Annotated in this window: 45 protein-coding genes, 3 tRNA genes and 1 pseudogene (2 of these 49 cut by a window edge); 27 read left to right on the plus strand and 22 right to left on the minus strand. The window is 45.9% G+C overall.

Going from position 1 to position 57671, the window contains the following annotated elements; genetic code table 11:
* The 7 genes from hisG to M1L52_RS14330 all read left to right on the plus strand — a co-directional run.
* Nucleotides 1–836 carry the 3' portion of an ATP phosphoribosyltransferase gene (hisG, locus tag M1L52_RS14300; RefSeq protein ID WP_248615704.1) on the plus strand. The gene continues 16 nt to the left of window position 1, outside the view, so the window shows 836 of its 852 coding nt (coding positions 17–852); the start codon falls outside the window, past its left edge; the stop codon is at nucleotides 834–836.
* A gap of 45 nt (nucleotides 837–881) precedes the next feature.
* Nucleotides 882–2165, plus strand: a complete 1284-nt coding sequence (gene hisD / locus M1L52_RS14305) for a histidinol dehydrogenase (RefSeq protein ID WP_248615705.1) — start codon at nucleotides 882–884, stop codon at nucleotides 2163–2165.
* A 4-nt stretch (nucleotides 2166–2169) separates the two neighbouring features.
* Complete coding sequence (gene hisC / locus M1L52_RS14310) at nucleotides 2170–3207, plus strand: histidinol-phosphate transaminase (RefSeq protein ID WP_248615706.1); 1038 nt, start codon at nucleotides 2170–2172, stop codon at nucleotides 3205–3207.
* Nucleotides 3208–3299: 92 nt separating this feature from the next.
* Nucleotides 3300–4055: a polyphosphate polymerase domain-containing protein gene (locus tag M1L52_RS14315; RefSeq protein WP_248615707.1), complete on the plus strand. Its 756-nt coding sequence runs from the start codon at nucleotides 3300–3302 to the stop codon at nucleotides 4053–4055.
* Nucleotides 4056–4099: 44 nt separating this feature from the next.
* Entirely contained in the window at nucleotides 4100–4744 is a 645-nt protein-coding gene (locus M1L52_RS14320) for a DUF4956 domain-containing protein (protein ID WP_248615708.1), read from the plus strand.
* Nucleotides 4729–5472 (plus strand): DUF2490 domain-containing protein, encoded by a 744-nt coding sequence (locus M1L52_RS14325; RefSeq protein ID WP_248615709.1) that lies wholly within the window; start codon nucleotides 4729–4731, stop codon nucleotides 5470–5472. The genes M1L52_RS14320 and M1L52_RS14325 overlap by 16 nt, the downstream gene beginning before the upstream one ends.
* Nucleotides 5473–5482: 10 nt before the next feature.
* The gene (locus M1L52_RS14330; RefSeq protein WP_248615710.1) at nucleotides 5483–6622 is read left to right on the plus strand and encodes a carbohydrate-binding domain-containing protein; all 1140 of its coding nucleotides are present in this window, start codon (nucleotides 5483–5485) and stop codon (nucleotides 6620–6622) included.
* A 21-nt stretch (nucleotides 6623–6643) separates the two neighbouring features.
* Here M1L52_RS14330 and M1L52_RS14335 read toward each other — a convergent pair whose 3' ends face one another.
* Both M1L52_RS14335 and M1L52_RS14340 read right to left on the minus strand, forming a co-directional pair.
* Nucleotides 6644–7534: a glycoside hydrolase family 25 protein gene (locus M1L52_RS14335; RefSeq protein WP_262918003.1), complete on the minus strand. Its 891-nt coding sequence runs from the start codon at nucleotides 7532–7534 to the stop codon at nucleotides 6644–6646.
* A 91-nt stretch (nucleotides 7535–7625) separates the two neighbouring features.
* Complete coding sequence (locus M1L52_RS14340) at nucleotides 7626–9263, minus strand: diphosphate--fructose-6-phosphate 1-phosphotransferase (protein ID WP_248615711.1); 1638 nt, start codon at nucleotides 9261–9263, stop codon at nucleotides 7626–7628.
* Nucleotides 9264–9425: 162 nt separating this feature from the next.
* On the opposite strand from M1L52_RS14340, the gene M1L52_RS14345 reads away from it, so the two are divergent.
* The 7 genes from M1L52_RS14345 to M1L52_RS14375 all read left to right on the plus strand — a co-directional run bounded on the left by M1L52_RS14345 (nucleotide 9426) and on the right by M1L52_RS14375 (nucleotide 16127).
* Nucleotides 9426–9695 carry a hypothetical protein gene (locus M1L52_RS14345; RefSeq protein WP_248615712.1) on the plus strand — a complete coding sequence of 90 codons (270 nt, stop codon included), beginning with the start codon at nucleotides 9426–9428 and terminating at the stop codon, nucleotides 9693–9695.
* A gap of 17 nt (nucleotides 9696–9712) precedes the next feature.
* A complete protein-coding gene (locus M1L52_RS14350; protein WP_248615713.1) occupies nucleotides 9713–10270 on the plus strand; it encodes a 1-acyl-sn-glycerol-3-phosphate acyltransferase in 558 nt (185 codons plus the stop codon).
* A gap of 8 nt (nucleotides 10271–10278) precedes the next feature.
* Nucleotides 10279–12876, plus strand: a complete 2598-nt coding sequence (locus M1L52_RS14355) for a xanthan lyase (protein ID WP_248615714.1) — start codon at nucleotides 10279–10281, stop codon at nucleotides 12874–12876.
* A gap of 36 nt (nucleotides 12877–12912) precedes the next feature.
* Nucleotides 12913–13266 carry a hypothetical protein gene (locus M1L52_RS14360; protein WP_248615715.1) on the plus strand — a complete coding sequence of 118 codons (354 nt, stop codon included), beginning with the start codon at nucleotides 12913–12915 and terminating at the stop codon, nucleotides 13264–13266.
* Nucleotides 13267–13272: 6 nt separating this feature from the next.
* The gene (locus M1L52_RS14365) at nucleotides 13273–15273 is read left to right on the plus strand and encodes a YgiQ family radical SAM protein (RefSeq protein ID WP_248615716.1); all 2001 of its coding nucleotides are present in this window, start codon (nucleotides 13273–13275) and stop codon (nucleotides 15271–15273) included.
* The gene (locus M1L52_RS14370) at nucleotides 15200–15997 is read left to right on the plus strand and encodes a hypothetical protein (protein WP_248615717.1); all 798 of its coding nucleotides are present in this window, start codon (nucleotides 15200–15202) and stop codon (nucleotides 15995–15997) included. Before M1L52_RS14365 ends, M1L52_RS14370 begins: the two co-directional genes overlap by 74 nt.
* A gap of 56 nt (nucleotides 15998–16053) precedes the next feature.
* A tRNA-Arg gene (locus M1L52_RS14375) sits at nucleotides 16054–16127 on the plus strand.
* Nucleotides 16128–16163: 36 nt separating this feature from the next.
* Here the strand turns inward: M1L52_RS14375 and M1L52_RS14380 are convergent.
* From M1L52_RS14380 to M1L52_RS14395, 4 genes are all read right to left on the minus strand, one after another.
* On the minus strand, nucleotides 16164–18416 hold the full coding sequence (locus M1L52_RS14380; protein ID WP_248615718.1) for a cation:proton antiporter: 2253 nt from the start codon (nucleotides 18414–18416) through the stop codon (nucleotides 16164–16166).
* 72 nt (nucleotides 18417–18488) lie between these two features.
* Nucleotides 18489–19742, minus strand: a complete 1254-nt coding sequence (pepT, locus tag M1L52_RS14385) for a peptidase T (RefSeq protein ID WP_248615719.1) — start codon at nucleotides 19740–19742, stop codon at nucleotides 18489–18491.
* A gap of 217 nt (nucleotides 19743–19959) precedes the next feature.
* Nucleotides 19960–20034, minus strand: a tRNA-Val gene (locus M1L52_RS14390).
* A 192-nt stretch (nucleotides 20035–20226) separates the two neighbouring features.
* The gene (locus tag M1L52_RS14395; RefSeq protein ID WP_248615720.1) at nucleotides 20227–21150 is read right to left on the minus strand and encodes a transglutaminase-like domain-containing protein; all 924 of its coding nucleotides are present in this window, start codon (nucleotides 21148–21150) and stop codon (nucleotides 20227–20229) included.
* Between the two features lie 473 nt (nucleotides 21151–21623).
* Between M1L52_RS14395 and M1L52_RS14400 the strand changes: the two genes are divergently transcribed.
* Complete coding sequence (locus tag M1L52_RS14400; protein ID WP_248615721.1) at nucleotides 21624–22979, plus strand: ATP-binding protein; 1356 nt, start codon at nucleotides 21624–21626, stop codon at nucleotides 22977–22979.
* 440 nt (nucleotides 22980–23419) lie between these two features.
* Here the strand turns inward: M1L52_RS14400 and M1L52_RS14405 are convergent.
* The 5 genes and pseudogenes from M1L52_RS14405 to M1L52_RS14425 all read right to left on the minus strand — a co-directional run.
* Nucleotides 23420–26479, minus strand: a pseudogene (locus M1L52_RS14405) (type I restriction endonuclease subunit R); the annotation flags it as partial.
* Between the two features lie 4 nt (nucleotides 26480–26483).
* On the minus strand, nucleotides 26484–27611 hold the full coding sequence (locus tag M1L52_RS14410; protein WP_248615723.1) for a restriction endonuclease subunit S: 1128 nt from the start codon (nucleotides 27609–27611) through the stop codon (nucleotides 26484–26486).
* Nucleotides 27612–27621: 10 nt separating this feature from the next.
* Nucleotides 27622–28944, minus strand: a complete 1323-nt coding sequence (locus M1L52_RS14415) for an ATP-binding protein (RefSeq protein ID WP_248615724.1) — start codon at nucleotides 28942–28944, stop codon at nucleotides 27622–27624.
* 159 nt (nucleotides 28945–29103) lie between these two features.
* Nucleotides 29104–30615, minus strand: coding sequence for a type I restriction-modification system subunit M (locus tag M1L52_RS14420; RefSeq protein ID WP_248615725.1), 1512 nt, complete (start codon nucleotides 30613–30615; stop codon nucleotides 29104–29106).
* Between the two features lie 952 nt (nucleotides 30616–31567).
* Nucleotides 31568–33082 (minus strand): rhomboid family intramembrane serine protease, encoded by a 1515-nt coding sequence (locus M1L52_RS14425; protein ID WP_248615726.1) that lies wholly within the window; start codon nucleotides 33080–33082, stop codon nucleotides 31568–31570.
* A 154-nt stretch (nucleotides 33083–33236) separates the two neighbouring features.
* Between M1L52_RS14425 and M1L52_RS14430 the strand changes: the two genes are divergently transcribed.
* The gene (locus M1L52_RS14430; protein ID WP_248615727.1) at nucleotides 33237–33407 is read left to right on the plus strand and encodes a hypothetical protein; all 171 of its coding nucleotides are present in this window, start codon (nucleotides 33237–33239) and stop codon (nucleotides 33405–33407) included.
* On the opposite strand, the gene M1L52_RS14435 is transcribed toward M1L52_RS14430, so the two are convergent.
* Nucleotides 33405–33478: transfer RNA gene (locus M1L52_RS14435), tRNA-Arg, on the minus strand. The genes M1L52_RS14430 and M1L52_RS14435 overlap by 3 nt on opposite strands.
* A 157-nt stretch (nucleotides 33479–33635) precedes the next feature.
* Between M1L52_RS14435 and M1L52_RS14440 the strand changes: the two genes are divergently transcribed.
* Together M1L52_RS14440 and M1L52_RS14445 are read left to right on the plus strand one after the other, a co-directional pair.
* On the plus strand, nucleotides 33636–34430 hold the full coding sequence (locus tag M1L52_RS14440) for a Nif3-like dinuclear metal center hexameric protein (protein WP_248615728.1): 795 nt from the start codon (nucleotides 33636–33638) through the stop codon (nucleotides 34428–34430).
* A 117-nt stretch (nucleotides 34431–34547) separates the two neighbouring features.
* Entirely contained in the window at nucleotides 34548–35405 is an 858-nt protein-coding gene (locus M1L52_RS14445) for a zinc ribbon domain-containing protein (protein ID WP_248615729.1), read from the plus strand.
* A 143-nt stretch (nucleotides 35406–35548) separates the two neighbouring features.
* Here M1L52_RS14445 and M1L52_RS14450 read toward each other — a convergent pair whose 3' ends face one another.
* From M1L52_RS14450 to M1L52_RS14480, 7 genes are all read right to left on the minus strand, one after another.
* Nucleotides 35549–38479, minus strand: a complete 2931-nt coding sequence (locus M1L52_RS14450) for a sugar-binding domain-containing protein (protein WP_248615730.1) — start codon at nucleotides 38477–38479, stop codon at nucleotides 35549–35551.
* Between the two features lie 379 nt (nucleotides 38480–38858).
* Entirely contained in the window at nucleotides 38859–39611 is a 753-nt protein-coding gene (locus tag M1L52_RS14455; protein ID WP_248615731.1) for an exodeoxyribonuclease III, read from the minus strand.
* A gap of 106 nt (nucleotides 39612–39717) precedes the next feature.
* Nucleotides 39718–40212 (minus strand): helix-turn-helix domain-containing protein, encoded by a 495-nt coding sequence (locus tag M1L52_RS14460; protein WP_248615732.1) that lies wholly within the window; start codon nucleotides 40210–40212, stop codon nucleotides 39718–39720.
* Nucleotides 40213–40988: 776 nt separating this feature from the next.
* Nucleotides 40989–42014: a DNA polymerase III subunit delta gene (gene holA / locus M1L52_RS14465; RefSeq protein WP_248615733.1), complete on the minus strand. Its 1026-nt coding sequence runs from the start codon at nucleotides 42012–42014 to the stop codon at nucleotides 40989–40991.
* Between the two features lie 2 nt (nucleotides 42015–42016).
* Nucleotides 42017–43645, minus strand: a complete 1629-nt coding sequence (locus M1L52_RS14470) for a S41 family peptidase (RefSeq protein ID WP_248615734.1) — start codon at nucleotides 43643–43645, stop codon at nucleotides 42017–42019.
* A gap of 14 nt (nucleotides 43646–43659) precedes the next feature.
* On the minus strand, nucleotides 43660–44079 hold the full coding sequence (locus M1L52_RS14475; protein WP_248615735.1) for a dCMP deaminase family protein: 420 nt from the start codon (nucleotides 44077–44079) through the stop codon (nucleotides 43660–43662).
* 124 nt (nucleotides 44080–44203) lie between these two features.
* Nucleotides 44204–46300 carry a M3 family metallopeptidase gene (locus M1L52_RS14480; protein WP_248615736.1) on the minus strand — a complete coding sequence of 699 codons (2097 nt, stop codon included), beginning with the start codon at nucleotides 46298–46300 and terminating at the stop codon, nucleotides 44204–44206.
* Nucleotides 46301–46425: 125 nt separating this feature from the next.
* Between M1L52_RS14480 and rlmD the strand changes: the two genes are divergently transcribed.
* Both rlmD and M1L52_RS14490 read left to right on the plus strand, forming a co-directional pair.
* Nucleotides 46426–47922, plus strand: coding sequence for a 23S rRNA (uracil(1939)-C(5))-methyltransferase RlmD (rlmD, locus tag M1L52_RS14485; RefSeq protein WP_248615737.1), 1497 nt, complete (start codon nucleotides 46426–46428; stop codon nucleotides 47920–47922).
* A gap of 65 nt (nucleotides 47923–47987) precedes the next feature.
* On the plus strand, nucleotides 47988–49487 hold the full coding sequence (locus tag M1L52_RS14490; RefSeq protein WP_248615738.1) for a DUF4301 family protein: 1500 nt from the start codon (nucleotides 47988–47990) through the stop codon (nucleotides 49485–49487).
* Between the two features lie 66 nt (nucleotides 49488–49553).
* Here the strand turns inward: M1L52_RS14490 and M1L52_RS14495 are convergent, their stop codons facing one another.
* Together M1L52_RS14495 and M1L52_RS14500 are read right to left on the minus strand one after the other, a co-directional pair.
* Entirely contained in the window at nucleotides 49554–50720 is a 1167-nt protein-coding gene (locus M1L52_RS14495) for an adenylyltransferase/cytidyltransferase family protein (protein WP_248615739.1), read from the minus strand.
* A gap of 20 nt (nucleotides 50721–50740) precedes the next feature.
* On the minus strand, nucleotides 50741–51907 hold the full coding sequence (locus M1L52_RS14500; RefSeq protein WP_248615740.1) for an FprA family A-type flavoprotein: 1167 nt from the start codon (nucleotides 51905–51907) through the stop codon (nucleotides 50741–50743).
* A 155-nt stretch (nucleotides 51908–52062) separates the two neighbouring features.
* Here M1L52_RS14500 and M1L52_RS14505 point away from each other — a divergent pair, with 155 nt between their 5' ends.
* From M1L52_RS14505 to M1L52_RS14520, 4 genes are all read left to right on the plus strand, one after another.
* Nucleotides 52063–52338, plus strand: a complete 276-nt coding sequence (locus tag M1L52_RS14505; RefSeq protein WP_248615741.1) for a TIGR03905 family TSCPD domain-containing protein — start codon at nucleotides 52063–52065, stop codon at nucleotides 52336–52338.
* Between the two features lie 10 nt (nucleotides 52339–52348).
* Nucleotides 52349–52669: a TfoX/Sxy family protein gene (locus tag M1L52_RS14510; RefSeq protein ID WP_248615742.1), complete on the plus strand. Its 321-nt coding sequence runs from the start codon at nucleotides 52349–52351 to the stop codon at nucleotides 52667–52669.
* A gap of 537 nt (nucleotides 52670–53206) precedes the next feature.
* Nucleotides 53207–54448 (plus strand): VapE domain-containing protein, encoded by a 1242-nt coding sequence (locus tag M1L52_RS14515; protein ID WP_248615743.1) that lies wholly within the window; start codon nucleotides 53207–53209, stop codon nucleotides 54446–54448.
* 180 nt (nucleotides 54449–54628) lie between these two features.
* A complete protein-coding gene (locus tag M1L52_RS14520; protein ID WP_248615744.1) occupies nucleotides 54629–55072 on the plus strand; it encodes a DUF6078 family protein in 444 nt (147 codons plus the stop codon).
* 61 nt (nucleotides 55073–55133) lie between these two features.
* On the opposite strand, the gene M1L52_RS14525 is transcribed toward M1L52_RS14520, so the two are convergent.
* On the minus strand, nucleotides 55134–55382 hold the full coding sequence (locus tag M1L52_RS14525; RefSeq protein ID WP_248615745.1) for a helix-turn-helix domain-containing protein: 249 nt from the start codon (nucleotides 55380–55382) through the stop codon (nucleotides 55134–55136).
* A gap of 348 nt (nucleotides 55383–55730) precedes the next feature.
* Here M1L52_RS14525 and M1L52_RS14530 point away from each other — a divergent pair, with 348 nt between their 5' ends.
* From M1L52_RS14530 to M1L52_RS14540, 3 genes are all read left to right on the plus strand, one after another.
* The gene (locus M1L52_RS14530; protein WP_248615746.1) at nucleotides 55731–56042 is read left to right on the plus strand and encodes a nucleotidyltransferase domain-containing protein; all 312 of its coding nucleotides are present in this window, start codon (nucleotides 55731–55733) and stop codon (nucleotides 56040–56042) included.
* Nucleotides 56039–56437 (plus strand): HEPN domain-containing protein, encoded by a 399-nt coding sequence (locus tag M1L52_RS14535; RefSeq protein WP_248615747.1) that lies wholly within the window; start codon nucleotides 56039–56041, stop codon nucleotides 56435–56437. Before M1L52_RS14530 ends, M1L52_RS14535 begins: the two co-directional genes overlap by 4 nt.
* 482 nt (nucleotides 56438–56919) lie before the next feature.
* Nucleotides 56920–57671 carry the 5' portion of a leucine-rich repeat domain-containing protein gene (locus tag M1L52_RS14540; RefSeq protein WP_248615748.1) on the plus strand. 385 nt of this gene lie beyond the right edge of the window, so 752 of the gene's 1137 nt are visible here — the first part of the coding sequence; it begins with the start codon at nucleotides 56920–56922; the stop codon falls past the right edge of the window.

Here is a 57671-nt window from a genome sequence, read left to right on the forward strand (position 1 = left end):
TACAATCGAAAGGACGTCTGTTTGATGACACGATGAACCTTTTGTCAGAGTCAGACATAAAAGTAGGAGCTTCAAAACGCACACTTCTTGTCAGCGCCCAGAATTTCCCATTGGAAGTGCTATATCTAAGAGACGATGACATTCCACAAAGCGTAGCAACAGGCGTGGCAGATATAGGCATCGTTGGCGAGAACGAGTTTGTGGAGCGTGGTGCTGAAGCAGAGATCATCAGACGACTGGGATTCTCGAAGTGCCGCCTGTCGCTCGCCATTCCCAAGGCAGAGAACTACACAGGCCTTTCATGGTTCAATGGAAAGAAGATTGCCACAAGCTATCCTGTCATTCTGAAGAAGTTCCTTGCTGACAACAATCTTAATGCAGAGATTCACGTAATAACAGGTTCAGTAGAGATTAGCCCAGGCATTGGTCTTGCTGATGCCATCTTCGATATCGTTAGTTCTGGCTCTACCCTCGTAAGCAACAACCTCAGCGAGGTGGAGGTAGTGATGAAGAGCGAGGCTCTGCTCATAGGTTATCCTGGCATGTCAGAAGAGAAGCGACAGATTCTTGACGAGATGCTGTTCCGTTTCGAGGCTGTTAGACAGGCTGAGGACAAAAAATATGTACGCATGAATGCACCTAAGGATCGTCTGGAGGAAATCATCGACGTGCTTCCTGGACTGAAGAGCCCCACAGTAATTCCCTTGGCTGACAACAACTGGTGCTCAGTTCACACCGTTCTCGACGAAAAGCGCTTCTGGGAGATTATTGGCAAGCTGAAAGAGCTTGGAGCACAGGGCATTCTCGTAACCCCGATAGAAAAGATGATTCTTTAACGGACACGTCAGTCCCACTTCATAACATAGCATCTATATTTAGAAATGAATGTCATAAAATATCCAGGAAGAGAAGACTGGGCATCTCTCACATCAAGACCACATCTCGACGTATCGCAGTTGAACTCTGTTGTGTCAGGCGTTCTTGATGACGTAAGAGCCAATGGCGACAAAGCAGTAAAAGCCTACGAACTGAAGTTTGACCACGCACAGCTGGACTCGCTCCAGGTAAGCGAGAAAGAGATGAAGGAAGCTCGCAAACTAGTAAGCAAGGATCTGGAAGAAGCCATCAGGCTGGCCCACTATAATATTCGTCTCTTCCACCGTTCACAGCGTTTTAACTCCAAAAAGGTTGAGACAGGCCCTGGAGTGAAATGCTGGCAGAAAAGCGTTGCGATAGAGCGCGTAGGACTATATATACCTGGAGGCACAGCCCCCCTGTTCTCTACTGTACTGATGCTTGCCACTCCTGCCAAGATAGCCGGCTGTAAAGAGATTGTGCTCTGCACTCCTCCAAACAGCGAAGGAAAGGTTAATCCTGCCATTCTGCTCGCAGCAAAGACTGCTGGCGTGAGCAAGATATTCAAGGTGGGTGGCGTTCAGGCTATTGGCGCTATGGCATTCGGAACAGAGTCAATACCAAAGGTGTTCAAGATTTTTGGCCCTGGCAATCAGTATGTTATGGCAGCAAAGCAGCAGGTAAGCCTGCACGACGTGGCTATTGACATGCCTGCTGGTCCGAGTGAGGTATGCGTCATTGCCGACGAGAGTGCAAACGTAGAGTTTGTTGCTGCCGACTTACTGTCACAGGCAGAGCACGGAGCCGACTCGCAGGTACTTCTCATCACAACCTCAGAGAAGCTCGTTGACGATGTTCAGCGCGAGATAGAAAAGCAGCTGGAGAATTTGCCAAGAAAAGAGATTGCAAAGAAGGCTCTCGAAAACAGCCGCCTTGTTCTTGTAAGAGACAAGCAGGAAGCAATAGACTTGTCAAACATGTATGCGCCTGAACATCTCATTCTGCAGACCTCTGACTATGCAGAGTTGGCAAACAAGGTGATAAATGCAGGCAGCGTGTTCCTTGGCAAATATGCTTGCGAGAGTGCAGGCGACTATGCCAGCGGAACCAACCACACGCTTCCTACTCACGGATGGGCAACGACATATAGCGGAGTAAATCTTGACAGCTTCTGCAGAAAGATAACTTTCCAGCATCTCACAGAGACTGGAGTGCGCCACATAGGTCACGCTGTAGAGCTGATGGCTGAAGCTGAAATGCTCGATGCACACAAAAACGCTATGACAGTAAGACTCAATTCGCTAAAATAAGAGTATGAAACCACTTGAACAACTAGTACGTCCCAACATATTGTCGCTTGCTCCATATAGTAGTGCCCGTAATGAATATTCAGGCAAGAAGGCGCACGTCTTTCTGGATGCAAACGAGAACCCTTACAACTCTCCTCTGAATCGCTATCCAGATCCTCTTCAGTTAGAGCTGAAAGAGCTGATTAGCGAAGTGAAGGGAGTAAAGGCAGAAAACATATTCCTTGGCAACGGAAGTGACGAGGCCATCGACCTGCCCTACAGATGCTTCTGTCGTCCAGGCAAAGACAACGTTGTAGCAATAGAGCCCACATACGGCATGTATAAGGTTTGTGCTGACATCAACGATGTGGAGTATCGTCCTGTTCTGCTCGACGAGAACTTCCAGTTCCATGCTGACGAACTTCTCGCTGCATGCGATGACAACACTAAACTCATCTGGCTCTGCTCGCCTAACAACCCAACAGGCAATAATCTCAACATTGAGGAGATACTGAAAGTCATCAACAAGTTCGAGGGAATAGTCATTGTTGATGAGGCTTACAGCGACTTCTCACGACAGAAGTCACTCAGAAGCGAGCTGGCGAAATATCCTAACCTTATAGTGCTCAACACCATGAGTAAGGCGTGGGGCTCTGCAGCAATACGTCTGGGAATGGCATTCGCTTCAAAGGAAATAATTGAGCTGTTCAACAAGGTGAAATATCCCTACAACGTGAACCTGCTTACGCAGGAGGCTGCGATGAAGATTCTCGACAACAGGGAAGACGTCAGCAAATGGGTATCCATGCTACTTCAAGAGCGCGCCCAGCTGATGGAAGCCTTCAAGCAACTGCCAATATGCGAGAAGGTGTATCCAAGCGATGCAAACTTCTTCCTCGCAAAGATGACTGATGCTCAAGCCATCTACGACTATCTCGTTGACCAAGGCATCATCGTTCGTAATAGGACTCGCATCAAACTTTGCAATAACTGCCTAAGAGTAACAATAGGCACACGCTCAGAAAATAGCGAGCTGATTGGTGCCCTGCGCCAATATAAATAGGACTCTGCTGAGCAGAAGCGGCTGTTCGTTGAAATAATTTGGATTAGTCGTTTTTGCTCACTACCTTTGCCAAAAACTAAAACAATATTATCATGCCATTAGAAGAAATCCTGTCAACATTTGACCCAATAACGCTGGCAGAGATGAGTAGCGTAAAACTCATGAACAGGACAGACACGAAGTTTGTCACCACCCTACCCATGCTTATGCGTCTGCTGGATATGGCTCAAGATGACTACTATGCACAGGAGATAGGCGGACAGCGTAACATGCTCTATGACACGACTTATTTTGACACTCGTTCATTCAGCATGTACCAAGAGCATCAGGCTGGTCATACCAATCGACAGAAGATACGCTTCAGAACTTATGTCAGTTCGAACCTACAGTTCATGGAGATAAAGACAAAGAACAATCATGGACGCACGAAGAAGAAGCGCATAGAAGTGGAAGACATGGACCTGAGCGACACTACGAAGCGTGAGTTCATAGACCAACATCTTCATTTCAACGTTGACGACCTCATCCCCCACATGCACAATTACTTTCATAGAATAACGCTTGTGAATAAGGCCAAGACAGAACGTCTCACTATTGATACGGCACTTGAATTCAATAATCTTCAGACTGACACCCATAAGGAAATGGGCAATCTTGTCATCATTGAGTTGAAGCGCGACGGACTCGTCTTCTCCCCTGTTTTGGAAATGCTGCGCAAACTGCGCATCCATCCTCACGGTTTCAGCAAGTACTGCATGGGAGCAGCCATGACTAACGACCAGTTACTCGTGAACCGTTTCAAGCCGAAACTGCACGATGTGGATAAAATATTAAGAACAAAAGAATAACAACTGAAATAAAAAAGTAAACTAAAAAATAAAACTATTATAACATGGACATCATTAGTATCTTTTCAAATGAATTCTGCGGAACGCTGATTCGTTTCTTCATCTGTATGGTAGTAAACTGGGGAATCATTCATTTCCTCTACTATCGCAAGAGCCATCGCAACGACTTCTACTTCACCTTCATGTTGATGACTGTTGCTATCTTCTTCCTCGTTTATTTCATGATGGGAATGGATCGCGGAAAAGCAACAATGGGTGTAGGTCTGGGATTGTTCGGCATCTTCTCAATCATGCGTTATCGCACAGACACCATGCCTGTAAGAGAGATGACCTATCTCTTCCTTATCGTCTGTCTGTCAGTAGTACACTCTATGGCTGAGAGTTTTGGAGAACTGTTGATAGTTGACGTGCTTACCATTATTGCTATCATCATCTGCGAGATGCGCTTTAAGATTCATGCAACAAAACTCATCCAGTATGATCGTGTGGAGCTTATCAAACCTGAGAAGCGCGAAGAGCTCATCGCAGACTTGGAAGCACGTACAGGACTGAAAATCATCAAGATAGAGGTAGGAGGCGTTGACTTCCTCAAAGACAGCGTTGTGCTTCGTGTGACTTATGACAGCGACCAGACAAGCGATGTAGATAACCAGTTTCGTGTAAGAAAATCACAATGGAGAGAAGCCTGATAATATTACTTCTTTTAGCTCTCTTCGCTCCACAACATATTAAGGCGCAGAATGACGACTTGGGCATGTGGTATGAGTTAGGAGCTGAAAAGAAACTAACAAAGAAATGGAGCGTTGGCGTGGAATCGGAGTTCCGAACTCGCAACAACAGCCGTACTGCCGACAGATGGTCTGCTGGCGTGGGAGCGGAGTATAAGATTGTGAAGGGTGTGAAAGCCTCAGCCGGATATACCTTCCTCTATGATAACAACATGGAGGAGATGGACTGGAAGAGAGACGGTATCACGCCCAACAAATGGACTCCAAGCTATTGGGGAGTACGTCATCGCTTCAACGTAAGCCTTTCAGGAAACTACGACTGGGGACGCATGAACATCTCGCTTCGCGAACGATGGCAATACACCTATCGTACTGAAGCTGAAGGAAAGAAGTATGACTTTGACTACGAAACGTGGAAGAACGTGAAGTCAAAGAGTAAGAATGTGCTGAGAAGTCGTCTTCAAGTAAGCTATGACTTTCCTCACTGGAAGTTTGACCCGTTTGCTAATGTGGAGTTCTTCAATGGTAGGAAGTTAGAGAAAACGAGGATACAGGCAGGTGTAGAATACAAATATCAGAAGAAACATATCTTTACGCTGACCTATCGCTATCAGAATGTCAATGCAGAAGATGACGATCTTGAGACAAACAGACACCTGATAGGCATCGGCTATAAGTACAAATTCTAAACCAACAGTCATGAAAAAGATATTTGCATATATTCCCCTTTTCCTAACTGCTATAGCATGTACAAATGATGACAATTACAGCTGGGATAATTTCGTTGACAAGACAGCCACAGACACTATACGCATCAACATTGTATATAATGGTACGAGTGTAAACGTCACTGGCGACAACTATGGTTTTGTTACTGCCAACGGAGCCGATGTCACAGTCAAGTCATCGACAAACAGTTTCCTGCAACTTGTCCTAAGCGGCGAGAGTAATGACGGATCTCTTCTCATCTATAGCTGGCGTAAAAACGGTGTGCTGCTCAACGGTCTCAACCTCACTAACACTGATGGACCTGCAATAAACAACCAGTGTGGCAAGTCCTTCTATGTTACAAGTGCTGAAGGAACAACCAACACCCTTACTGATGGCGCGACCTACTCTACTGCCCCAATAAATGCCAAGGGCGATACCATTGACCAGAAAGCTACTCTGTTCAGCGAAGGACAAATATATTTCAACGGAACAGGCACACTAAACATTTATGGTAATACGAAGAACGCCGTTGCCAGCGACGACTATGTTACTATCCTCAGCTCTACCATTAATATTAAGGTAGATTCTACTGGCTCTAATGGAATCAAGACAAACGACGGCATGTTCATCAAAGGTGGAAACCTGAATATTGATGTTGCTGCTAAAGGAGCACGAGGCATAAAGAACGACGCGAGAACAGAGATTAGCGGTGGAACAACCACTATCATTACTCGTGGTGCCTGCAAGATTGAAACCATTGACGGTATTACTGACACCACCTCGTGTGCTGGCATAAAGAGCGACAGCCTTTTCACTATGACTGCTGGCACGCTGACAATAACAAGCAAGGGCGATGGTGGTAAGGGCATCAACTGTTCAGAGAACATTGAGCTCAACGGAGGAAGCATGACAGTCGTTACTGAAGGCGATAATAAAATAGGAAAGCCTAAAGCTGTGAAAAGCGACACAGGCATTATCCTTCGTGGTGGCTACTTCCATGCAGAATGCAAAAAGAGCTGGGCTTGCGACAATGGTAGTGATAGCGACGAACCAGAGGATCATCTAACGATTGTAGGCACACCTGTTTCTAAAACAATAGGAAAAAGACTTGTGGAAGTAAGCTTCTAATCAGCTATTTAAAAAGCGCTTTTATTCATCTTCCTTGTAAGCTTCCACTCCAATAGTTTCCTTACTACCAATCGTTAACTGACGCAGGTCGTAGTAAGAACCGTTATAGATATTAAAATCTACGTACCCTTTTATTCCTGGCAGCCTTCCTACATCGGTATGCTGCCAGAATTTCCATTCTCCCTGATATTCTACGCTATCTACATAGTAGTGGGCTATCCAGTAAGGATACTGGTCGAACACCTCATCAGAGAGATACTTCATCTTAAACTTATAATAAGTATAGATGATAGGCTTTACGCCATAGCGTTCTTCAACAATGTTCAGCCATTCTAACACACTCGCCTTAAACTGTTCGTTGGTCTGACTCTCAGGCTTATGCTCCACATCGAGCACAGGTGGGAGATCACCACGTTTAAGCTCCACATTCTTTATAAAGAAGTCTGCTTGAGCCTTAGCTGTAGAATGAACGCTATAGAAATGGTAGGCTCCACGAGTGAAGCCATAGTCAAGTGCCTGGCTGAAATTACTCTTGAACTGTGGGTCAATACGGCTTGCGCCTTCCGTTGCCTTAATCATTACGAATCGTATGGGGCATTTGTCTATCATACCTTGATTACGCAACGTCTCCCAGTCTATAACTCCTTGATAGTGAGATATGTCTATTCCATGAATATCATATCCCACAGGACTGCTCACATCGCCATACAAGGCTTTCCAACGGAAGCCAAAAGGCGACACAAAGAAATAATAGAAAAACCACGCATAGCCTATAGCAACCAATGCGCCTCCCAACCAGAAGGCCCAGCCTGGCATATGCTGAAGAAGGCGCACAAAAATACCTGGGCGTTTATTACGCACAGGACTTGTATAGCGAATGCCTTTCTTCTTTTGGGTTTTCTTCTTTTCCAAGTTCACCAAGGATACTTATCGTTATCCTTTTTATAAAGTGTGTGTGCCAAAGAGGGCTGTACCCTTTTGACACACACATCATCATGAAATCTTATTTCTTCTGCTCAAGAGCCAGTGTCTTTGTTGGCTGGTCGCAAACCTCTGTTGGACCCCAGTACTGAATTGGACCAGGATAAACGTAAGCAGTCTTGCGAGCCCACTCGTCACGATGAGCAGCGAACTCCTTGAATGGAGCGCCGTCGAGCTCAACGAGAGCCTTGCGGATAACAGGCTTCATCTCACCGTTACGCTTCTCCATGTTCATCATCATTGTGATGGGAACACCGCCTGCCTTCCACTCTGCTGCAGGAGCAGTAGTGTTCTTAACGATTGCCATATAGCCAGTCTTACCAGCAGCAATGAGCTGAGCAGCACTTGCGCCAAGAGCGTAGCAGTAGTCTGCGTCGAAGTTAGAAGGAGCTGCGCAGCGTCCCTCGTAACCGAAGAAGTGGTGCTGAGTAGCAAACTTGCCCTTAAAGGTGCCTTCTTTCTTCATCTTCTCAAGCTTCTGGGCAACCATCGTAGAGAGCAGTTTCTCAGTCTCGATGAGCGACACCTGAACGTTTCCATGAGGGTCACGGTCGAGAGCTAACTGGCGGGCAACACCTACGGGCAGCGAGTTGAACACAGCGAGGTTCTCCTCGGTGAGGTGGCTCTTGGCGAAGTCAACCTGCTCGTCGCGGCTAATCTCCTTAGCTTCAGGCATAGCGAGCACATCGTTGAGTTGGGCAATAAGCTTCTTGATGGCAGGGATGAACTCAATCACGCCCTCGGGGATGATGACCGTACCGAAGTTGTTGCCATCGGCAGCACGCTGAGCCACAGCCTTGGCAATGTAGTCCACTATATCGCCGAGGCTCATTCCCTTCTGCTCTATCTCCTCAGAGATGAGACAGATGTTAGGCTGGGTCTGCAGCGCACACTCCAAAGCGATGTGAGAAGCCGAGCGTCCCATCACCTTGATGAAGTGCCAGTACTTACGGGCTGAGTTACAGTCGCGCTCAATATTGCCAATCAGCTCAGAATAGGTCTTGCAAGCAGTATCGAAACCGAACGATGTCTCAATCTGGTCGTTCTTCAGGTCACCATCGATAGTCTTAGGACAGCCGATTACCTGTACGCCATAATTCTTAGCTGCATAGTACTCAGCCAGCACACAAGCGTTGGTATTTGAGTCGTCACCACCAATGATTACGATAGCCTTGATGTTCAGCTCGCGAATAATCTCAAGACCCTTCTCGAACTGCTCAACCTTCTCCAGCTTTGTACGACCTGAGCCAATCATGTCGAAGCCGCCTGTGTTACGATACTCGTCAACGATCTCCTTTGTCAGCTCCATGTAGTTGTGGTCAACCAGACCGCCAGGGCCGAGGATGAAGCCATAGAGACGGTTCTCAGGATTTAGCTTCTTTACCATGTCGAAGAGACCAGTTATAACGTTGTGTCCGCCAGGAGCCTGACCACCAGACAGGATGATACCAACGTTCATTGGCTCATGCTTTGTCTCCTCACCAGGAACGAACTCTACGAGAGGCATTCCGTAGGTATTTGGGAAGAGAGCTTTAATCTCCTCCTGATTGTCTACACTCTGTGTAGGAGCACCCTCCTGCACCTTTACTGCTCCCTGAAGTCCGAGAGGAAGCTTTGGCTGATAGGCGGCTCTTGCCACCTGCAATGCGCTTTTCTGCATAGTTTCTTTAGTCTTATAAAAAGGAATAATCAATTTTTCCGACGCAAAGTTACTCATTTCAAACGAAAAAAAAGCACAATTAAGTTTTTTTTTGAATATAGTTCTTGCTATATCAGATATTTTTCCTATCTTTGGCAATTGAACACATAAAAATATTGTATTATGGCAAATAAACGTTCACTAAAGCGTGGAATAAACAACATCTGTGAAGAGCTCTTCATAGAGTGTATAGCTGCATCCATGTATGGTGCAGAAAGCCACAAGGATAATGCTGAAGCCGTACTGTTCTCAGTTATCAGGCTTCAGACTGAGTTCATCAATCGCGTGTCTCATCCAGAGCCAGGAATGCCAGCAAAGCTCTACTACAAAGACCTGCGCAGCAAGTTCGCTTCGCATGTAGGCGAGCTTGTTGACCAGATAAACAATCTCTAAACATTAATAATACAATCATGTGGAAGAGATTCTGTAACTGGTTACTTTACAAACACTGGGGGTGGACAGCCAACGTCACTGAGCCACACCTTGACAAATACATCATCTGTCTTGCACCTCATACGAGCAACTGGGATTTCATCATTGGTCAGCTTTATAACACTTCTGAAGGTCTTGGTTCCAACTTCCTTATGAAAAAGGAGTGGTTCTTCTGGCCCCTCGGAGTACTGTTCCGTCATCTTGGTGGAATACCAGTTTATCGTCAGAAACACATGCGCATGACAGACGCTATGGCAGAAACGGCAAAGAAAGCAGAGAAGTTCCATTTGTGCATAACGCCAGAGGGAACTCGCAAACGTGTGGAAGATTGGAAGAAAGGCTTCTACTACATTGCCCAAGGTGCCAACATACCCATTCTGCTCTATGGCGTTGACTATGAGAAGAAGCTCATTCAGTGCACGAAGACAATCATTCCTTCAGGAGACATTGAGAAAGACATGCGCGAGATTAAGCTCTATTTCAAGGAATTCAAGGGCAAGAAGCCTGAGAATTTCACAATAGGCGACATACAATAACAACTAAAATGAATAAACAACTCATGAGAGGATGGCTAGGATGGCTTGTTCTATTGCTATTCTCTCCATTTTTAAATATATCATTAATAGCCCAACCCACCACATGGGGTAAGACCGAACACAAGGGAGAGCCTTGGGTGAAGAACGTTTCTCGTCCTTACGATATTTCGCGAGGACTTAATGGTCGCCACATCGCTCTTTGGGCATCTCACGGGCGCTACTTCGAAAATAGCAGGGAACGTTGGCGTTGGCAGCGCCCCCCACTCTACACCACATGTGAAGACCTTTTTACTCAGACCATAGTCGTGCCCTACCTCATACCCATGCTTGAGAATGCAGGAGCCGTGGTGTTCACACCACGCGAACGCGACTGGCAGGAACACGAAGTTATAGTCGATAACGACCACTCTTCTCAAGAGAACTATTGGGAGACCAGCCACCAGCACCATTGGACTCCATCACAGGAAAAAGGCTTTGCTTTCCACACAGGCAACTATGTCGATGGTGAGAATCCTTTCGAGGCAGGAACATCGCGCATGATTGAGACGACTAAGAACAAAAACAAGTATAGTCAGGCATTTTATCAGCCCACCATTCCTGAAGCTGGCAGCTATGCTGTCTATGTGAGCTACACCACTCTTCCTTCAAGCGTTGACGATGCCCGTTACATAGTTTGGCATCAGGGGCAGCCTACTGAGTTTCACGTAAACCAGACCATGGGCGGCTCCACATGGGTTTATCTTGGAACCTTTCAGTTCGATGCAGGCTGCGATGCCAGGAACTGCGTCGTCGTAACTAACCAGAGTGCTCATCATGGTATTGTCACCACCGATGCCGTTCGCTTCGGAGGAGGCATGGGAAATATTGAGCGTGGTGGCGAGACGAGCCACATGCCTCGCTGTCTTGAAGGAGCACGATACTATGCACAGTGGGCAGGCATGCCCTACTCTGTCTATTCCTCAAAGGGTGGAGAGAACGACTATGCCGACGACATCAATGCCCGTTCGCTGATGCTCAACGAGCTTTGCGGAGGTTCTGTCTATGCTCCTGACTCTGTTGGCCGACGCGTTCCCATTGAGCTGTCATTGGCTGTTCACAGCGATGCCGGCTATGTTCGTCCTAAAGGCGACGGCATCTATGGCTCCCTTACCATCTGCACCACAAATCGTGGTGACTCCCTTCTTGCTGCAGGCTGTTCGCGACAGATGTCAAAGGACTTTGCGTCAGAGATACTCGACAATGCCACCCACGACATTCAGAAGACTTTCGGTAACTGGAATCCACGCGAGGTTCGCGATCGCAACTATTCTGAGACGCGCCTTCCGCTTGTTCCCTCAGCCATCTTTGAAACACTGTCACACCAGAGTTTCCCTGACATGAAATATGGTCTCGACCCTAATTTCCGATTCACCCTTGCGCGCTCTATCTACAAGACCATCCTACGCTATAGCAGTCGCACTCACGGCAGCGAATATACTGTTGCTCCGTTGACACCACGCAACTTCCGCATTGAGTTCACTGACAAGGGCAATGGCGAGGTTCTCATTAGCTGGGCTGCTGTCAAGGATAACCTTGAGCCATCAGCCACACCAACAGCCTATAGACTCTACATAGCTGAAGGTGATGGTGGTTTCGACAACGGCATGCTTGTCAACGGCACTGCTGTCACCACCCGTCTTCGCAAGGGTTCGCTCGTCCATTTCCGTGTGGCAGCAGTAAACAAAGGCGGTGAGAGTTTTCCCTCACAGGTTCTGTCAGCTTGCTATAACTCTGACAAGGCAAAGTCAATACTCATTGTCGATGGCTTCCATCGTCTGTCGTCGCCAGCTGTTACAACCAATGGTTTCGACCTCTATGCCGATGCAGGTGTAAGCTATGGACGCACATGCGGATTCATTGGCCGTCAGACAGGCTTCGACGACAGCCGCATAGGTCTTGAGGACTCTACTGGCCTTGGCTATTCCACTCACGAGCTTCAGGGACAATTCATCGGAGGCAATGACTTCAACTATGTGAGAGCTCATGCTTCAGCCATCCATCAGTCTGGCGACTACAATATTGTAAGCTGCTCATCGGAAGAGGCACCAAACATGCCTCTCTACAAATACAACATGATAGACCTTGCCCTCGGACTTGAGTGCGACGATGGTCATAGCCTGCTCTACTACAAGGCATTTCCAAACACTCTGCGACAGGCCATAAGCCAGTTCGTAGCTCAGGGTGGACGTCTTCTCGTGTCAGGAGCGTTCACAGCCAGCGATATGAAGACCACTGAAGAAAAAATCTTTTTACAGCAGACTCTCAGATGTGGTCTGAACAGTCACTACAACGGCGATTCTGAGACGGTGACAGGCCTCGGCACCTCGTTCGATTTCTACCACCGTTTTTCGCCCAACCACTATGCTGCCACAAGCTGCGATGCTCTTGCCCCCATGGGTGAAGGTGTCTTCAGCGCCATGCTCTATGCCGATGGCACCTGTGCAGCTACAGCCTACAGTGGCAGTGACACTCGTCTGTTTGTGATGGGCTTCCCATGGGAGTGCATCAAAGGCGAGAAGAAACGCACTTCTATCATGAAGGGCATAACGAAATTCCTATTACAATAATATAATCAGTACCTAATTAATCTTATTTAAATCATTATGACAAAAATTCAAGCTAATGCCACAGGCACAAGAAGTATCGAAGTTAGTGACGAACACTTGCAGACGATTGACGACTACCAGCTCTTTCGCGACCTCATCGACTCTACAGGCTATGTTGACGAAGAGGTTCTCGACAAACTGAAGTTCAACGTCCGTTCCCTGCTCGAGTCAGAAACAGGCAAAGACAAGCGTCTGCTCGACTTGTGTCTTGACGTTATCTACCATCAGAACATGAAAGCCTTTGGTCTTCAGCAGCTTGTCCTGCTATACATAAACTGGAAGGACAGAGCGACAGATGCCGAAGCTAATCTCGGCACCTCACGGGCCATTCAAGGCACTCCGTTTAATTAAACATTTATGGAATATAGGCTAACAGATTTTCTTCCTACAACCAAAAAAGAACTTGAACTCCGAGGATGGGATTACGTTGATGTAATCCTATTCTCGGCCGATGCATATGTAGATCACCCCTCGTTTGGTGCTGCCGTGATTGGCCGCACACTCGAAGCCGCAGGTTTCCGTGTAGCTATTGTGCCCCAACCCGACTGGCATGGCGACTATCGTGATTTCAAGAAGCTTGGTCGCCCACGCTTGTTTTTTGGTGTGGCCCCTGGCTGCATGGACTCTATGGTCAACAAGTACACGGCAGCACGCCGTCTGCGCTCTGAAGATGCATATAGTCCCGATGGCCGCCACGACATGCGTCCTGAGTACCCCACAATAGTATATTCTAAGATACTCAAGGAACTCTATCCCGATGTGCCTGTAGTGCTGGGTGGCATAGAGGCTTCGCTGCGACGCGTGACCCATTACGATTATTGGAGCGACGAACTTAAGAAATGCCTGCTTTGCTATTCGCCTGCCGATATGATTACCTACGGCATGGGCGAGAAAGTTAACATCGAACTGGCACGCCGTCTGGCTGCCGGCGAGAGCATTCGCGATATTCGCGACCTGCCTCAAACCGTTTATCTCTCACGTAAGGAGGATATCATCGGTGGCATTACCGATCGCGACATCGTGCTGCACTCACACGAGGAGTGTCTAAAGAATAAAAAAGCTCAGGCCGAGAACTTCAAGAACGTAGAGGAGCAGTCGAACATGATGCATGCCCAGCGCCTGCTTCAGGGTGTCGATGGTCGCTACGTAGTAGTTAATCCGCCCTATCCGCCTATGACTACTGAAGAGCTCGATGCCTCTTTCGACCTACCCTATACGCGTCAGCCCCATCCTAAATACAAGGGTAAGCGCATTCCTGCTTACGACATGATTAAGTTCAGCGTCAACATCCATCGCGGCTGTTTTGGCGGATGTGCCTTCTGCACCATCTCTGCCCATCAGGGCAAGTTCATCACCTGTCGTTCTAAGGAGAGCATTCTGCGCGAGGTAAAACAAATCATTGAGATGCCCGACTTCAAGGGTAACCTCAGCGACCTTGGTGGTCCTTCTGCCAACATGTATGGCATGAGCGGACGCAATAAGAACGCCTGCGAAAAGTGCCGTCGTCCGTCATGTGTACACCCACAGATATGCCCTAACCTCAATACCGACCATTCCAAACTACTCGACATCTATCGCTCTGTCGATGCCCTGCCAGGCATCAAACACAGCTATATAGGCAGTGGCGTGCGCTATGACCTGCTGCTCCATCGCAGCAAGGATGAAGCCAGCAACAAGGCTGCTATGGAATACACGCGCGAGCTCATCTGCCATCACGTCAGTGGACGCCTCAAGGTTGCCCCTGAGCACACCAGCGATCGTGTGCTCTACCTCATGCGCAAGCCCTCATTCAGCCTGTTCTATGAGTTCAAGCGCATCTTCGACCGCATAAATCGCGAGGAAGGTCTGCGCCAGCAGATCATTCCCTATTTCATATCCTCCCATCCAGGCTGTCAGGAAGAGGACATGGCCGAGCTTGCGGTCATCACCAAGGGTCTTGACTTCCAACTGGAGCAGGTTCAGGACTTCACCCCTACTCCCATGACCAATGCCACTGAGACGTGGTACACAGGCTACGACCCTTATACGCTCGAACCAGTGTTCAGTGCCAAGACACCCAAAGAGAAGCTCGCCCAGCGTCAGTTCTTCTTCTGGTACAAGCCTGAAGAGCGTCGAGGCATAGAGCAGAGCCTGCGTCGCATAGGTCGTCCTGACCTCATTGCCAAGCTCTACAGCGGCATGCCTAACACCCATTACAACAACAAGCCTACATCAGGCAGAGACTTTAGAAATGAACCAAAAGCAGGTGGTGGGAAGCCCAAATCTTATAATCCTAATTTTAAGAATGAGAATAATAGAACAAAGCATAATAGCGAAAAATCCACAGAAGAAAAGCGAGGACGGAATCGTCGTCACTGATGATTTCATTGCCGTCATCGATGGCTCCACCTCTAAGACAGATCGTCGCTACAGTCTGTTCAAGAGCAACGGACGCTACGCAATGTCGCTTGTGGCAGGTGTTTTACGCAAAGCTCCTAAGGACATGACCTGCCATCAGTTCTGTCTGAAAGCCTCGAGAGCCATTGCTAAGCAGTATAAGAAGTCACAACTGCAGCACCTTCTGGAGCACCCTGAGGAGCGACTCACTGCCTCGTGCATAGTCTTCAGCCGATTGCGTCGCGAAGTGTGGCTTGTTGGCGACTGCCAGTGCCTCATTGGTGGCACCCTCTACGACAATCCCAAGCCCTACGAGCAGCAGTTGGCTGAGCGTCGTGCAAAGATTATCTTTGAAAGCCCCATGCCTCACGACCATTTCCTCACTAACGACACAGCGCGTGCAGCCATCATTCCCTTCATGCTCGAGGCCATGAAGCAGCAGAACAAGACCTATGCCGTCATCGATGGTTTCCCCATTCCTGAGCAGCATGTGCCCATCATAACCCTCGACTTCCAACCTTGGGAGATAGTGCTTGCCTCCGATGGCTATCCTGTTCTCTGCCCCACCCTTGAGGAGTCAGAAGCAAAGCTTGCCCATCAGCGAGCCAACGACCCATTGAACATAGGCGAGTTCAAAGCCACAAAGGGCTTCATGGCAGGCTTTAACTCTTTCGATGACAGGGCATACATAAGATTTCAGGTCTGAAATTTGGTGGTTTTAATAAAAATAACTACCTTTGCACCCGCTTTCAGAAAAAAGCTGGTTCCGTAGCTCAGCTGGATAGAGCAACAGCCTTCTAAGCTGTGGGTCTCGGGTTCGAATCCCGACGGAATCACATAAAAAATCGGCAAGTTAATCACTTGCCGATTTTTTATTTTTCTCCGATGAGTGCATCGAGACTCTCTTGCTCGCCTACCACCCAGACAATGTCGCCCTCTTGGAACTTACGATCTGGACGGAATGGCGACAGGTTCTCTTCGCCCTCTTCCAGTCCTACAACCATGATGCTGTATTTGCGGCGTATGTCGCTGTCTTTAAGCGTCTGACCAATAAACGGACTGTCACCGCCAATTATTATCTGGCGCAGCTTCATCTCGCGCTTCTCCAGCTCAGCATCCTCGCCCAGTGTCTCGCCCTCTATGGCTGCACTGAACTTTGCCAGCTGATCGTCGCTTCCAATGACCTGCAATCGGTCATGAGGGAAGATGATGAAGTCACCATCAGGAATGTTCAGGCGGAATCCTCCACGCAAGATGCTGCTCACATGTACGCCATATTTCTGTCCGAGATTCAGCTGTCTCAGCGTCTGTCCCATCCATTGTGAGTTTCCAGGCACCTCGAAATCAGCAATATGTATATCACGGTCGAGCAGACGTCCCTCATATAGCGGACGCTTCTTTCCGTGCACCTGCGCCTCAATGTCGCGCGAACGCAGATTGTTTATGAACAGGCGCTCCAGCATTATGCTGTTATGTTTTATGCTTCTCGAGAACACCATGAGGAACACTATGCCCACACCAGCGAAGAACATGATGACAAATCCGAAGTCAAACATGTGATGAAGTATGTAGAACACGAAGCTTGCCGCAATGACCACCCTCACCACAAACGTGAAGATGAGTGGCATATGGTTACGATTGCTCTCTGCCCATAGTGCCTTCCACTCCTCAGAGCGATTCTTCTTCACCACCATAGCGCGCAGGAACGGTGCAATGAGCGTCACGCTGACAAGAGCCGTCACGGCGCTGGCATACCACGACTGTGGCAGCATCTTTGCCATGAAAGGATGGAAGAACATGAACATCAGCGTTATGACAGCCGATGACAGTATGCTGTACACCACCACGTTGACGCCCATCTGAGTGAGCAGCGACTTCCACTTGTTGTGCTCCGTAGAATCAGGATGGCTCATCGACAGACGATTCAACAGGCTTATCAATCGTGACGGCAGTCGAGGTTCAATGGCGTTATAAACGGGCAGTGCGAAGCGAATCATGTAAGGTGTGAGGAACGTCGTGATGACACTCACCGCCACCACCACAGGATAGAGGAAATCGCTTATCACTCCCAGTCCCAGTCCCAGCGAGGCTATGATAAACGAGAACTCACCTATCTGAGCCATTGAAAATCCGCAGCGCATGGCCGACTTCAGCGACTCTCCGCCAAGCATGAACGAGAACGAGCCGAATACGCTCTGTCCTATGATAATCGTCATCACGAGCACGAAGATGGGAATGGCATAGTCAACGAGTATCTTTGGATCTACAAGCATGCCCACTGACACGAAGAATATGGCTCCAAAGAGGTTCTTCACTGGCTCCACGACCTTCTCAATATTCTCTGCCTCCACTGTCTCTGCCAGTATGCTTCCCATGATAAATGCTCCGAATGCCGACGAGAATCCCACCTTCGTTGAGAATACCGCCATGGCGCAGCACAGTCCCAGCGACACTATAAGCAGCACCTCAGCATTGATGAGCTTGCGCACAGAGCGCAGGAACAGTGGCACGGCGAAGATGCCCACCACGAGCCACAGTATGAGGAAGAATCCTATTTTTACTATGCTGCCTATCATCTGTCCTCCGTCAGGGTTCGAGCCGCTTGCTATGGCGCTCAGCATAACCATCATCACTATGGCGAGTATATCCTCCAATATGAGCACCGACATCACCAGTCCTGCAAACTGCTGCTGTCTTAGTCCCAGGTCTCCAAATGCCTTATATATAATGGTTGTCGATGACATGGCGAGCATACCACCTAAGAATATGCAGTCCATCTTAGGCCATCCGAAGGCGAAGCCCACGCACACTCCCAGTATCGTCATGCAGAAGATTATGCTTATCGTCGATATTATCGGCGATGCTCCCATCTTCAGGATTTTCTTGAACGAGAAGTCCAGTCCCAGTGAGAACAGCAGGAACATCACTCCAATGTCTGCCCACAGCTTGATGTTCGACATGTCAACAACACTAGTCGTATATGGCATGTGTGGCGACACGAGGAATCCAGCCATGATATATCCCAGCACGAGTGGCTGTTTCAGTTTTTTGAAAATGATAGTCACCACCCCTGCAACCATCAGTATGAGTGCTAAATCTTGTATAAGTGCTGGAAGTTCTGACATCTTCTATAATTGAGAATTGAGAGTTGAGAATTGAGAATTGAGAGGTAGGATTAGAAGTCTAAAGTCTATAGTCTAAAGTCTATAGTCTCTAAAGTCTGTAGTCAAAATCTCTACAGTCTTCACGATGACATTCATGGCCTTTTCCATAGACTGTATGGGCACAAACTCGTAAGGTCCGTGGAAGTTCAGTCCACCTGCGAAGATGTTAGGACAAGGCAGTCCCTTGAACGACAGCTGTGCGCCGTCTGTGCCTCCACGTATAGGCTTCACCTTTGGCTCCACGCCTGCCTCCTTCATAGCCTTCATCACGAGGTCTATCACATGACGCTGTGGGTCCACCATCTCCTTCATGTTATAGTACTGGTCGTTCACCTCACAGCTCACCGTTCCCTCGCCATACTTAGCATTCATCTCGTCGGCACATCTTTTTATATAAGCCTTTCGTGCCTCGAACTTCTCGCGGTCATGGTCGCGTATTATGTAGCTCAGCTTGCCCAGCTCCGTATTTGTCTGCATGCCAATGAGATGATAGAATCCCTCGTAGCCCTCTGTCGTCTCAGGAGTCTCGTTGGCAGGCAGCATTGCCGCAAACTCCACTGCCAGTCGGTTAGCGTTGACCATTTTTCCTTTGGCATATCCTGGGTGTACGCTCACACCCTTTATGGTGATCTTTGCCGATGCAGCGTTGAAGTTCTCATACTCCAGCTCACCCACATCACCGCCGTCCATGGTGTAGCCCCACTGACAGCCGAACTTCTTCACGTCGAAGTGATGAGCGCCCATGCCTATCTCCTCATCGGGGTTAAACGCCACGCGCACCTTTCCGTGTCTTATCTCCTTATGGTCGCGCAGATAGCACATGGCCTGCATAATCTCAGCTATGCCCGCCTTGTCGTCAGCGCCCAGCAGAGTATGTCCGTCAGTCACTATCAGGTCCTCGCCCACGTGTGACAGTAGCTCAGGAAACTTCTTTGGTCCGAGCACCATTCCCTCTGACAGCACAATGTCTTTTCCGTCATAGTTCTCCACTATCCTCGGCTTAATATTTGCACCAGAGCAGTCGGGGCTTGTGTCGTAGTGCGAAATAAAACCTATTGTGGGCACCTGGCTCTCGTCAAGCCCTGTTCCCTCCAGGTTTGCAGGCAGAGTGCCATACAGATAGCCTTTGTCATCCATCTCCACGTCAGACAGTCCCTCTGCCTCCATCTCTTTCTTCAGATATTCAGCAAACACCAGCTGTTTCTTGGTGCTTGGCACTGTCTCACTCTCTTCTGCCGACTGTGTGTCGAACTTCGTATAATTCAGGAATCTCTCAATGATATTCATAATTCTATAGATTTGTTTTATAAGGTGTCGCAAAGTTACGAAAAGTCGAGCGAAATACAAAAGGAAAGTAAAGAAAAAAACAGAAACAACACTTTTTGATGTTTTTTAGATTGTGAAACAATCGGTGTTTTTGCTCACGAAATATGTGAGGTCTCTGCAAGAGACCAAGATTCAAAAAAGTCACTCAACCTCTTTCAAGATTGAGTGACCATCTTTGTAGGAACATTGGGGCTCGAACCCAAGACCTCTTCAATGTGACTGAAGCGCTCTGAACCAACTGAGCTATGCTCCTGTTTTCGTTTAGCGCTTGCAAAGTTAATCAAAAGAATCGAGCCCTCCAAATATTTCTCTAAAAACTTTTATTACTATTATATGTTTATTTTTTACAAACCCTTTCGTTTTGTATTGCCTTTCAAATAAAAGATGTATCTTTGCAACGTCAACAAACGGCAAAAAGGTCGTGATTAAATGAGAACTATATCAGTTATTTCAAAAAGACTTTCTTGCCATTTATGATATTAATACCACGACGTAGGCCATTTTGCTTTATTCCCATTAGATTATAGATTGATGCCGTTCTCTTTTCATTTGCCACCACTTTTTCAATAGCATTGACTTGATAATCCTTGCTCGTTATGTGCACACCGCTAACGTTTCCAGAACCACCCTTGTACCAATACCAATAATAGTATGTTTGCAGGGGTATATTCTGCATACTAATATCATTTCCTATGAATGTTGTCAGTCCTTGACTTAGAATTATCAGATTGCCGTCATATCTGCCAAAATAATCCCCATTAGGATTGGCGTTTTTGAATGTAGGATCTAAAGGTACCCAACCATAATCCTCATGGTAAAAGTCAGGCCAAACATGGTATCCGCCATTCACCCATACGCCCATGTTATGTCGTGCTGGAATGCCCTTGTATCTCATCAGATTAACAAACAGCGTAGTAAAGTCTCCACATTCGCCGCCCCCTGTCTGAAGAATTTGTTCAAGTGTACGCCAGCTACCATTTATATAACTAAAGTTTTCAGCCACATATTTATAGCATCGTTTGGCATAGTCCAGGATGCTTGTGGACTGATTCCACAATTGATCACCAATTTGCTTGATGGTATTGTTGTCAATATCAATCCAGGAGCCATCACTATAAAGATATTCATTGGGATCAACATCAGTACATATGTTCTTGTTTGATTTGTCATTGAAATCTATACGTACCGTCTTTGTCTTATATTTGAATGACTCATAGACACTTATTCTGTTGTCTTCAAAAGAGCCATCATACAATAAAACCTTATTAGTCGCATTGGCATCAACAAATGTACCACAGTTTGATGCCAACATACTAATCTCCTGATACTCGTTTGTTACAGGTGCAGGAATCAGAGTGAGTAATCTCACGACATTTATGTTTCCATTTTTTGTAAACTCTACCTTGTTCGTAAAACTAATCTCACTCTGGCTATATGCCGACAATGAAACTAACGAAAGAATTATGTAGCAAAATAGCTGTCGAAAATGGTAATAAATTGTTTTCATAATGCAACAAACCACTAGATTATTAGTAATATGCTGCAAAAATACAAATTTTTCTAATATTATATGCGTATCAATTTAAAAAATTCATTATTTGCCATCAACTTTCATATAGTTTAAACCAGAAAAAGCTCCCCTCTTCCATCCTACGTTAGGCGAGACGCTCACCAGTCCCTGCTGTCTTTAGCGTCCATAGTGCTTGTTGCCCCTACTTTTGGTAAAAAAGTAATAATTTTTGCCCCTACTTTTAGTTTTGGGCTGTATTTTGGATAATTTTTTCGTATTTTTGCCCCTACTTTTGGATTATTTCGTATCTTTGTCGAAAAATTGAGAAGAATATGGCATATTACAAGAGACTTATAGACGAACAGTTGCTCAGGTGGAAAGAAGCTCCACGCCGCAAACCGCTCCTAATTCGCGGAGCACGACAGGTGGGTAAGTCAACTGCTGTAAGGGAACTCAGCAAACAGTTCCGATACTTTGTGGAGATCAATTTGGAGAAACAGCCCGACTTGATTCAGATGTTTCCAGAGGACATTGACGTCAAAAAGACTTGTGAAAAGCTGAGCGGCACATTGGGCATTCCCATCGTGCCAGACGAGACGCTCCTGTTTATCGACGAAATCCAAATATCGAAAGAGGCCATCATGTCGCTGAGATATTTCAAGGAAGACTACCCTGAGTTGCATGTCATCGCAGCAGGGTCTCTACTTGAGTTTGCACTAGAAGAGCTACCATCTTTTGGTGTGGGCAGAATACGTTCGCTCTATATGTACCCATTCTCTTTCGATGAATTCCTAATAGCTCAAGGCATGGAGCTAACCGTAGATTACAAGAAGAGAGCCACAAGCGAGGCCCCACTACCCATAAAGGCACATAAGGATCTGACAGACCAGATACGTACTTTTTATCTGGTAGGTGGTATGCCCGCTGCTGTGACAGAGTGGATAGAGACACACAGTTACATCGAGGTGTCGCATGTTCACACGGATATCCTACAGACCTACGAGGATGACTTCAACAAATATAAAAAACGCGTTTCTCCTGTACTGCTCCGCCAGGTACTGCGTTCGGTGGCTCTTCAGGTGGGCAATAAATTTGTATATGCTGAAGCCTCAAGGGATGTGCACTCTTCGGTTGTAAGAGAGGCACTACACCTACTGACGCTTGCGGGATTGATAACTCCTGTAAAACATACAGATGGCACAGGTGTTCCTCTTGGTGCAGAGGAGAGCAACAGCTATGTGAAATACCTGTTCTTCGACTTAGGTGTGATGCTGACGATGCTTGACATCCCTGCAGCCGACATTCTGACGGCATCGGATGTGGATTTGGTGAACAAGGGTGGAGCATCGGAAATGTTTGCCGGTTTGGAAATGAAAAAGTATCGCGACTGTTTTCTGAAGCCAGAAATGCACTATTGGCAGAATACAGCCAAGTGGAGCAACGCAGAAGTGGACTATCTTAGAGTAAGAAATGGGATTGTACTGCCCGTGGAAGTGAAAGCCAACACGCAGGGTAGCATGCAGAGTCTTTGGATATTCATGAGAAAGCGCAAGCTGCATGAAGCAATCAGAACCTCACTTGAGAACTTCGGCCAATTTGACCACTATGATCCGGAAGATGAGTTAGAGAAGCGACATGTAGATATCATCCCACTTTATGCGCTGAGCAATCTTGAAGGTCAATATTAATAATGAAGTATCAGTGCCTCTATTAAGTACGCATGTGTCAGTAACCTCTTCCATCTCCCCTCTTCCATCCTACGTTAGGCGAGACGCTCACCTGCTGTCTTTTGAAATATTGAAATGATTATTCACCCTGCCATCACATATCTGAACACTTCAGTTTCTTGCAGTTCTGGGCGTTCAGTAACTTTCCTTACATAGTCTCTGACGAGATGATACCAATCCTTCGTCTGCATGCTGAAATACTTCTCTTGGAACTCCTTCTGACATTCTACTACGATGTTCATAATGGTGGTACCCTCTTCCAGTGCCATCATATTATGAATCAACCTATGCTCATCAGTATCAGGCTCTATATTTTCCAGCACAGAACCATCTGGAATAAGCTTCATCTCAATAGCCTTGCGCTTAGAAAGAGTCTTCTGTGGTTGAACCACCAAGTTGTCTTCGTCATCAGCCCATTTGTTGCATTGTGCCATGACGGTCGCTAATGCCTGCTCCTGTCCTTCTGGCGGATACTTGTATTTCTTTAGCAATCGCTTCACCAACACGCGCATTTTTGCTCTGGCAGACTCTTTCTTGTTCCAGTCTATTGTACGATTCTGCCGTAGCTGTTCTGTCAGTTCCTTAGTGAGGGCTATAAATTCATCATTACTATAGGCATCGCGAATACCTTCTGGTGAAGTAAGCGCATCATAGAATGCCTTTTCTTCTATGTTCAATCCTAATTTGTTGCCTTCCTCTTCTGTCTTCTTAATCTCTTCTGCCATTTTCAAGAGCTCTTCAATGACCTCTTCGTTAGTCAGCATGCCTTTCAGATAGTTAGAGAGGGCTTGATTCATCAGGTCGCTGAACTTCTGACTCTGCACGAGATTTGTACGCTCATATTTGCGTATATGCTCTTTCAGAAGCTTCTCCAGTAACTGCACAGCCAGGTTCTTTTCCTTCATCTTGCGTAGCTCCTCAATGAATCCTTCATCAAACAACGAGAATTCACGTTTGGTTTCAAAGAGGTTAATAACTCCAGTGCTTTGAATGCTCTGTTCTATCAACGTGGCTATTCGTTCATTGATTTCTTGCTTCGTCACTGGACCATGATTCTGCGTGAAGCGTTGCAGCAGCACCCTTACGGCATTCATCAGCGTCTCCTCTTGTTTCTCCCTTGGAGTGATAAGCGAGCGACAAAGCGTTAAAGCATTATGCAGTAGCTGACTTTCCTTGATGTAATCTTTCTGCTTATCTGCTTTATCTGGAGCCAGCAAGAAGTTCAAACCACCCTTAATGATTCGTGCTCTTTCAGGGTCACTACCGTCATAGAACCCTGTATAATCGAAACCATAAAGGAGGTCACGACAAATCTCCAACTTCTCTTGGAACTTCACCTTGGCCGTCTTCTGAATATCAGGATCACCAAACTGCTTTTTGTCTCTACTGGTATAGTCGTTCATTGCCTGTCTCAGCGCCTGGGCAATGCCTACATAATCGACTATCAAACCACCTTCCTTATCAGGGAACACACGATTTACGCGAGCAATGGCTTGCATCAGGTTATGACCCTTCATTGGCTTATAGACATACATCGTAGCCAGCGATGGCACGTCAAAGCCTGTTAGCCACATATCCACGACAATAGCAATCTTCATGGGGCTATCATCATCCTTAAACAACTTGGCATATTCCTTGTTGTTTCTGGCATTGATAATGTCGTGCCATTCCGGATTATCCGTATTGGCAGCACTCGCCACCACATGCACTTTCTCAGTCCATTCTGGTCTTAACTCCAGAATTCTTTTATATATCTTGACAGCAGCCTCTTTGTTATAGGCTACTATCATAGCTTTGCCAGTCAATTCATGCTGTCTGTTCTCCTCATAGTGTTTCAGGATGTCGTCACACAGACTTTCAATAGTGCTCTGATGGCACAGTATTTCCTTGAGTCCACTATTATCGTGGCGAACCTTGGATATTTGTTCCTCTGTAGCACCTTCCTCAGCGAGTCTGTCAAACTCTTCATCCAGTTTCCTGAGTGCTTCTTCGTTCAGGTTCAGATTGATAACACGACTCTCGTAATAGACTGGACGTGTGGCTCCATCAGCCACAGCCTGCGTCATGTCATAAACATCAATATAGTCGCCAAACACCTCTTTGGTATCTCTGTCGCGTTCAGAGATGGGAGTACCTGTAAATCCAATAAACGAGGCATGGGGCAAGGCTTCATGCATCAGCAGGGCAAAGCCTTTCTTCATCTTTTCAGCTTTCACATCCCAATGCTCCTCACCATATTGAGAGCGATGCGCCTCGTCTGTTATAACGATGATGTTCTCTCGTTCTGACAACAATCCTGTACCTTCCTCAAACTTCTGAATAGTGGTGAAGATGATACCTCCTGTTTGCAAATCCTTTAGTTTCTTTACCAAATCTTCGCGTCCAGCAGTCTTTGTCACCTTTCCTTTTTCGCTGATTTCAAAACCCACACGCTGGGGTTCCTGCCTCAGGAACTTCTGACATCCTGCAAACTGCTCATACAATTGCTGGTCTAAGTCGTTACGATCAGTTACTACGACAATGGTACATTGAGGGAATTCTTGAATCAGCCTGTGAACATAGAATACCATTGAAAGACTCTTTCCAGAGCCTTGTGTATGCCAGAACACACCAATCTTTCCATCGCCACCCATTGCTGTATGGGTATGCCTGAGGGCTTTGTTCACAGCAAAGTACTGGTGATAGGCAGCCATGATTTTAGCCATTCGTCCATCCTTATGGTCAAAGCATTCGAAGTTCTGCAGGATATCAATGAGTCGTTCTTTCTGGAAGATGCCGTTGAAGAATGTTTCGTAGTCGGCAAACTCCGTTGTCTCGCTTTTGCCATCCACGCTCTTCCATTCCATGTATCTATTTCTCTTAGCAGTAATGGTACCAGCTTGCGAGATGAACATATCGCTTGTCACATTGAAGGCATTATAGACAAACAGCGAAGGGCATTTCTGTTGATACTGCTTAATTTGTGTGTAGGCATCCTCTTCGTCCGTTTCTTCACGAGAAGGCGATTTCAACTCTATCACTACTAATGGCAGGCCATTGATGAATACCACAATATCACAGCGAATAGACTCATATTCCACTACGCGCCATTGGTTCCTCACCACGAAGTTGTTCTTCTGTGGATTCTCAAAATCTATCAAACGAACCAGCGCCGTCTTACTACGTCCATCCTCGCTGTATTTCACCTCCACGCCACTCTGCAGATAGTCCATCAGCTGCTCGTTACGCTGCTCCAGCGTTCCTTCGTTGATGTTCGTCACTAGGCGATAGGCTTCCTCTATCACATAGTCACTACACGAAGGATTCAAGCGCTGCAAGCCAGCCCTTAAATCATCTGCATGATAAGGCAGGCGATAGTCACGCTCTACGTTATATCCGCATTCGTACTGATAGCCCAACTCCTTGAATAAGGATATCAAGGTCTGCTCGTAGCTGTCTTCTGTGAACTGTTCGATGCTCATAGTTTTATATTTCTACTTCATTAACTATCAGCTCCCCAGACATTAACTTCGGAAGGAGGGTGTCACGGAGGGTCGCGAGGCGACGGGATTCATCTTCATTATTTCTCTTTATCTCATACTGTTTGTCAATGTTTGGCCTTATATTTTCTAAGACTTCACTTGGAGGTATGGGTAAAAGTATCTTCTCCATATTTGCTTGGCTTAACTTTGCTTGAACAGCGCCAGTTACAAGATGTTGTATATTGGTCATTGACAACATAACATGAACCATTTCTGTACTAAAGCCATTCTTACCTTGTAAAATATGAGCATGATTATTAACCCATAATTTCCCCCACACATATTGCATATAAGGTAAACCATTCTCTTTTGCCACGCTTCCGTCTTCTCCTATTAAGGTGTATATTCCATCAAATATATAATTGTCGACATAATCCATACATGATGTTGCACCATAGTACGGATAGATTTTTTCCATAGATTCTCTATCCTTGCCAGATAAAGGCTTTCTAAATTTATCCAGTATTTCTGCTACATCAAAGAGGGTTCCCACTCTCCATCCCTTCGGAATCATTCCCAATTCACTCTCCACAAACTCACCATCCTTGAAGGGCTCGAAGTCCACAAACCACGACTTAAACAATGCCTGAGCCTGCTGCTCTAAATTATCATTTATTCGCCTATTTACCTCGATTTTTTCATCAAGGGATTTTATTACGGCAGATACACGTTTTTGATAGTCTATTGATGGGAGGCTAACGATTTGCTTAGATAATGTTTGAACTGATATGCCAGGTTGAGCAGATTGAGCTGACAAATTACCCAGATGCATCAATGAAAGTAAACAAGCAAGAAAACGTGTATCGGCCAATTCGTTACCCACAACGACTACTGCATGTTCTGTCATATAGGCTTCTCCTTCATAGAAACGAACATTGCCGCAATATGCGCCTTGACGACCTATAACGGCACATTCGCCCTTAAAGTTAGACTCATTAGCATAACCTCGTATACCATTCCCACCAATAACAGGATATGGCCCTGCATCCAAAACGGAATCAGATTTTATTCCTTTCCCACTTCGTAAGCGGGAACAGACGTCTGCTAACTTATATTCTTTCCACTCTTCCATAAATGAGAATTTACTTTTCACTCTCTATTTGTTTGTTGATGTATCCCAGAACCCCATAAAGTGGTATATTCTCCATCCAGTCCTGATCAATGTAGGGTTTCATGGAACAACGCAGACCCTTCAGATTCTTTTCTGCATGATCTACCGTAACAAACTGCTTCAGCGACTTACTCTTCACGTTCTCCTCTGCCTTAACCTCAATGGGGATTACGCGCTCGGCTGTCTGAACCAAGAAATCAACTTCCTGCGTAGAATTATCCTTGCTGAAATAATAGGCATCCAAACCGTCCATAGATTTCAATTGTTCCAATACGTAATTTTCTGTGAAAGCACCTTTGAATTCTGTAAATACACCATTGTTAATGAGCATGAGTCTCGGGCTGGCCTTAGACATAGCTCCTAATAGTCCAACATCCAAAAGATATAGTTTGAATGCATCGAAATCTTCATAGAACTTCAATGGCATCTCAGGATTCTTACATCTACGGATCTTATACACAAGACCTGCCCTGACAAGCCACTCTATTGCGATTTCAAAATCGCGAGCCCTTCCGCCCTCCTTCACAGCACCATAGATGAATTTCTTGTTTTCTTTAGCAAGTTGATTGGGAATACTTTCCCATACCATGCGAATGCGTTCTGTTTCATCACCAGCGTGCTTGGCAAAGTCGTTATCGTATGTTCGCAGGATTTCCTCGTGTATCCGGCGTACCTTATTTACATCACCCTTTGTGGTATATTGCAACACAGCCTCAGGCATTCCGCCTACATAATAGTATTGGCGGAGTAGTTCCTGAACCTTGGAATCCAATATCTGCAACATCTCCCAATCTGCACGTGCCAACATCTCAGCAATTTTTTCTTCGCCCTTTGCCCATAGAAACTCCTCGAATGTCATGGGATAAAGTGTGAGAAGATTAACCTTGCCAACAGGATAAGACTCACCTTTACGATGAGTGGTTCCAAGCAGCGAACCTGCTACAACAACATGCTGCTCACGTGCATTTTCACAGAAATACTTTAAACTATCAAGACCTCTATAAGCCTCCTGTATCTCGTCCATGAATATCAGTGTCTTGCCTGCTGTAATCTTTTGGTTCGTTATAGATTCCAGTAAATACATGATGCGATCCACCTTAAGATCAACTCGGAATATCTCCTGAGCTTCAGGATCATCATGGAAATTCACATAAACAAGATTCTGGTATTCATTCTGCCCAAACTCTTTTAGCAGCCAAGTCTTACCCACCTGACGAGCCCCCTCAAGCACCAAAGGCTTGCGGTCTGGATCTTTTTTCCACTCTATCAGCGCATTATATAGTTTTCTCTTCATACCTATTTACACTTTTCTGAACGAATTATCGCTGCAAAATTACACTTTTCTGGACGAATTTCCAAATATTTTGCCAATTTTATGAGGGAATGTTTGTGCCTTTCTGCCAATTTTATGAGGGAATAATTAGGCCTTCTTGCCAATTTTATGAGGGAACAGCTATTCTTTAAGAGCAAACCCAATACTTCCTAACTGCTTCTTAATCTCGTCCTCCAAGCGATGGCTTTCTGCAAAGAGACCACTAAGCTCTGAGGTCAGGCGCTGCATCTTTTCTGCAAATGGTTCACCATCGTCTTCCTGCTCTGCGATACCCACATAGCGACCTGGAGTGAGGATGAAGTCCTGAGCCTTGATGTCCTGTAGGGTTTTCACAGCGCAAAAGCCTGCTTCATCTTCAAGGGTGCCATTGCGGAAACTTTCGAAGGTGTCTGCAATCTTACGGATATCGGGCTCCATCAATTCACGAACGGCACGAGTCACCATCGTACCCATATTCCTTGCATCAATGAAGAGCACCTTACCTGCTTGTTGCTTGTTGCGAGAGAGGAACCACAGCGATACAGGAATACCTGTGCTATAGAAAAGCTGGCTGGGCAGGGCAATGATACCTTCTACAAGGTCTGCTTCTACTATCTTCTGACGGATGGTGCCTTCACCTCCAGTCTGACTGCTCAAAGCACCATTGGCCAATACCAAACCAATACGGCCTGTGGGTGAAAGATGGTGAATCATGTGCTGCATCCAAGCAAAGTTGGCATTACCTGCTGGTGGTATGCCATATTGCCAGCGCTTGTCGTTAGCCAACTTATCTGCTCCCCAATCGCTGAGATTGAAAGGAGGATTAGCCATGATAAAGTCTGCTTTCAAGGTGGGATGCTGATCATTGAAGAAGGTGTCTGCGTATGATTGACCCAGATTGGCCTCCAACCCACGAATGGCTACATTCATATGGGCCATCTTCCAGGTAGAGGGGTTGGCCTCCTGACCATAGATGCTGATGTGGCGCAGGTCTTTCTGATGATTCTCGATAAACTTGGCGCTCTGCACAAACATGCCACCACTACCACAGCAGGGGTCATAAACACGACCTTCGTATGGCTGCAACACCTCTACAATGGTACGGACAATACAGCTGGGAGTGTAGAATTCGCCTGCATTCTTACCTTCCATCGAGGCAAACTTCTGCAGACAGTATTCATAGACGCGTCCCAGCAGGTCCTTTTCGTCGCCTGATGCCAACATGTGGATATTGGTAAAGAGATCTACCACATCGCCCAAGCGTCGTTTGTCCAGTTCTGGGCGAGCATAATTGCTGGGCAATACGCCCTTCAGTTTGTTATTCTCGCGCTCAATGGCTTGCAGGGCATCGTCGATTACTTTGCCTATCTGTGGGGTGTGAGCTGCTAAGGAGATTACATTCCAGCGTGCTTCCTGAGGAACAAAGAATACACCATCAGCCTCGTATTCGTCTTTATCTTCCACATCAGCATATTCATCTTGGGATAGCTCTGCAAACTTTACCTCGAACTTATCGCTGATATATTTGAGGAAGATAAGTCCAAGCACCACGCCCTCGTATTCAGAGGCGTTGAGATTTCCTCTAAGCTTATCCGCAGCCCTCCATATCGCATCCTCAAATCCTATTGAGGTTGTATTTTCTTTCTTTGCCATATATCTTGTTTACTTGCTTGCGTAGTTAATAACGTTTTAAGTTTACTTGATTGCAAAGATAACAATTTTTTTCGACAATATATTCATTTTATCGAAAAAATATCAAAGAAGTTCTTTTTTCAAGGGGCAGGAACATGGTAGCTGACACATTAGTAGCTGACACATTCTGTATATAAACAACCCGCCGAACTTCACAGTCCAGCGGGCTAAACATTTACCTTAATTTCTTCTATGACTAATTTCTTATCGAGAGTGTCATGGGGCTAGCCCCATATCACTTTCCTCGTTTAAAAAACCTCGCTATTCTCGCGAACCGAGAGGATTGACCTATTTTGATAAAACAACTATTATCCCTTATGGGAAAAATGTATGTCGTAATCAAGATGCAAAGATAAACATAAAATCCAGCTCTACCAAATATTTCTAATGCAAATTTTGCGTAATGTACCAATGTACCATTGTACCATTTGCATTTTTCGTTTTTCATTTAGTTTAGCAACTAGTGTAAAATTGTAAGTAATTATTTTATATTATATATTATAATATATAATATAAGTATATTTCTCTCTTTCATGGTACAATCGATTTTCGAAATGGTACAATGGTACAATGGTACACTTTGCACTGCGCTGAATGTCACCCATACTGAAAAAGTTGACTCGCTCGTCTGGAAAAGTTTGACTACTTTCCTGAATAGGTTTACTTTTTACTCTAATACAGCAGGCAACATCCCAATTTTAACATTTGAAATAAATTTGAGATAAATGAAAAGAATCCTTGCGTGGCACCTCAAATTTAGTACCTTTGTACTGTGTTTAGGATGCATCACAAAGACACACAACGAGCGTTTAGAAAGAACGCACGCGGCGTTTAGAAAAAACACCGCAAGCAATCAGGAAGAACGCTCGCGGCAATACTCACCGCGATAGCAACAAGCCTCGGAGTGCAGAGATCACTTGTTTTTCAGCCATTCGCCAGCCACCAGCGCTATAACTACACCTGCGACGGCACCACCCATATGGCCACTCATACTGACACCATTGCCCAGACTCGTAACAAGGTTAAGGCCAAGAAAAATCAACGGAGCCTTCGCTGCATTGAAACTGGTTTTCAGACTCATGACCAACCAGAAGGCGAGCAGTCCGAACACACCGCCCGATGCACCTATGGTGACTCCCCTGCTAAACGAAAGGATGCTGATTCCAGAGACAATAACCGAAAGAATGAAAATGCCGAAGATGGCGCGCCCTCTGTAATTCGCGGATAGGGAAACGACACACAGCACATAACAGAAAAGGTTTCCAATCACATGCATCAGACCACCATGCAGGAATCCATAGGTCAACAGTCGCCACCACTCATGGCCATAGAGCACCAAGTCTGTCTTCAGTGCGCCCCATCTGACAAGCAGCTCCATGTTATTGCTATCACCCCTAAAACCGACAAAGAACAGGGAGATATAGATGACGATGCACAATAACGGAGGAATGACGAGTAGCAGATAATCTGGCTTCAAGATGTATTTAAAGCCATGAGATAATCCGTCTTTTATTGCAAGCGACATGATGTACGATTCCTCAAACTCATCTCTGACAAAGAAAAGGGTGAACAACAATAGCAGCATAAGAGCTTCAAAGAGAAGCATGAACTGGAATATCAAGATATTTTTGCGGCCTATGTCAAATTGTTTCTCGCCTGTCATTTCATAAAACACCAAGTCTTTTTCGTCCAAAACCTCTACATTTAAATAATTCCGGACAACTTTCCTATAATATTCTGTGTTATCACTATGGTGCAGACGCTTGAACACCATATTATCCTTGTCTTCGTTGAAAAAACTGCAACGCGACTTCTTCACCAACCCACGAGCCCATTGATTGACTTTTTCCTTGGAAGCATAGGTATAGTCATGAACTGACTCATGCTTATAACATATAACCACATTGGGTTTACGGGCCAGATGATACACTTCAGAATAGACTATATTAATATCTTTTCCATACCTCCTATCAGTTGTATAGAAGTCAACACCATAGTTATGACGAGAACATTCCAGTTCCGAATTTACGAAGTGTTGAATTTGAATATAATCTTTTTTTCCAAAAAAATCCAACGTGTTGTCGTTGATAGTCGATATGATAGCATACGATGATGCCCTCTTTTGAACAAAGGAAGAGATGTTGCCAAAAAAGAAAAGTGAGAAAAAAAACAACCCTATCCAACAGTAAGACTCAACGCCTTCACGTATGCTGCGAATCCAGTTCCTACTGATGTATAGGTGGATAACGCTAAACAAAATTGGAATGATAAGATTTGGCACATCACTGCTTGCCATAGGCAACAAGTCGGCTTTCAGCCAGTACCACCTTATAACGCCCCACACTATACCCAACAATATGCCCGACAACATGACATAGGCAATTCCCTGGTAGATGGAGTATTTCTTTACTTTGCATTCTTCATCCATTGGCGTTTGTAACCGTGAAGATACAGACTTCTTGGATTTTTTAGGCTTCTTTGCGGTTTTAGTTTTCATCATATTGGAAAAAACAATAAATTATCTCCTTCGTTTTAGGATATTGCAAAGGTACGATGATTTTTGTAAAAACAATTCAAATTAATTGCATCTTTCAAAAAATGAGGTCATCAGCGCGTCTATCAACACGCAGAAAGCCACTAGTCAACAGATAAAAGGCATCTATACCCTTGACGGTCGTCCGGCTAAACCCCAAAGAAAAGGCCTGCTCATCATCAAGCAGGCCAATGGAGAAACTAAGAAGGTGAATATGTGATCCCGCAGGGATTCAAACCCTGGACCTTCAGAACCGGAATCTGACGCTCTATTCAGCTAAGCTACGGGACCTTCGTTGTTTTTCGGCTGCAAAAGTAATGAAAAAAAATGAAAGAATGAGCTTGACGAGAGACAAAGAATGGTTAAAAACAATTAATAATTGAAGGGCAACGACTCGTGGTTGAGAAGAAATGAGTAACTTTGCAGTCCGAAAAAACGACATAACAGCGTGAAAATTAAGGATGTTTTGAGCGCCCTTGAACAGTTCGCGCCCCTGCCGCTACAGGAGAGCTGGGATAATGCTGGCCTGCAGATTGGATTGACAGAGGCGGAGGTTTCAGGGGCATTATTGTGTCTTGACGTGACTGAAAAAGTGGTCGACGAGGCTGAACAGAAGGGATGTAACCTGGTGGTCAGTCACCATCCGTTGTTGTTCCGCGGACTGAAGCAGATAAGCAACCAGACCGATGTGGAGCGCGCCGTGTGGAAAGCCATACAGAAAGGCATAGCAATAGTCTCGATGCACACAAACATGGACAATGCCAAGGGTGGCGTAAACTACAAGATAGCAGAGCTCTTGGGACTGCAGAACATCAGGTTTGGCACCGACTGCGGCAAGGGCGACAACACGGCATCGGAAGCTGGCTCATGGGTAATGGGCGAGCTGACGGAGGCAATGGCTGCCGACGACTTCGTGATCAGCGTGAAGCGACAGATGGAGGCGGAGAGCGCCATGTGCAACGAGCTGCTCAGAAGGCCTATAAAGAAGGTGGCTATATGCGGAGGGGCTGGCGACTGCTTCCTTGACGAGGCAATAGCTGCTGGTGCCGACGCTTTCATAACGGGCGAGATGCACTACCACGTGTATTTCGGACATGAGCAGCAGCTGCAGATATGTGTGATAGGCCACTATGAAAGCGAACATTTCACTACAGAGCTGTTCCAAGACATAATAAACAGGGCGTGCCCTGAAGTGAGAACGGAGATAGCGGAGACAAACACGAATCCGATAATCTATCTCTAAAGAGACAATACGATTAAACGAATAAACGTTTAAACGAGGAAACGAGGAAACGAGGAAACGAGGAAACGAAAATAAAAACGATAATAAAAACGATAATAAAAAAACATTTTTTGAATTATGGCAAAGAAAGATCCCACAGACCTCTCAGTAGAGGAGAAGCTGAAGACCCTGTTCCAGCTTCAGACAGCCCTTTCGGCTATCGACGAGAAGAAGGCTCTCCGCGGTGAGCTGCCTCTCGAAGTAGAAGACCTTGACGCAGAAATCGAAGGTCTGACAACACGTATTGAGCGCATACAGAACGAGGTTAACGAGTTTGAGCGCGCCATCACGCAGAAGAAAGGCGAGATTGAGGATGCTCAGAACAGCGTGAGCCGTTACAAGCAGCAGCTGAACGATGTGAAGAACAATCGTGAGTATGACATGCTGAGCAAGGAGATTGAGTTCCAAGAGCTGGAGATTGAGCTCTGTAACAAGAAGATAAACGAGGCTCAGAGACATATAGCAGAGCGCAGCGAAGACCTCAAGAGCGCACAGGAGCTGCTGAACGAGAAGCAGGCAGACCTCGATGTTAAGCGCAACGAGCTGGACGAGATTATGGAAGAGACTCGCACAGAGGAGGAGGCGCTGAAGGAGAAAGCCAAGGAGCTGGAGGTAAAGATTGAGCCACGTCTGCTCACCGCTTTCAAGCGCATCCGCAAGAACGCTCGCAATGGTCTGGGCGTAGTTTACGTGCAGCGTGATGCATGTGGCGGCTGCTTCAACCAGATTCCACCTCAGCGTCAGCTCGACATCAAGATGCATAAGAAGATTATCGTATGCGAATATTGCGGACGTATCCTCATCGATCCAGAACTGGCTGGTGTAAAGGTTGACAAGCCAGCTGTAGCAGGCGAAGAGAAGAAGACTCGCAAGCGCTCAGGCGTTCGTAAGACTTCTACATCAAAGAAGTCGACAGACGCAAGCGATATGGAATAAGGTCTAGAGGTGAGAAGTAAGAGGTGAGAGGTGAGAGATTAGCTCTATCGCTCACCTCTTATTTTTATGCTTTAATCAAACTATCCTCTCACCTCTTACCTCTTACCTCTAACTTCTCACCTCTCACCTCTAACCTCTCACCTCTACTTAATCTTAGGCTTCAACTCGTCAGGAGAGTCTTTGGTGAACATGTTGACAGCAGGTGCCTGAAGCGAGAAGAAATGATGAATGGTTTCAGGCGCGAGCACCAATGATGGTTGGAAGTCGCTGCTCTGCATGTAGCTAAGGATGGCATGACGCATCTGGCGTGCCACAGGGCGCTGATCGAGATTGCTGCTTATGTCCATAGTGGTCATGAGGAGACGGCCCTTCCCTACCCTTGCCTCGATGAGCATGCCCAGCTTGCGAGACACATGCCAGGTGTCGATGGGCTGTATGGGCGACTGATAGTCGTGAGGCAGCTCCATGAGGTTCATTACCTGAGCCTTGTTGAGAAGCTCCCACCAGTTGAGGTTCGACCAGTCGTCAGTGGGGAATCCATGCTTGAACAGAGGATGCTGATTGTCGATATAGGCGCCAGTGGTGTGAGGCGGACGCATCTTAAACCACGACGTGTTCCAGAAGACTGGCAGATAGGTCTGCTTGACATCGCTGCCCAGAGTCACTCTGCCAGCAGCCGTGAGGAGCACAGTGCCACCCTTGCGAAGGGTTTTCTCAGCCTTGGCATCGAGGGTGTCGGAAATATAGATGTTGCCCTTGTCCATAGCCACATCGCCACTCTTAGGATAGACCCAGAACTCCCAGTGGTTCTGCATGCGTCCAGAGACATGAACTGCAAGGGTGAGCTTCATGGGACGTGTTATGGCGCTGAGGTCATAGTCAACAGTTCCCATGGGGAGATTCTTACCCACAGGCAGAGTGCCAGAATAAAGCAGGCCGTTCTTCAGGAGATACAGGCTGTCGTCGCTTATGCTGTAGGTAACGTTGACACCATCGATGTTAGCGCTGAAAGCATTATACATCTCTACAGGAACAGTGAGCTTCTCGTCGTTGGTATAGACGAACTTGGGGAAACGGGCCAGAGGAACGATGACGCCACAGAACTCACGCCAGTCCTTAGCCGACACATAGCCCTTCTCACGCCAGAAGACGTTGAGAACGCCTGTCAAAGCCGTGCCCTGACCACTATAGTCGTTGAGTCCCAAGAGCTGGAAGCCGGCATAGTCCTGTGTGCGCAGATTGCGCTCAATCTCATACTTGTAGCAAAGGGTCTGAAGCTTTCCGCTTGACATGAGGAACTTATCAGCCTGCTGAGCCATTCCGTTGTCGCGTAACAGGTCGCGGAAGATCTCGAAATTATGGGCCTTGTAAACGCCTGTATACTGGCTTATCTCCTTAAAGTCGGGGAAGGCGCACCACTGGCCTTTCTCATGGGTGATAACAGGGGTGTTGTTTGGCTCCTGAGACTTGTAGTTACGAGGAAACTGAATGCCACTATAATAATCGTCATCAGACGACGGAGCACGCCTGTTCCACTCGTCAAGTCCGCGAGCACCACCCTTTACATGATACTCTGAACCTCCGTCCCATGCCCATCCGCCACCAACGGAAGCGCCTGCATAGATCTTCGTGGGGTCATATTTCTTCATCTCAGCCACCCACTTGTCGCAGTATCTCACCCAGTCGCCAGCAGGCTCGTTGCCAGCTGCCATCATGATGAACGATGGGTGATGGCCATAGGTATCGATGATGCGCTTCGACTCGTCAAGAAGATATTTGTCGATGGCCATGCCACGACTGAGCTTCACGCCATGATTAGGCCACGATGGACCCTCGGGCTGCAGATAGATGCCTACCCTGTCGGCAGCAGCGAAAGCGGCCTCAGGAGGGCAATAGCTATGGAAACGCACATGGTTGAGACCATACTCCTTGCACTTCAGGAAGATGCGCAGCCACTCGGCCTCGTCAGTGGGAGGAAAGCCTGTAAGGGGGAAACAGCAGTTCTCGACAGTGCCACGAAGGAAGAGTGGACGCCCATTGATGAGCAGTTGACGCCCATCTATGGAGATCTCACGCATGCCGAACATCGTCTCATAGACATCGTCGCCTGCCTCAATGGTGAGCTGATAAAGGTTTGGTGAGAACTCGTCCCACAGCTTCAGCATGCGACTAAGGTCAAACTCAAAACTCTCCTTGTTTCTCGAAGCCTCTCTTGCCATAACGGTCTTCAGCTCCTTAGTCTTACCACTGCCTACGGCCTTAATCGTAGCAATAACGTCATAGGTCTGCATAGGGAAGAAACGCACGCCATCAGTATGGTTCTCAAGATCTACATCGACACGGACTTTCTTATCGTGCAAATTAGGACGTATTCTGACGCTTTTGATGTTCAAATCGCGCCAGTGAGCCTGCAGTTCTATGCGACCTGTTATGCCGTTCCAGTTACCCTGAGTCTGATCAGTAACAGAATGCGAGTCCTGACCCACACAAACGTTCTCAATGCCGTTATACACACGGATACTGATATCGTTCTTGGAGCCAAACTTAATATACTTCGTGATATCGTAGAGATGAGGGGTAGAAAGACTCATGCAAGAGCCAACCTCGCGACCATTGACAAACACTTTTGTCTCAATGTGAGGACGCTCCAGAAACAGCTTTATACGCTGGTCTTTCAGCATTTTCGGAATGTAAACACGCTTATGATACCAAGCCGCACCCACGTAGTGATACTGGGGAGTGAGGAAGAAGGGGAACTTCATCTCGCCCTCCTTGCGATATTTCTCCATGTAGGGGTTGAAATAGTACGAGGAATCATAGAGAGAGCCTGTCCACTTGGTGTTCACGCTAACAGGATCGCCCTTACCATTGGTAAGCATTGAACCAGGAAGCATGACGTAGTCATTATACTCTGCGGGCTCTTTGCCTGACTCACAGTCGCCCTTAAAGAAATCCCACGCTCCAGATAATGATATTATCTGCTGTGCATCAACACTGCCGTATCCAGAAGACAGAAGAACGCTTACGAATGTTGTAAGGAAAAGGAAAAATATGATGATAAGAAATCGTTTCATTTCAGGATAATATATTTAGTATCGCCACTCCCTAACCCAAGCCTCTAAAGACCGAGAAAGAAGAATAGACGAAGTGGAGTTATTATTACAAAAATTCAGGGGCAAAATTATAAAATAATTTTGAACTCCAAAATAAATTATCAAGAAAACTAACAATAAAATCAAAAAACCAAGGATAATATCAAAAAAAATAGGTGGAACCGAGGGATGGTTCCACCAATAAAAAGTGATTCAAGACCTTTTCGTAATGCAGGATGAGAAAATCACTGCGCCTGATAATAGAGGTTTGGCTTTATAGCCAATGCAGGTTCTACTCTGCGGGCAAAGATATGAAAAACTTTCATATATTGTTCTTAAAAACAACGTTTTTTTGCATTTTTTAGCAGTTAAGCTCCAATTCCACAGGACAATGGTCGCTTCCAAGCACATCTGTATGTATCTTAGAATCAGCGACTTGAGCCATCAAACGATCTGACACGACGAAATAATCTATGCGCCACCCCACGTTCTTCTGACGTGCCTGGAAGCGATATGACCACCACGAATAGGTCTTACTGTCAGGATGGAGCGTGCGGAAAGTGTCTTTAAAGCCGCTCTCAAGCCATTTGCTGAACTTCTGGCGCTCATCGTCAGTAAAGCCTGGATTATTGTGATTGGTCTTAGGATTCTTAAGATCTATCTCCTCGTGAGCCACATTGAGGTCGCCACACACTATCACAGGCTTTTTGGCGTCAAGTTGCTGCAGATAACGCAGGAAATCATCCTCCCAACGCATGCGATAGTCAAGGCGCTTCAAACCATCCTGAGCATTGGGAACATAGACGTTTACAAGGTAAAAGTCGTTCATTTCCAGCGTAATAACGCGTCCTTCATGGTCGTGCTCATCGACTCCTATGCCATAGGTGACAGCCAGTGGTTTTTTGCGAGTAAAAATGGCTGTACCAGAATAGCCTTTCTTCTCTGCCGCATTCCAATAGCTCTCATAACCCTCAAAAGCTATGTCAAGCTGCCCTATTTGCATTTTTGTCTCCTGCAAACAGAAAAAATCTGCATCTAGCTGCTGAAAAATTTCAGAAAATCCCTTCCCAACACATGCCCTAAGGCCATTTACATTCCACGAAACAAATTTCATAGCAAAATATAGTTTTATTAGTCATTTGAAAGCAAAAAAAACAAGCACAAAAACTAAAAAAATTCAAGTTAGAGATATTTTATAAAAATATCGCACACTAAAAACGTCATTTTTTCTCAGGAACAAAGCTCTCCCAAGTCTGATCGTCATAAAACACTCGAATTTCAGTCACTCGGCGAGGTGTTTTGTCAAGATTTTTCATATTTTCGACATTCGATTCTGACCGTGTGTTTTTGACACTATTCTGATTATTGGATGGTCGAACGCCAGATTGAGGCATTTGTGACGAACTAGGATCGAAGTCAAAAATAAGACTACTTTCTCCTGATCTGGATGAATCGCCATTATATAATGTGTTAATCTCATCAGAAGTGGGGGAATCTGACTTTCCGTCATCATACATTGTTCCTTTTCCGAACATTAACCAGTCGGTACTGATGGAGGGTAGTTTCTTCTTTATGGCCTCAACGGTGTTGATGGTAGGCTTAGTGCGCTCAGTGAAAATTCCACTCAGAGTAGCTGGAGCAATTCCAACGAAGTCAGCGAACACCTGTTGAGTCATATGTTGAGACTCCATGATCTGCTTAATTCTGTCTTTCATCTTGCAATAAGTAAAAAATTAGGCCAAAAATGGCATTTTTCGTTCAATTCACAAAGGTAAACCAAAAAATTGATACAAACAATAAAATGTGAAATAATTTAAGTTTTTTATATTTTTAAATTCGTAAATAACAATTTACAATTCCATACTATAAATAAGCAAATAAAGGCTGTAATTTGCATTATTAAAATGTAAATTGCAATATTAGGCATAATATTTATTTTACTATTTTTACATAATTCATTGGTTATTAATAACTTATTAAGCACATTTAGAGTCCTAAACCCCTTAAAACGCCCAATATCATTATGTATATTTAAACTAAAGGCGCGATATTCTTTAACAAAATAACTCTAAACTTACTGGGTTTTAACAAGTTACACAATTAACAGCAAAGTTGTATGTATATCAATATAAAGACTTGAAGCAAAAATATTTTGATTTACATATACAAATTTAGACTTGTGATTTACATTTAAATATACAAATTTAGAGTATTAATATCCATAATACCTTTAGCGATTTAAATATTTAAAATTACGAATATCACATTTTTATATGTAAAAATTCTTTAACGCCAAATTTGAAAGGCGCAAAAATGCCAAAAATCGCCAAAACTTTAAAATTCTCGGCCAACTGTCAGGAAAATGAAAATACGCGAATTTTGAGGGTAGTTATTTTCGCTGGACTGCCCTATTCTACTCACTTTCGGGCAAAAAAAAGCACCCTTTCGGGCGCTAAATTTTAGAAATTCTAGAACGAGAAAAAGTGATTTTTTAGTGCAAAATGAAGAAAATCATCTCCTTCATCAGCTCTCCAGGAGGGGTATTTGGGTTATCCAATCCCTTACTTTTGGCATCTATTTCCCTAAATTTTGAAATTATCTGCATCACTTTCATTCCAGAATAATTTCGCATTCCGGACATATAATCTTTGGCAGCCCATGGTGATTTTAGTTCCAACCATTCTGCTACACCCTCTTGAGTTTTTTGGGGAGAATAATAAGCGAGCATCAAATTCTGGAAATAATTGAACATCATCGGGAGAAACGAGAAGATGCTTCCAGCTTTTGGATTTTTGTCAAAATAATTCATAATTTGGTTCGCCTTGAAAATATTTCTGTTAACAATGGCGTCCCTGAGCTCAAATCCATTAAAATCTTTGCTCACTCCAATCTGATCTTCCACCACCTGAGGTGTCACTCTCCTATCCTGTTCAGGCAAAGAAATCAAAACCTTGTCTAATTCGCTCACAAGACGGCTCAGATCGGCTCCAATGGCGTCGGCTATGAGTTGTGTCGATTTAGGGTCTATTGACGCGTTATTGCGCTTTAAATAGGCCTCTATGAAGGCAGGAAGGTCTCTATCGCGCAGTTTTGCGCTCTCAAAAAGCACTCCTGCCTGCTGAATAGCCTTCACAAAGTCGCGCTTACGGCCGTCAATTTTGCCATTTTTGTGACAAATAACGAGGACGGTTGTCTGGAGGGGCTGTTTTACGTACTTTTCCAGCGCCTCTGTATTCCTCAGGTTCTGTGCCTCTTTTACGATTACCACCTGGCGTTCTGCCATCATGGGATAGCGTCGGCATGTATCGGCAATCTGCGATGCAGTAACGTCGCTTCCAAAAAGCACCGTCTGGTTGAAGTCGCGCTCCTCAGGCTGAAGGGCGTGCTCAGCTATATAGTCTGCAATCTTATCAATATAGTAAGATTCCTCACCATGAAGATAATAGACTGGCTGATAATTGCCAGCTACCAAGTCTCGCATGATGCTCTCGTATGTCACAGCTTTCGATTCTGCCATTTCTATTTCTCTTGTTTTTCAGCTTTTGGGAAAGAATTTCCTTCTTTCATCAGGCGCAATGACTCTGTTATAGCAGGGTCATCGCTGTTAAGATATTCTATCCACTGCTGCTCGTCAAGAATGTTATAAATGATGCGACTGAAGAGATAGCGTTCTAACAGCTTGTAAGAACGCTGTATAAGCAGATTACGGCGTTTCAGGCCCTGCTTGTCGGCATAGTTGGCAAAGCGATCTACAATGCCTTGATGCTTCAGATATTTCTCCAGTGAAGGCACATCACCATAAGCAGACAGTTTCTGCCTGTTGTCATCAGTATAGTCATAGCAGAACTGGAGTATCAGTCCTGACATGCTTGCTTCTTTATAATAAGAGGTATAAGCTGTGGTGTCCTCGCCCACGAAGATGTCTGGCGTGATGCCACCTCCTCCATATACCACACGTCCATTGCTCGTGCGATATTCTGGTCCAGTGTGCTTTATGCTGTCCTGTGAGAAGAATTCGCCATGCTGATAGCGAATCATAAGATCCTCTTCATAGTTCTTGTCCTGCCCGCTAGTATAGGGTTTCTGTATGCAGCGTCCTGACGGCGTGTAATAGCGGGCTATCGTCAGGCGTATGATGGAGCCGTCGTTGAACTCGATTGGCTGCTGCACAAGTCCTTTACCAAACGAGCGACGGCCTATTATGGTGCCTCTGTCATTATCCTGTATAGCTCCAGAGAGAATCTCACTCGCAGAAGCCGAGCCTTCGTCGATAAGCACCACGAGAGGCATGTTCTGATAGCTTCCACGGCCATCAGAGCGATACTCCTGACGTGGCGAACGACGTCCTTCAGTATATACAATCAACTTGTTCTTTGGCAGGAATTCATTGGCTATCTGTACTGCCGAGCCGAGATAGCCTCCAGTATTGCCACGCAGGTCAATGACCAGGTTCTTGAAGTCCTCCTGAGACAGCTGTGCCAGAGCTATAAGCAGCTCAGGATAGGTATTCTCTCCGAAGTTCTTTATGCGAATGTAACCTGTCTCATCATCAAGCATATACGTTGCGTTGACGCTCTTCATTGGTATCTCTCCACGAGTTACGGTAAGCTGGCGCAGTTCTTTCTCGCCCCTGCGCAGGATGCCCAGCTTCACCTTCGTGTCCTTGACACCTTTCAGGGCATGCATGGCATACTCATTAGTAAGAATACTACCCACAAACGAGGAGTCGTCAACTTCCACGATCTTGTCGCCAGCCAACACTCCTGCCCGTTCTGCAGGGCCATTCTTTATCACATTTTGTACACGGAGCGTATCCTTACGGATTACGAACTCTATTCCTACTCCTGAAAACGAGCCTTTCAGATCGTCTTCTGCCATCTGACGATCTTTAGCTGAAATATATACAGAATGTGGATCAAGCTCAGACAGCAGCAAAGGCATGGCCTTTTCTACGAGGTCAGAAACATCGACTGTGTCCACATACTGGTCATCGACAATATGCAGAAGATTGTTCAGCTTGTTTGTTCCAGAGTTTATTATACTTAATCGGTTGCCTCCGAAATGGTTCGCATAGAAAGTGCCGATAAATATGCCTATCACAACACTCAAGGCGAGCCAAAGAGGCGAAAAGCGGTTATTATTGTTCATTTCTGAAGTTCAATCTAAAGTTCAAGATACACAACCTCTATTCCTGCACGTTCCAACAGCTCTATGCCGTCCATAAGACGATATTTCTCGCCATAGACGACACGTTTTATGCCTGCCTGGATTATCAGCTTTGCACACTCTATGCAGGGCGATGCCGTGATATAGATGGTTGCTCCGTCGCTATTGTTATTGCTTCTGGCAAGCTTTGTAATGGCGTTTGCCTCAGCATGCAGCACATAAGGCTTTGACACGTTGTTTTCGTCTTCACATATATTCTCAAAGCCTGTTGGAGTGCCATTGTAGCCGTCACTGATAATCATCTTGTTTTTCACTACCAGTGCGCCTACTTGACGACGCTGGCAATATGAGTTTTCAGCCCATATGCGTGCCATTCGCAGATAGCGCTCATCCAGTTTATGTTGTTTATCTTCCATAAGTGCAGTATAGTGGGTTTTTGTTCAACTTGCAAAAATAGGCATTTAAATTCAAATCACCAATTTTTTTGAAGAAAAATGCCTCTTCTACACTCAAAAACCGACTTTCACTCAATGGATTACATTACTTGCGCCTCTTTATGCCGTTTCTCCTAAGCAGTGCATCAATGGTAGGCTCACCACCACGGAAACGCTTATAGAGCGTCATGGGGTGCTCTGTACCGCCCTTTGAAAGTATGTTATCACGGAACGACTGAGCCGTCTTCTGGTCGAATATGCCATGTTTCTTGAATACAGAGAATGCATCGGCATCGAGCACCTCTGCCCACTTATAGCTATAGTAGCCTGCTGCATAGCCGCCTGCCATGATATGAGAGAACTGCACGGTCATGCAGGTATCAGTAAGCTGTTTTCCAAGTATAGCCTTCTTCCACGCTTCTTTCTCGAAGGGTATGACGTCGGCTGTAAACTCCTGACGCTGAGTGTAATAAGCCATATCAAGGAGTCCGAAGCTGACCTGACGCAGACATGCCGTTGCACACATGAAGTTACGGCTCTTGACTATACGGTCTATGAGCTCATCAGGAAGAGGCTCGCCTGTCTCATAGTGAAAAGCGAAGGTGCGCAGGAACTCTTTCTCAATAGAGAAATTCTCCATGAACTGCGAAGGAAGCTCCACAAAGTCCCACCACACGTTAGTTCCGCTAAGACTCTCAAAACGCGTATTAGCAAACATGCCGTGAAGAGAGTGGCCAAACTCGTGAAGGAAGGTCTCCACCTCGCCAAGCGTCAGCAGAGCAGGCTTCTCAGCAGTTGGTTTTGTGAGGTTCATCACAACAGACACATGAGGACGCACATTCTCACCCTTCTTGTCAATGAACTGTCCCTGATACTCCGTCATCCATGCACCACCCTGCTTGCCTTTACGAGGATGGAAATCGGCATAGAACACAGCAAGATAGGAGCCATCGCGATCGAACACTTCGTAAGCCTTTACATCAGGATGATATACAGGTATGTCTTTGTTTTCCTTAAACGTGATGCCATAAAGACGGTTGGCAAGACCAAACACTCCTTCGATGACCTTAGACAGCTCGAAATATGGGCGCAGCATCTCTGCGTCAATGTTATATTTCTTCAGCTGCAGTTTGTGGGAATAGAATGATGTATCCCAAGGCATGAGAGATGTTTCTTTCTCTTTTGAATTGCCTTTTGTAAAAGAGCTCGGCAGACTCTTTTTTATCTCTGCCAGTTCCTTCTCTGCTGTTGGCTTATATGCATCAATAAGGTCGTAGAGCAACTTATAAACACTCTTCACATTGCTTGCCATGCGATTCACCAGCACATAGTCTGCATAGGTCTTATAGCCCAACAACTGAGCAATCTCACGACGCAGGTTCACAAGTCGCTTGCAGATATCTATGTTGTTCTCGCTGTTGGCATGTGTGCAGAGCGTGTTACGAGCCATGTACATCTGCTCACGCAAATCGCGCTGGGTGCTATAAGTCATGAAAGGCGAATAAGAAGGATAGTCAAGGGTAAACACCCACCCCTCTTTCTCCTGCTCCTTAGCAGTCTGGGCAGCAGCATCGATGGCTGTCTGTGGCAGTCCGTCAAGCTGTTTCTCATCAGTAACATGCAGTGTGAAGGCCTTTGTCTCTTTCAGCAGGTTCTGAGAGAACTGTAGCGACAACATAGAAGCCTCTTCAGTCAGCTTGCGCAATTTGTCCTTGTCTTCAGGAGAGAGCAGAGCACCACTACGCACAAAGCCCTGATAGGTCTTCTCAAGGAGCATCTTCTCCTCTGGCGTGAGCTTACGATGATGGCGATGAACATACTTTATTCGTTCAAACAGTCGCTCGTTCAGTCTCACGTCGTTAGCATGCTGTGTCAGGATGGGCTGCATCTTCTGTGCCAAGGCATCCATCTCGTCGTTAGTCTCTGCCGACAGCAGATTGAAGAACACCGTTGACACACGCTCCAAGAGGTCGTAATAGCCTTCTGTATCATCATCCTTGTCTATGATGGTGTTATCAAAAGTGGGCTTTGCAGGATTGTTGATAGTCTTGTCTATCTGCTCATTATCACGACGTATGCCTTCCATGAACGCCTCTTCATAGTCTTCGAGACGAATCTTGTCAAACGGCACTGTGTCATGGGGAGTGTTATATTGTTCAAAAAACGGATTGACTCTTTTCTCTGTCTGCGTGTTATTATCCATTGTTACAGGGGTTATTTATTTGTTTTGAGTGCAAAGGTACTATTATGCGAGCAAAAATCCAAATAATTTTTCTATTTCAATGTTTTTTCGTACTTTTGCAAGCAAAAGCAAGATAATACGAAGAAATGACAAGAAAGAAAAAACCATTACCCATACTTGAGAATGTAACGATAGAGGCAGTTGCTGCCGAGGGCAAGAGTCTGTTCCATTGGGACGAGCTGGTAGTGTTTGTACCATTCTGTGTGCCTGGCGACATCTGCGACATTCAGATACGTCGCAAGAAGCACTCGTTTGCCGAGGGCGAAGTAGTTCGTTTTGTAAAGAAAAGTGACAAGCGTGCTGAACCATTCTGCAAACACTTCGGCGCCTGTGGAGGATGTAAGTGGCAGAACCTGCCATATGAAGAACAGCTGAAGTTCAAGCAGCAGCAGGTGTATGATCAGCTTCACCGCATAGGCAAGATTGAGCTTCCTGAGTTCCGTCCTATCCTCGGCTCAGTAAAGACACAAGAGTATCGCAACAAGCTCGATTACGGATGTGCCAACAAGCGCTATCTCACAAAAGACGAGATAGCCTCATTGCCTAATGACGAGAGCCAGAGCTTGAAAAATGCTCCTGCCATAGGCTTCCATATCACTGGTGCCTTCGATAAGATTCTTCCCATTGAGAAGTGCTGGCTCATGGACGACCTGCACAACAAGATTCGCAACGAGGTACGCGACTATGCAATAGAGAAAGGGCTCTCGTTCTTCGACCTTAGAGAGCAGACAGGACTTTTGCGCGACGTTATCATACGCAACTCTGCCTCTGGCGAATGGATGGTGATAGTGCAGTTCCACTTAGAAGCCTCCCCCAACCCCTCCGAAGGAAGGGAGAGCCGTTGGGATAGCCACGACGGAAAACAAGCTCTTGATTTACTGCAGCACATTGCCGACACATTCCCACAGATAACCTCCCTACTCTATCTCGACAACCAGAAGTGCAACGACACTATAGGCGATCAGGAGATTATCACTTTCAAGGGCACAGACCATATCTTCGAACTCATGGAAGACCTGCGCTTCAAGGTTGGTCCTAAATCGTTCTATCAGACTAACACTGAACAGGCATATCATCTGTACAGCGTAGCCCGAGAGTTTGCATTTGCCCCAATAGAAGGCGCAGAAATGCCAAGTTCTCCATTGGTCTATGATCTATATACTGGCACTGGAACGATAGCCAACTTCGTGGCTCGAAAGGCTCGTCAGGTCATTGGCATAGAATACGTTCCTGAAGCCATAGAGGATGCTAAGATCAACTCACAGGTGAACAATATTGACAACACGCTCTTCTATGCTGGCGACATGAAGGACATACTCACAGACGACTTCATTTCACGCCACGGACGTCCTGATGTCATCATCACCGATCCTCCACGTGCAGGCATGCATCCCGATGTGATAAAGACCATACTCAATGCTGCCCCACAGCGCATTGTCTATGTAAGCTGTAATCCTGCCACACAGGCGCGCGATCTTCACGACCTTGACACGCTCTATCGCGTAGTGGCTGTTCAGCCCGTTGACATGTTCCCACACACTCCTCATGTGGAAAATGTTGTATTATTAGAGAAAAAATTTTGACGTTTAAACACATAGTTGTATATTTGCAGTCAGATTATACCAATTAAAACAAAAACATTATAATCATGCTAACACAACAAGACCTGAAACAGATTGCTCAGCGTGGCATCACGGAAGAGCAGATTAAGACACAGTTAAAACAGTTTGAGACAGGTTTCCCATTCCTGAAGTTAGAAGCTGCAGCAAGCGTAGGCAACGGCATCGTTGCCCCCAACGAGCAGCAGCGCAAAGACTATGTAGCAGCATGGGAAGCATACAAGGCAGAAGGTCGCCGCGTGGTGAAGTTCGTGCCTGCCTCAGGTGCTGCAAGCCGCATGTTCAAGAACATGTTCGCCTTTGTCGATGCCGACTATGACGTTCCAACAACCGACTTCGAGAAGAAGTATTTCAATGACATTGAGAAGTTCGCCTTCTACGATGCTCTCGACGCTGTATGCCGCAAGAACGAAGGCATGGGCATCAAGGAGCTTATGGCTGCAGGCAAATACAAGGCTGTGGCTGCCAACATGCTGAAGAAGGAAGGACTGAACTATGGTCAGCTGCCAAAGGGCATGCTGCTGTTCCACAAATATGCTGAGGGTGCACGCACACCAATGGAAGAGCATCTTGTAGAAGGCGCACTCTATGCTGCCAGCAATGGTGAGGCTCACGTACACTTCACCGTGTCTCACGAGCATATTGAATTCTTCAAGCAGAAGGTAGCAGAGAAGGCCGACGGATTTGCAAAGAAATATGGCATCAAGTATGACATCACCTTCTCTGAGCAGAAGCCATCTACAGACACCGTTGCTGCAAATCCTGACAATACGCCTTTCCGCGAGGCTGACGGCTCTCTGCTGTTCCGTCCTGGTGGTCACGGAGCACTTATCGAGAACCTCAATGAGATTGAGGCTGACGTCATATTCATTAAGAACATCGACAACGTTGTGCCTGATCGCTTGAAGCCAGAGACAGTAGAATGGAAGCAGATCATAGCTGGCGTGCTCGTCACTCTGCAGAAGCAGGCCTTTGAGTATCTGCGTCAGTTGGATAACAACCCATCAGACGCCCAAATCGCCCGAATCGCCCAGTTCGTAGAGAAAAACCTCTGCACCAATCCTAAGAATCAGAAGGTCGATGCCGACTATCTTCGTCGCAAGCTGAATCGCCCAATGCGCGTATGCGGAGTCGTGAAGAATGTAGGCGAGCCTGGCGGAGGTCCATTCCTCACATACAATCAGGACGGAACTGTAAGCCTGCAGATTCTTGAGAGCTCACAGATTGACACCAATAACGCTGAATACATGAAGATGTTCACACAGGGCACACACTTCAACCCCGTTGACCTCGTATGCGCTGTGAAAGACTACAAGGGACAGCCATTCAACCTGCCTGACTTCATAGACAAGACCACAGGCTTCATCTCTTCTAAGTCGAAGAGTGGCAAGGAGCTGAAGGCTCTTGAATTGCCAGGCCTCTGGAATGGTGCCATGAGCGACTGGTCAACAATCTTCGTTGAAGTGCCCCTCGGCACCTTCAATCCAGTGAAGACTGTCAACGACCTGCTCCGCGAACAACATCAGTAAGATACAAACAAAAAGAAAGGCTCTCGCAACGTTGTGAGAGCCTTTTTTTATATTATTTTAGCTTGCCTACATTCCAGGACGGCGTATAGTCAGCCTTATGGCTTCTTCGTGTTCTTTTGCAAATGTTTCTGCATCGGAAACCACACAGGCAAGATAGCCACCACCACCGGCGCCTGGCATCTTGTATGCCATCACGAGTTTTTCATATTTTTCTATGTACGAAGGCACGCTGCCCTGAATCATGGCAGGGAACATAGCCACCTGTGCTTCAAACGAAGCCTTGTATGCTGACGCGAAACGCTCAAGGTCGCGAGCCAGAATAGCGTTCCAACAGTCATCAGCGGCCTTTGCCAGAGCCTTCACCTTTGGCTCAGTGATATCCTTACCCTCTACAACAGAGCATCCTGCCTTACGCGGCTCCATGGGAATCATAACCAAATGGTTCTCCAACCATGACAGCACGCCATCATCATAGCATGTCTCAATCTTCTCAGGCCAGAAACGGTTGTTATACCAATGTCTGCACAGTCCTGGCACACAGATGCCTATAGAGTCTTGCGCCCCACTGATTATTCCATCGCTACGCTCAGGGTCGTTCTCAAAGCAGAACACCAGCTTTGCCAGCATCTCTGGGTCCATGTTTGGCAACTGATAGGGCCATATCTTCTTTATCATATTGCGCGTTGATGTAGAAAGGCCACATCTGTCACGCACTTCAAATGTAGGCTCCAACGATATTGTTATAGCCCATCCTGGCGCATAACAGCTAACATAAGGCTGGTCAATCCATGTGCCAGCAAGATCCAATCTGGTAGGTATCTGACTTTCAGTCTTCTTAAGGTCAGTACTGCTACGCGCCTTCAGTCCCTCCTGGGGCACACGCTGCAACACTACATACTCAATGCCGTGCTCCTCGCAGAACCTTCTTTTCTCGTCATTGCCACCATCTTCGTTTACCACCAAGATGTCTGGCTTCAGCGCCTCAACAGTAGGCACAAAGTCCATGATGCCGCTTCCAGCATTGATAAACGCATCTTTCACATATCTGATGCTCTTTACCATGAACAGACGCTCTTGCTCGCTATAAACTGTTTTATGGTGCTTGTATTCAAGGATTGTTGCATCTGATCCTATTCCTACATACAGGTCGCCATATTCAGCAGCCTGACGAAAGAACTCCACATGACCACTATGCAGCAAATCATAGCATCCACTAACAAAGACTTTCTTCATAATATGTTTTCTTTCGTCAATTATGAAAGAAGGCTCTCTGCCAGCTTTTCAAGACTTGCCTCATCTTCCTTCTTCATACGAGAGCGGATGGTGACCATAGGCTCCACTATTTCACAGTCCTTCATGGCCTCTATCATGCCTCTCATCACCTTACCAGCTACTGGAGCCCAGCTGCCATTTTCAATGATACCGAACTTGCGCTTCTGGTAGTTCTTTATTTGCAGATGATACAGGAAGTCGTGCATCACTGGGAACACACCAGCATCATAGCTCGAGGCTGCTACAACGACTGTGGGATAGCGGAAGGCATCCTCGATGACCTCGGCCATATCCTCGCGACTTAAGTCGCTGACAACGACCTTCTTAGCGCCCTTCTCGCGGAGTATCTCGCCCAGGCGCTCAGCAGCCTTAGCCGTACCACCATGAATGCTGGCGTAGGCTATCAAGATACCCTCGCTCTCGGGCTCGTATTTGCTCCATGTGTCGTAGAGTTTCACGGCGTTAGCAAGAGCCTCTCCCTTCAACACAGGACCATGCAGCGGACAGATAGCCTGCACATCCAGAGCTGCCATCTTTTTCACAACGCCCTGCACCTGCACGCCATATTTTCCACAGATGTTAAAGTAATAACGACGAGCCTCGCAAGCCCAGTCATCAGTCTCATGCACTAATGCGCCAAACTTACCAAAGCCATCAGCCGAGAACAGCACCTTGTCCGTAGTATCATAGCTCATTATAACCTCTGGCCAGTGAATCATAGCTGCACCAATAAACTGGAGTGTATGCTTACCTAATGCGAGGGTATCGCCCTCTTTCACGGTAACCACTCGTCCTGTAAAATCTACTCCCTCAAAGAAGTTGGCCAGCATTTTCACGGCCTGAGCGCTGCAAACCAACTGAAGGTTGGGATACGTCTCCAGCATCCAAGCGATGAGTGCTGAGTGGTCAGGCTCCATGTGGTGAGCCACAAGATAGTCAGGCTGACGGCCATTCAGAGCAGCAGTAAGGTTTGCTTTCCACTCCTCACCCTTACGGGCATCAGCAGTATCCAGCACCGCTATCTTCTCATCGTCTATGAGATACGAGTTATAACTCATGCCCTCGGGCACCACATACTGACTCTCAAACAAATCGATGTCGAGGTCATCCACACCGATATACTTAATTGTATCGCTAATCATATTCATAGTTTCATAATGTTTCTGGCGTGCAAATTTACTGATAAGAATTGAAATATGCAAATATTACATGCTGAAAGGAGAAAAATTGCTTTTCTCAGATGATTATCGGAAAAGAATCATTAAATTTGCAGTCTAAACATCAAACAAAAAAAGAATCTATAATGAAAACAAAGCATGTACAGTATCAGACTCACGGTACCTGTTCACAGTTGATAGACGTAACAGCCGATGAGCACGACGTTATCCAGCAGGTATTCTTTCTTGGCGGATGCAATGGCAATCTGCAAGGTATCAGTCAGTTGGTAAGAGGTCAGAAGATTGACGATGTCATTCCTCGCTTGAACGGCATCCGCTGTGGCAGTAAGGGCACCTCATGCCCTGACCAGTTGTGTCGCGCCCTCGAACAGTTGAAGCAGGCTCCTGCAAAAGACGAATGATGATAGGACTATGGCAAGCAATACCGATTTTGTACAATACATCGCCGACCAGTGTAGTGGCGCAGGCGAGATTATTGTGAAAAAGATGTTTGGCGACTACGGCATCTATTGTGACGGAAAGATCTTCGGACTCATCTGTGACGACTGTTTCTATCTAAAGCCCACAGAGGCCGTCCGTCCCTTACTCCGTGTCATAGATATGCGTCCGCCCTACGATGGTGCCAAAGACTACTTTTATATTGCCGATGTCGATGACTGCGACTACCTCTCTCACATAGTCCGTGAAACCTGTAAGGTCCTGCCTGAGCCGAAGCCGAAAAAGAAAAAGTAACGAAATCTCAATTATTCCTTTCCATCGAGATATTCAAATTCCACATAATCTTCCGTTGGATTAAAGTCCAAAGTCGTGGGATCCACATCCTCATCAACAACTCCCCAATTGGGGAATGTTTTGTTCCCTTCTTGGGAATAATTGACAATTGGTAAGAACAAGTGTTGCATTATTGACAAAAAATGTCATTATCGATTAATTCTCAACTCATGACGTTTCCTGATTTTTATTGACTGTCATTGAAAAATCTCTCATCCCTCCCGTCGAATGACTAAAAACCTATTGAATAAAGGGATTGCGCGTTTTTCACCCCTCCCTTCATCCCTCCCATCATCCCTCCCATCATCCCTCCCATACCTCTCCAATTTCTCCTCCCATCGTTCCCCTAAAGAATGGTTTAACAATTGGAAAAAAATATGGAATTATTATAATGAAAAACTTGCAGAATCGAGATTATTTTTGTACCTTTGCATCATTGAGAAACACGCTATGAAAAGCGCAAAAACAAACTATTTTATTTATTGAAAAACCACATTTATGGAAAAAAACATTACTACAACTGGTGAGGCACTTGCTGCTTCACAGGAGGCAACTCTCGTCATCGAGCAGTTCCTCAACGAGAACTATCGTTTCCGCAGAAACATTCTGAACGGAAAGGTTGAATTTGCGATTCTGCCCAAGGAAACTGGGGCAAATTTCTCTGGTGCCTCTGATGAGGCTGAGTTAATTTACAGGCCGTTGACACAGGCAGCCCTGAACAGCATCGTGATTCGTGCCAAGCGCGAACAGGTGATGGAAAAGGGTAACCCCAAGGCTGAGATAACGGAGTATGTGCAGTCGGAGGAGATTCCTGAACACAATCCTGTTCAGGACTTTCTTAACAACTTGCCAAAATGGGACGGACAGAACCACATAGCACGCATCTTCGCTCGCATTCCAGGCATCACGTCAGAACAGATGAACTACCTGACCATCTGGCTGCGCTCTGCTGTGGCCCACTGGATGCAGATGGACATGCTTCACGGCAACGAGTGCGTACCTACGCTAATCGGTTCACAGGGCTGTGGCAAGACCACCTTCGTGCGCCGTTTGCTGCCTCAGCACTTGCGTCAGTACTATCTGGACCACCTGAACCTCTCTAACAAGTTTGACAAGGAGATGGCGCTGACAAACAATCTGCTGGTAAACCTCGATGAGCTCGATGCCATCCGTCCTTCTCAGCAGTCATCTCTGAAGCAGACGCTAAGCGTGAGCAAGGTTAACGGACGCCCCATCTTCGGGCGTGCCCAGGAGGACCGCACACGCTTTGCCTCGTTTGTGGCAACCACCAACAATCGTCATCCGCTGAAGGATGCCACAGGCTCGCGTCGCTATATCTGCATCCTGATTCCTGATGGACAGCTGATTGACAACACGGGAGATATAGACTATGGTCAGCTCTATGCACAGGTGATATTCGAACTGCTGGAGCAGAAAGCGCCCTACTGGTTCAACAACGACGAGGTAGCTCGCATCCAGCAACTTAATCAGGACTACATAGAGAAGAAAGACCTGGGCGAGATGTTTGTGGCCTGCTTCCGGCAGCCTCATGAGGGCGAGATGGTGAAGACGATGAACTGTGGCGAGATAATCAACATCATGCAAAAGGACTACCCTACTCTTCAGAACACCTTTAGCAACAAAATCAGGCTTGGAAAGGCCATCTCGGCTCTTGGTTTCAAGCACAAGGAACATTCCCACGTGGCCTATTACGATGTAATACCCATGAAAGCTGCATGAGGTGTGACGGGAGGGTTATGGGAGGGATGAAGGGAGGGATGAAGGGAGGGGTGAAAAACGCGCAATCCCTTTATTCAAAAGGCTTTTAGTCACACGACGGGAGGGATGAGAGATTTTTCAATGACAGTCAATAAAAATCAGGAAACGTCATGAATTGAGAATTGAAAATTGAAAATTACTATGGAAAACAAAGAACTGAAAGCAAAAGACATACCTTGGGGTTATGCCCTGTGTTTCAACGATGGTTGCAACCGCAAGGATAACTGTATGCACTATCACGCCAGGCTGTTGACTGCTCAGCAGGAACAGTTCACTGGTCAGGCAGTATATCCCACCGCCTGGCAGAATGGCGAGTGCCGCTGCTACTGCGAGAAGAAGCTGGTACGAAAGGCTTGGGGATTCAGTCATCTGTATGACAATGTGCCTAAACAAAAGATAGCGGAGGCTCGTAAATGCGTGCGCTCATACTTTAGCGCAGGCATGGGCCCCTACTATCGTGTTCATCATGGCGAGAACATGCTCACGCCCAAGCAACAGGACGACATCATGCAAATCCTCGCCCGCTTCGGCAGTACCGATGGCATCCGCTTCGACCACTACGAAACAGACTGGGCCTTCGAATGACAGATCATTCCCAACCCTTAAACTCAAAGCGAGCTACTGTTCATCAGCGGCTCGCTTTGTGCTATTCTTTTTTACTATAAGTTCTGTTCTTATTGCCTCCATGTGGTTCTAAGTAGCCATACTCAGTAAGCTGGCGCAGATACCGTTTGGCCGTAGTAGAATTAAAACCAAAGTTACTGACTATTTGTTCTGTGGTAAGTTCGTCCTTATCAGCCACAAATTCCAGAATATCGACCAGTTTCTCTGCCAAAGAAGGCTTTATCGACCATTTATCGACCATTTTCTTCTGCAAATCCTGTTTATCGACCATTTTCTCACTAGTGGATTCAATATAATGGTCGATATCTGCTCTGATATACCCAGTTCCTTATGTTGCTGGAGTAATTGTAACAATATATCTTTATCTCCTTTTGTCATATTTTGTTTGCAAAGATACACCTTTTTTTATTAATATCGTATGCAAAAAACGAAAATGTTACGTTCCCAAGAATAGTTTATTTTCATCGTCCCTCTTTCTGATGACACGGTGCTTGTCCCTAATGACAATATACGTGTCAGCGGAACTGTCCCTTCTATATCACCTGTGGCAACTTTCTGCATCAAAATTTGGAAGTCTCAGAAATTGTTTGTATCTTTGCCTGCAAGAAGAACGATTACTATGGACAAGAAGATCATTGAAAACATCAAAAAGACACTTGACGCGAATCTGCCCAAGCAGGCTACGGCAATGCTTTATGGTTCGCAAGCTCGCGGTGATGCCCGTCAGGAATCGGATTGGGACATACTGATAGTTCTCGACAAAGACAGGCTGACCCCTGAGGATTACGACACCATTACCTATCCACTGACCAAACTCGGTTGGGATATGGGTGCCGAAATCAACCCCATCATGTATACCAAGAAAGAATGGGAGGCCAGCCGTATCACTCCGTTCTATCACAACGTAATAGAAGATGCCATTGCCCTATGAGTTTGAATGATGAAGAGAGAAAAACTTTGGTAAAGCTCCAGATGGAAAAAGCCAACCGCTTTTTAGATCAGGCGGAAATGGTGAGAGGTTTGCAACAGTGGGATTTGGCTGCGAACCGCTACTATTATGCGTGTTTCCATGCTGTTCAGGGCTTGTTTATTCATCATGGACTGGCTAGTAAGAGGCATACCGGTATGTTGAGCCAGTTCGGACTACACTTCATCAAAACAGGTATTATAGAAGATAGACTGGGTGGGTTTCTAACCCGAATGGAGCAACTGAGAGAAAAGGGAGATTACAACTGTTTCTTTTCAATCAACGAAGAAGAACTGAGCACAATCGTGGAACCTGCCTATGAGTTAGTTAAGGTAATAGCTGAGCTAATTCAGCAATAAGATAAATGTTGAACCCTTAAAACCACAGATGCCTATGGGCAAAGAATGAAATAACTGAAAATAAGGACATATAGGATGAATATCCACTTTTAGATTCTTGTTTCTGAAAATCGGCAAAATTGACAGAATGTAGCAAGGACTGAAGTAGGAGTTCACGCCGTTCGGCGTGGGCATTTACTCGTTTAAGCTACATAGGTGTTTGCCGATACCTCAGAAACGTAGACGAAGTAAATTGTCCACGTTTTCTTTTTGTGTGTATTGAAATAACCTAAAACTATATGATTATGAAGAAACAACTGCTTTTACTTGTTGTATTGATATTACCATTGATAGCAAGTGCAGATGCTGTTGAAATCAATGGCATCTATTACAATCTATATACTGATTTTAATGTTGCAGAAGTAACGAGTAATCCTAATAAATATACGGGGAGTATAGTTATTCCGGAGTCTGTTAATTATAATAATGTTACTTATAGCGTTATGAGTATAGGTAATGAAGCATTCGATAATTGTTCTGATCTTACCTCTATCACTATTGGTAGTAGTGTGACGAGCATTGGCAATCAGGCTTTCGACGGCTGCTCTAAGCTTACCTCCATCAAGATCCCCAACAGTGTGACGACCATCGGCGATGCAGCTTTCAATGAATGCTTTGGACTTTATTCTATAAAGGTTGAAGCTGGTAATGCTATATACGATTCTCGCGATAACTGCAATGCTATTATAGAAACGGCAAGTAACACATTACTATACGGTTGTAAAAATACGCGTATACTCAGTAGTGTAACAAGTATTGGTGATCGAGCTTTCTATTTTTGTAGAGGTCTCACCACGGTCATCATCCCCAATAGTGTGAAGAGTATTGGAGAAAGTGCATTTAATTGCTGCTTTGGCCTCAAAACAATCACCATAGGCAACAGCGTGACAAGTATAGGAGATGATGCTTTCTTTTATTGCTATAACCTTACTTCTGTCATCATCCCCAATAGTGTGAAAAGCATAGGCAAAAATGCTTTCGCTAAATGCTCTAGACTTAACGCCGTCACTATCGGGAATAGTGTGACGAGTATTGGTAGTTTTGCTTTCGATGATTGTACTGACCTTATGTCTGTCACTATCGGCAATAGTGTGACGACTATTGGCAGTTATGCTTTTAGTAATTGTCCTCACCTGACCTCCATTACCATCCCCAACAGCGTGAAGAGTATTGGCTATCATGCTTTCGATGGTTG

The organism is Prevotella sp. E13-27 (genome assembly GCF_023217965.1).
In the GTDB taxonomy this organism is placed as follows: Bacteria; Bacteroidota; Bacteroidia; order Bacteroidales; family Bacteroidaceae; genus Prevotella.

Coding starts and splice junctions, on each gene's coding strand:
- M1L52_RS14520 (WP_248615744.1), top strand. CDS start 54,629: ATGGAAAACAAAGAACTGAAAGCAAAAGACATACCTTGGGGTTATGCC.
- M1L52_RS14445 (WP_248615729.1), top strand. CDS start 34,548: ATGGCAAAGAAAGATCCCACAGACCTCTCAGTAGAGGAGAAGCTGAAG.
- pepT (WP_248615719.1), bottom strand. CDS start 19,742: ATGAATATCATTGAGAGATTCCTGAATTATACGAAGTTCGACACACAG.
- M1L52_RS14515 (WP_248615743.1), top strand. CDS start 53,207: ATGGAAAAAAACATTACTACAACTGGTGAGGCACTTGCTGCTTCACAG.
- M1L52_RS14505 (WP_248615741.1), top strand. CDS start 52,063: ATGAAAACAAAGCATGTACAGTATCAGACTCACGGTACCTGTTCACAG.
- M1L52_RS14345 (WP_248615712.1), top strand. CDS start 9,426: ATGGCAAATAAACGTTCACTAAAGCGTGGAATAAACAACATCTGTGAA.
- M1L52_RS14360 (WP_248615715.1), top strand. CDS start 12,913: ATGACAAAAATTCAAGCTAATGCCACAGGCACAAGAAGTATCGAAGTT.
- M1L52_RS14370 (WP_248615717.1), top strand. CDS start 15,200: ATGAGAATAATAGAACAAAGCATAATAGCGAAAAATCCACAGAAGAAA.
- M1L52_RS14530 (WP_248615746.1), top strand. CDS start 55,731: ATGGACAAGAAGATCATTGAAAACATCAAAAAGACACTTGACGCGAAT.
- M1L52_RS14415 (WP_248615724.1), bottom strand. CDS start 28,944: ATGAAGAGAAAACTATATAATGCGCTGATAGAGTGGAAAAAAGATCCA.
- hisC (WP_248615706.1), top strand. CDS start 2,170: ATGAAACCACTTGAACAACTAGTACGTCCCAACATATTGTCGCTTGCT.
- M1L52_RS14525 (WP_248615745.1), bottom strand. CDS start 55,382: ATGGTCGATAAACAGGATTTGCAGAAGAAAATGGTCGATAAATGGTCG.
- M1L52_RS14500 (WP_248615740.1), bottom strand. CDS start 51,907: ATGAATATGATTAGCGATACAATTAAGTATATCGGTGTGGATGACCTC.
- M1L52_RS14410 (WP_248615723.1), bottom strand. CDS start 27,611: ATGGAAGAGTGGAAAGAATATAAGTTAGCAGACGTCTGTTCCCGCTTA.
- M1L52_RS14355 (WP_248615714.1), top strand. CDS start 10,279: ATGAATAAACAACTCATGAGAGGATGGCTAGGATGGCTTGTTCTATTG.
- M1L52_RS14450 (WP_248615730.1), bottom strand. CDS start 38,479: ATGAAACGATTTCTTATCATCATATTTTTCCTTTTCCTTACAACATTC.
- M1L52_RS14490 (WP_248615738.1), top strand. CDS start 47,988: ATGCTAACACAACAAGACCTGAAACAGATTGCTCAGCGTGGCATCACG.
- M1L52_RS14455 (WP_248615731.1), bottom strand. CDS start 39,611: ATGAAATTTGTTTCGTGGAATGTAAATGGCCTTAGGGCATGTGTTGGG.
- M1L52_RS14380 (WP_248615718.1), bottom strand. CDS start 18,416: ATGTCAGAACTTCCAGCACTTATACAAGATTTAGCACTCATACTGATG.
- M1L52_RS14425 (WP_248615726.1), bottom strand. CDS start 33,082: ATGGATGAAGAATGCAAAGTAAAGAAATACTCCATCTACCAGGGAATT.
- M1L52_RS14460 (WP_248615732.1), bottom strand. CDS start 40,212: ATGAAAGACAGAATTAAGCAGATCATGGAGTCTCAACATATGACTCAA.
- rlmD (WP_248615737.1), top strand. CDS start 46,426: ATGACAAGAAAGAAAAAACCATTACCCATACTTGAGAATGTAACGATA.
- M1L52_RS14330 (WP_248615710.1), top strand. CDS start 5,483: ATGAAAAAGATATTTGCATATATTCCCCTTTTCCTAACTGCTATAGCA.
- M1L52_RS14495 (WP_248615739.1), bottom strand. CDS start 50,720: ATGAAGAAAGTCTTTGTTAGTGGATGCTATGATTTGCTGCATAGTGGT.
- M1L52_RS14510 (WP_248615742.1), top strand. CDS start 52,349: ATGGCAAGCAATACCGATTTTGTACAATACATCGCCGACCAGTGTAGT.
- M1L52_RS14420 (WP_248615725.1), bottom strand. CDS start 30,615: ATGGCAAAGAAAGAAAATACAACCTCAATAGGATTTGAGGATGCGATA.
- M1L52_RS14340 (WP_248615711.1), bottom strand. CDS start 9,263: ATGCAGAAAAGCGCATTGCAGGTGGCAAGAGCCGCCTATCAGCCAAAG.
- M1L52_RS14470 (WP_248615734.1), bottom strand. CDS start 43,645: ATGAACAATAATAACCGCTTTTCGCCTCTTTGGCTCGCCTTGAGTGTT.
- M1L52_RS14325 (WP_248615709.1), top strand. CDS start 4,729: ATGGAGAGAAGCCTGATAATATTACTTCTTTTAGCTCTCTTCGCTCCA.
- hisD (WP_248615705.1), top strand. CDS start 882: ATGAATGTCATAAAATATCCAGGAAGAGAAGACTGGGCATCTCTCACA.
- M1L52_RS14480 (WP_248615736.1), bottom strand. CDS start 46,300: ATGGATAATAACACGCAGACAGAGAAAAGAGTCAATCCGTTTTTTGAA.
- M1L52_RS14365 (WP_248615716.1), top strand. CDS start 13,273: ATGGAATATAGGCTAACAGATTTTCTTCCTACAACCAAAAAAGAACTT.
- M1L52_RS14535 (WP_248615747.1), top strand. CDS start 56,039: ATGAGTTTGAATGATGAAGAGAGAAAAACTTTGGTAAAGCTCCAGATG.
- holA (WP_248615733.1), bottom strand. CDS start 42,014: ATGGCAGAATCGAAAGCTGTGACATACGAGAGCATCATGCGAGACTTG.
- M1L52_RS14320 (WP_248615708.1), top strand. CDS start 4,100: ATGGACATCATTAGTATCTTTTCAAATGAATTCTGCGGAACGCTGATT.
- M1L52_RS14400 (WP_248615721.1), top strand. CDS start 21,624: ATGGCATATTACAAGAGACTTATAGACGAACAGTTGCTCAGGTGGAAA.
- M1L52_RS14350 (WP_248615713.1), top strand. CDS start 9,713: ATGTGGAAGAGATTCTGTAACTGGTTACTTTACAAACACTGGGGGTGG.
- M1L52_RS14475 (WP_248615735.1), bottom strand. CDS start 44,079: ATGGAAGATAAACAACATAAACTGGATGAGCGCTATCTGCGAATGGCA.
- M1L52_RS14315 (WP_248615707.1), top strand. CDS start 3,300: ATGCCATTAGAAGAAATCCTGTCAACATTTGACCCAATAACGCTGGCA.